Origin of the sequence: Aeromonas sp. 600948 (genome assembly GCF_049174875.1) — a bacterium.
GTDB lineage: Bacteria > Pseudomonadota > Gammaproteobacteria > Enterobacterales > Aeromonadaceae > Aeromonas > Aeromonas veronii_A.
The window spans coordinates 1-57,671 of the sequence record NZ_JAAKTY010000024.1; the positions used below are offsets into that span (position 1 = coordinate 1).

A 57,671-nucleotide genomic window follows, 5' to 3' on the forward strand; every position below is an offset into this window, starting at 1 on the left:
AAAATTGTTTTTGATGTTCGATGCTGTGAGTGCCCACACAGATTGCTTGATTCAAATTGTTAAAGAGCGTCACGCTTGTCGCGTTGAGGAGGCGCATATTACGCTTCTCACTTCGAAAGTCAAGCGGTTGTTTTCGCTTTTCTTTCGGCGCCCACTTCGCTATGAAGCTGGCTCATCAGTCCGGCGTGTTCCGCCGTGCTGGTAGGGGCGCATTATAGGGAGCCGCGCCGGGATGACAAGAGGAAAACTGCAAAAAATGGCATTTTTTACAACTTTCAGGTTTAACCGTTGTTTTATTAAACAAAAGCCCCGCATCGGCGGGGCTGTTTCGGGCAAAAAAACCTTAATTCACATCACACAGCTACCTTTTTGACCAGAATTCGCGTGCAAAGCTGCGCACCTTTTCCCAATCGGTAAATTCAATGTCCTTACTGGTGTCTGTACTGCCACCGGTAATCTTCATGATCAGCTGGATGATGCGCGTCTGCCACCAGTTATAGCGGGAATATTGCAGCGCACCGGCAAACACCCCCAGGGTTTTCGGCTTCCAGGGGGAGAGGCGCAGGAACTTCTTCATATAAGCATTGGTTTGCGGCGTCTGCTTCTCTGGCTTGCGGGCCGTCAGGTTGACACAGAAGAAGGCCGCATTGGCCACCTCCAGCTGCTCCTGATGAGCGTGAATAAAGCTGAACAAGCTGGGGTGGAAGTTGCCATAACGAATGGAGGCGCCGATCAAGACCTTGGCATACTTGCTGAGGTTGCACATCGGCAAGGTATGCAGGTCATGCATCACCACTTCGCATCCCGGCATCTGCTCCAGCATGACATCGACTATTTTGCGGGTTTGGCCATCCCGAGAGGAATAAAGCACCAGAATCTTGTCCATAACAACCTCAACTACGCCAGAATGCAGGAGTAAACAGTACCAGAAGCGTAAAAATTTCCAATCGACCAAACAACATAGCCAACACCAGTACCCACTGGGCCGCCGGCGAGATATTGCCGAAGTTGGCTGATACCTCTCCCAAACCCGGGCCTACGTTGGTGAAAGCCGCAGCCACAGCGGTGAATGCGGTCACTTCGTTCAGTCCCGTCATCAGCAAAAGCAACATGAACATAAAGAAGAGAATAATATAGGTGGCGAAGTAGCCCCACACCGCCTCGACGATGCGCTCGGGCACCGCCCGATTCCCCAGCTTCAAGGTATAAATGGCTCTGGGGTGAACCAACCGCTTCAACTCGCGCATCCCCTGCATGAACAGGATCATAAAACGCATCACCTTGATGCCGCCGCCAGTACTACCCGCACAACAGCCGATAAATGCTGAGAACATCAGCAGCATGGGCAGGAACGAGGGCCAGTCGGCATAGGTCGTGGTGCTATAGCCGGTGGTGGTACCCAGAGAGACCGCCTGGAAAAGACCGTGGTTGAGCGCCTCTTGCCAGGTGGCGTAGTGTCCGTGGGTCAGCAAGGCGACAAAGCAGATCATCACCAGGGTCGCCTGGATGGCCAGGAACACCTTGAGTTCAGAATCGTAAAGGTAGCGACCGAGCCGCACCGGGCGGTGTGAGAAAACGGTAAAGTGGAGCGCAAAGTTCACGCTGGCCAGCAGCAGGAACACCACGGTAATCAGGTTGATGACCGGACTGTTGAAGAAACCGATGCTGGCATCGTGAGTGGAGAAGCCACCGACCGACAGAGTCGAGAAGGAATGGCAGACCGCATCGAACAGCGTCATCCCGGCGAGCCAGTAGGCCAGCGCACAGAGTGCGGTGAGCAGCAGATAGATGAACCAGAGCGCCTTGGCCGTTTCGGCGATGCGCGGCGTCACCTTGGTATCCTTCACCGGCCCCGGGATCTCGGCGCGATAGAGCTGCATGCCCCCGATACCCAGCAGTGGCAGAATGGCCACCGCCAGTACGATGATCCCCATCCCCCCCAGCCACTGCAGCAACTGGCGATAGAACAGAAACGCCTTGGGCAGGTGATCGAGCCCGGTCAGTACCGTTGCGCCAGTGGTGGTCAGGCCGGAAAAAGATTCGAAGAAGGCCTCCGAGACCGACATATCCGGCACGTCGCTCATGATAAAGGGCACCGCCCCCACACTGCCCAGCACGGTCCAGAACAGCACCACAATCAGAAAGCCCTCTTTCGAGCGCATCTCCTTCTTGTGATAGCGATTGGGAAACCAGAGCACCACGCCGAGCAGCAGGGCGATCAGAAAAGAGCTGACGAACTCGGCACCACCACCATCCCGATAGCCAAAGGCCACCAGTGCAGGCAACAGCATGGTCGAGCTGAACAACGCAACCAGTAGGCCAACAATGCGAATAATGCTCAGAATGTGCATTACAGCTCCCTTTCCCCAATTAAAGAGCGATGGATTCTAGCCATCTAAGGGACTGAGGGATACCCGCCCATGAGTCCGGTCGGTCAATTCACGGTCCACCTGAGCCCAAACTGAGGACTCCCACGCCACCTGCAAGGTGACCTGCTGACCGTAATCGGCCGCCAGCAATTCGCCATTATGGCTGCTGATCAGCGACTCGACAGTCCCCATGTCACCGTAATCGCAGTGAATGAGAGAGGGAGTGCGCGGCACCTTGAGCAGGGTGGGCAGTTGCTTGAGGGCGGCACCGACGCCGCCCCCATAGGCTTTGACCAGTCCACCGGTGCCAAGCTGGATGCCGCCGTAGTAACGCACCACCACGGCGCAGATTTCACCGAGCCCCGAGCCCATCAACTGGGCCAGGATCGGCTTGCCCGCAGTACCGGAAGGTTCGCCGTCATCGCTGAAGCCATAAACCTGACTATCTTGCGGCGCACCAGCCACAAAGGCCCAGCAGTGGTGGCGAGCGGCCGGATGTTGGCGCTTGATCTCGTTGACCCACCCCTTGGCCGCCTCGACGGTCGGGGTGTGGGCGATCAGGGTAATGAAGCGACTCTTCTTTATCTCTTCGGTCAACTCCAGCGGGGCAGCCGGAATGGAGTACGCAGCCGTCATCAGAGCCCTGCTTGTCTGGTCATGTTCTCCACCCCGTTGGCGTGCAGCACTATGTTGTCTTCGATGCGGATGCCGCCGAACGGACGCAGCGCCTCCACCTTGTTCCAGTTGACCCGTTTGCCCTGTTCGCCCTGACGCAGCGGCTCCAGCAGGCTGTCGATGAAGTAGAGTCCCGGCTCGATGGTGAACACCTGACCCACCTCCATCACCCGGGTGCAGCGCAGATAGGGGAACAGCTCGGGCGCCGCTAGGTGGGTGCCGCGCTCATCCTGCATGAAACCGCCCGCATCGTGTACCTGCAAACCGAGGAAGTGGCCGAGGCCGTGGGGGAAGAAGACATTGGTCACCCCGGTGTTGATCATCTCGTCCACCGACATATCCACCAACTCGGTCGCTTGCAGCAGGCGCGCCAGCTTGTGGTGCATCTGCAGGTGCAGCTCGCTGTAGCGGCGACCCGGCTTGATCTCCTTGATGATCTCCTGCTGCTGCTCGTCGAGGGCTGCAATCAGATCGGCAAACTCGCCGCGGCGCCACGCCCAGGTACGGGTGATGTCGGAGGCATAACCGTGGAAATCGACGCCCGCATCGATCAGGAAGGAGTGGCGCTCCGCATCCGGCACCCGCAAGGCGGACAAATGGGTGTAGTGAAGGATGGCCGCATTGCGGTTGATGGCGACGATATTGCCGTAGGGCGCCTCATTGGCTCCCTGCCCGACCGCCTTCATGTAAGCCAGATTGATCTCGAACTCGCTCGCCCCCGCCATAAAAGAGTCCTTGGCGGCGATATGGCCGCGAACCCCGATCCGGTTCGCCTCACGCAAACACTCCAGCTCGTAGGGGGTCTTGTAAGCACGGTGATAGTGCAGGTAGTTGAGCACCGCCTCGGGATTGGGCTGGGTCAGTCCCAGCAGCTCGGCCACTTCCAGATGACCGCCCAGATAGGCCCACTCCTGCTTGTTGGCAGGCAGATGGTCGGCCACCTGTTCCGGCCGGGTCAGGAAACGGATATCGAAGAACTCGACCCAGAAGGCATTGGGCAGATCCGCTACCTTGTGCCAGAAATCCACCGGGCGGTAGAACAGCAATACCGGTTTGTTCACCCCGTCCACCAGCAGCCAGCAGTGGGGATTGTCCAGCACCGGCAACCAGGCCTTGAAGTGCGGGTTTACCTTGAACGGGTAATCCTGATCATCGAGGAAGATACGGTGGGTCTGGCCGGAGTGGATGGCCAGTCCGCTGAGCCCCTGTTGTTGCAGAATGTCGCGGGTGCGCTGCTGCAAGGTATCGAGGTGCTGGGCAAAAAGTTGGCTGTAGCTGCTCATGGCGTCCTGCTCCGAGGTGAATGTGATTGCAGCATAACATCAAGCGCTTGGCGGCTCGACCCGTCAAGCTGCCGCTTCGTGAGGTAACGCATACGTTACAAACGTGTTTGTTATCAACACAAAACCAATCATTAACAAATCAAAAACAATTCAATACACTGCCGGTAGATACATGAAGTCAGGGATTACTCATGGACAACCTCTGCCTGTGGCAACCGGATCCGCTCGGGATGCAGCAATCCAACCTCTACCGTTTTATGGCGGAGGTGAACCGTTTCCACGGCTTGCAGTTGCAGAACTACCCGCAGCTTTATCAATGGTCGGTGGAGAAGACCACCCGTTTCTGGCCGCTGGTATGGCAACACTGCGGCGTCAAGGGGGAGCTCGGCAACATAGTGGCGGAGAACCGTCAGGATATGCAGCGCACCCGCTGGTTCCCCGACAGCCGCCTCAACTTCGCCGAAAACCTGCTGCGCCGTCAGGACGAGAGCCCGGCTATCATCTCCCGCATCGAAGGTAGCCCAAGTCGCACTCTGAGTTGGGGTGAACTGGGGGAACAGGTTGCCCGGCTGGCGCAGTGGCTGCGTCATCAGGGGATTGGTCGTGGCGATGTGGTCGCCGGCTACCTGCCCAATATTCCGGAAACTGTGGTTGCCATGCTGGCAACCACCAGTCTCGGGGCGATCTGGACTTCCACCAGCCCCGACTTTGGCGAGGCCAGTGTGGTGGAGCGCTTCGGCCAGACCCGGCCGCGGGTGCTGTTTGCGGTGGATGGCTATCGCTACAACGGCAAAGCTATCGACATTCAGGACAAAGTGGCAGGGGTCGTCAGCCAGATCGGCAGCATAGAGCAGACGGTGATGATCCCCCTGCTCGGCAACCCGCTGCAGCTTGGTCACGACTGGCAGCAAGTGCTGGCGAGCCAGCCGGACGCCAGCCTCCAGTTCGAGCCGATGGCCTTCAATGACCCGCTCTATATCCTCTATTCATCCGGCACCACCGGCAAACCCAAGTGCATCGTGCACGGCATCGGCGGCACCCTGCTGCAACACCTGAAAGAACACCAGCTGCACTGCGACATCAAACCGGGGGAGCGGATCTTCTACTTCACCACCTGCGGCTGGATGATGTGGAACTGGCTGGTAAGCGCGCTCGCCTCCGGCGCCACCCTGGTGCTCTATGACGGATCGCCATTTTACCCGGATGGCAACGTGCTGTGGGATCTCGCCCGCGACGAAGAGGTCGTCCTGTTCGGCACCTCGGCCAAGTATCTCGATGCGTTGCACAAACAAGGCTATGCCCCCGTCAACACTCATGACTTGCCACACTTGCGGCTGATCTGCAGCACCGGATCTGTGTTGTCGCCGGAGGGGTTTGACTACGTCTATCAACAGATCAAAACAGATGTACAACTGAGCTCCATCTCAGGCGGCACCGACATCTGCTCCTGCTTCGTCATCGGCAATCCACTCAGCCCAGTCTATCGCGGCGAGAGCCAAGGGCGTGGCCTCGGCCTCGCGGTGCAGGTATTCAACGAAGCGGGTCAGCCGGTGCAGGGGGAGAAGGGCGAGCTGGTCTGCACCAAGCCGTTCCCGGCCCAGCCCATCTACTTCTGGGGTGACGAGAACGGCGACAAGTACCACGCCGCCTACTTCGAGCGGTTCGACAACATCTGGTGTCACGGCGACTGGATCGAGCTGACCCCGACCGGCGGCATTCTGTTCTACGGCCGCTCCGACGCCACCCTCAACCCGGGCGGCGTGCGCATCGGCACCAGCGAGATCTACCGCTATGTCGAGCAGCTGGACGAAGTGGAGGAGAGCATCGTCATCGGCCAGCAGTGGCAGCAGGACGAGCGGGTGGTGCTGTTCGTCAAGCTCAAGGCGGGCTGCAAGCTGGACGAGCCGCTGCGCGAGCGGATCCGCCAGCAGATAAAACAGCACTGCACCGCCCGCCATGTACCGGCCCGCATCCTGCAGGTGGATGCCATCCCCCGCACCAAGTCCGGCAAGATTGTCGAACTGGCGGTGCGCGAAGTGGTACACAACCGGCCGGTCAACAATACCCATGCCCTCGCCGATCCCGAGGTGCTGAACCAGTATCGCAACCGGCCGGAACTGGCCAGTTGATAACAAACTCACATTCATCTGAGGCGCCGCAAGGCGCCTCTCTTTTGCCCGTTTTGTGATGAGGAGCTTTTACTCGATAACTGTTAAACAAATGTTTTAAATAGGTGTTGAAAATGTCTCCTTTTGGATCAATAGTGAGCCTCGCCCCCTGCTGGGGATAAAGGAGCACCACTCCCCACTGAGTGGGAACAAGGAGACACTCTCATGATCTACCAAGGCGAAACCCTGTCGGTCAGCTACCTCGAAAACGGCATTGCCGAGCTGAGGTTTGATGCCCCGGGTTCAGTCAACAAGCTGGATCGCGCTACCCTGCTCTCCCTGAGCGAAGCGATCGCCGCATTACAACAAGAACGTGAACTAAAAGGTCTGATCCTCACTTCCGGCAAAGACGCCTTTATCGTCGGTGCCGACATTACCGAATTCCTGGAACTGTTCGATCTGCCGCAAGACGATCTGCTCGGCTGGCTGAAAAAGGCCAACGACATCTTCAATGCCATCGAAGATCTGCCGGTTCCGACCCTCTCTGCCATCAAGGGCCACGCTCTGGGCGGCGGCTGCGAGACCATTCTCTCCACCGACTTCCGTCTGGCTGACACCAGCGCCAAGATTGGCTTGCCCGAAACCAAACTCGGCATCATGCCGGGCTTTGGCGGCACTGTCCGTCTGCCGCGGGTGATCGGCGCTGACAACGCGCTGGAGTGGATCACCACCGGCAAGGATTACCGTGCAGATGACGCCCTCAAGGTGGGAGCCATCGATGCCGTGGTCGCCCCCGAGGCGCTGCAGAGCGCTGCGCTGCAGATGATCAAGGACGCCATAGCGGGCAAGCTGGACTGGCAGAGCCGTCGCGCCGCCAAAAAAGCGCCGCTGCGCCTCTCCAAACTGGAAGCCATGATGAGCTTCACCACCGCCGCCGGCATGGTTGCCGCCGTGGCGGGCAAACACTATCCGGCACCGATGACTGCGGTGAAAACCGTCGAGGCCGCCGCAGGTATGGGCCGTGACGAGGCTCTGGTGGCCGAGGCGCAGGGCTTCATCAAGCTGGCCAAGACCGACGTGGCCAAGGCACTGGTCGGTATCTTCCTCAACGATCAGCACATCAAGGCGCTGGCCAAGAAGGCGGCCAAGCAGGCAAGCAAGGCCACTGGCCACGCCGCCGTACTGGGTGCCGGCATCATGGGCGGCGGCATCGCCTACCAGTCTGCCAGCAAGGGCATTCCGGCGGTGATGAAGGATATCAACGAGAAGGCGCTGGCACTTGGCATGGGCGAAGCCACCAAGCTGCTCAATGGCCAGCTCGAGAAGGGCCGCATCGATGGCATCAAGATGGGCCAGGTGCTCTCCGCCATCACTCCGACCCTCAGCTATGACAACGTCAAGCACGTGGATGTGGTGGTCGAAGCCGTGGTCGAGAACCCGAAAGTGAAAGCCGCCGTACTGGGCGAAGTGGAAGGAATCATTGGCGAAGACGCCGTGCTCGCCAGCAACACCTCCACCATTCCCATCTCCCTGCTGGCCAAGGGGCTGAAGCGCCCGCAGAACTTCTGCGGCATGCACTTCTTCAACCCGGTGCACCGCATGCCATTGGTGGAAATCATCCGCGGCGAGCAGACATCCGATGAAACCATCAACCGTGTGGTGGCCTATGCCGCCGCCATGGGCAAGTCCCCTGTGGTGGTCAACGATTGCCCGGGCTTCTTCGTCAACCGGGTGCTGTTCCCCTACTTCTTCGGCTTCAACAAGCTGGTCGCCGATGGCGCCGACTTCGCCGCCGTCGACAAGGTGATGGAGAAAGAGTTCGGCTGGCCCATGGGCCCCGCTTACCTGCTGGATGTAGTCGGTATCGACACCGGTCACCATGCCGGTGACGTGATGGCGCAGGGCTTCCCGGCACGCATGAGCAAGGAAGGTCGCACCGCCATCGACGTGATGTACGAAGTGAACCGCTTCGGTCAGAAGAACGGCAAGGGCTTCTACGCCTACGAGCAGGACAAGAAGGGCAAGCCGAAGAAGGTGGCCGATGCCACTGCTTACGAGCTGCTGGCCCCCATCGCCAAGCCGAAACAGGATTTCGACAAGGACGCCATCATCGCTCGCATGATGATCCCGATGATCAACGAGGTGGTGCTCTGTCTGGAAGAGGGCATTGTCGCCACGCCAGCCGAAGCCGACATCGCACTGGTCTACGGTCTGGGCTTCCCTCCCTTCCGCGGCGGCGTGTTCCGCTATCTGGACACTATCGGTCTGGATCGCTACGTGGCCATGGCCGACCAGTATGCCGACTTGGGCCCGCTCTACCGCGTCAGCGACAAGCTGCGCGAGATGGCCGCCCAGGGCAAAACCTTCTACTGATTGCGGAAAGGAGATCCATTCATGAAAGACGTAGTCATTGTCGACTGTATCCGGACCCCGATGGGCCGGTCCAAGGGCGGCGCCTTCCGCAACGTGCGTGCAGAAGATCTGTCCGCGCACCTGATGAAATCCATCCTGCTGCGCAACCCCAACCTCGACCCGAACGAGATCGAGGATATCTACTGGGGCTGCGTGCAGCAGACCCTGGAGCAGGGCTTCAACATCGCCCGCAACGCAGCGCTGCTGGCCGGTATTCCCAAGCAGGTGGGGGCGGTTACCGTCAACCGCCTGTGCGGCTCCAGTATGCAGGCGCTGCATGATGCCTCTCGTGCCATTCAGGTGGGTGACGGGGATATCTTCATCATCGGCGGCGTCGAGCACATGGGTCACGTACCGATGAGCCACGGCGTCGACTTCCACCCCGGCATGGCCAAGTCGGTGGCAAAAGCCTCCGGCATGATGGGGCTGACCGCCGAGATGCTCGGCAAGCTGCACGGCATCAGCCGCCAGCAGCAGGACGAGTTTGCCGCCCGCTCCCACCGTCGCGCCCACGCGGCCACCGTGGAAGGGCGTTTTGCCAAGGAGATCGTCGGGCTGGAAGGCCATGACGCCAGCGGCGCGCGCTTCTTCTACGACTACGACGAGGTGATCCGCTCGGAGACCACGGTCGAAACCCTGAGCCAGCTGCGCCCGGTGTTTGATCCGGTCAACGGCACCGTCACCGCCGGCAGCTCCTCGGCCCTGTCCGATGGCGCCGCCGCCATGCTGGTGATGAGCGCGGATCGTGCCAAGGCCCTCGGCCTCACGCCGCGCGCCAGGGTACGTGCCATGGCCATTGCCGGCTGTGACGCCGCCATCATGGGTTACGGCCCGGTACCGGCCACCCAGAAGGCGCTCAAGCGTGCCGGTCTGACTGTCGGTGATATCGACCTGTTCGAGCTGAACGAGGCGTTTGCCGCCCAGTCCCTGCCCTGCGTGAAGGATCTGGGTCTGCAGGATCAGGTGGACGAGAAGGTGAACCTGAACGGCGGCGCCATTGCGCTGGGCCACCCGCTCGGCTGCTCCGGTGCCCGCATCTCCACCACCCTCATCAATCTGATGGAGGAGAAGGATGCCACCCTGGGGGTTGCCACCATGTGTATCGGTCTGGGTCAGGGCATCGCCACCGTGTTTGAACGGGTGTGATAACCAGCCGGATCGACGGGATGCACTACTGAGAGTTGTCCCTTTTCGGGGCCAGTCTGACTGGCCCCTTTTCAAGTCTGTGACGATCGCCACACGGGGTGCTCGTCAGTGGTCAGAAGCTGTCTGTTGGCCGTCCCGTTTGGGTCGGCCTTTTTTCGTTTTAATCTTATCAATAGGCTGTTATTGCCTTAAACCTCACATTAGATAGGGGGCTTGCTTGCTTTTTACTCCCCCGACAGGTTCAATCTGCACAAAAAAATGGGTGGATGCACATACATATGTCAATGAGCAAACAACTGCTGATCGTCGATGACGACCAAGAGATCCGCGAGCTGCTCAATGAGTACCTGACCCGGGCGGGCTTTCAGGTATTGACGGCGGCGGAGGGCAACGAGATGCGTCAGCAACTCGCCCAGCACAGCCCGGACCTGATTATTCTGGACATCATGATGCCCGGCGAGGACGGTTTTACCCTCTGCCAGCAGATCCGTCGTGACTCCCAGGTGCCCATCATCATGCTGACCGCCGCCTCCGACGAAGCGGATCGGGTGATCGGTCTGGAACTGGGCGCCGACGACTATATCGCCAAGCCGTTCAGCCCCCGCGAACTGCAGGCCCGCATCAAGGCACTGCTGCGCCGCGCCGAATTCCGCCAGCCGGAAAAAGAGAAAGAGCCGAGCCGCCGCCTGCGTTTTGCCGAGTGGACCCTCGATACCCTGAGCCACCAGCTGACCCATGATGATGGCAGCCTGCTGGATCTCTCCGGCAGCGACGCCATGCTGCTCGGCATGTTCCTGCAACAGCCCGGCGTGGTGCTGGATCGGGACACCATCTCGGATGCCACCCGCGGCCGCGAAAGCCTGCCGATGGAGCGCGGCATCGACGTACAGATCAGCCGTCTGCGCCAGAAGCTGGGCGACAACGGCAAGAGCCCGCGCATCATCAAGACCATTCGCGGCAGTGGCTACATGCTGATTGCCGAGGTGCACGAGCTGCCATGAGCAACAAGTGGTCCTGGGGGGCACTGGTGCCCCGCTCCCTGTTGTCACGGATGATCCTGCTGCTGTTGCTGGCCATCCTGCTCTCCCAGACCATTCTGACCGGTATCTGGATGCAGCAGATCCAGAAGCGGGAACTGGAGGGGATGCTCAGCACCACCCGCAACCTCGCCATGTCTGCCGCTTCCACCGTCAACTTCTTCAAATCCCTGCCACTGCAGTATCGCCATATCGCGCTGGACCAGCTGCGCAACATGGGGGGCAGCCGCTTCTTCGTCTCGCTCAACGAGGAAGAGATCCACATCAACGCCATCCCCGACAGCGAACGCAAGACGCAGGTGCTGGAAGAGGTGCAGGGAGTGCTGACCCGCAAGCTCTCCGACGCCATGGCGATCAAGGTGGACTTCTCGCGACCCGATGACCTCCACGTCTTCAACAACGACACCTTGCTGGCGGATCTCCCCTCCTCCTGGGCCCGCTACACCCTGTCGCTGGAGCCGCTCAATCCACCGGTACTGGTGACCCAGATCGAGATTGAAAAGGGGGAGTGGCTCTATCTGGCGGCACTGCTGCCTGCCCCCTACATGACCCTCGACGATACCGTGATGCCAAGCAACCAGGTGCGTTTCATCGCCCTGATGACGGTGTTCCTCTGCTTCTTCACCTTTATGCTGGTGCGCTGGCAAACCCGCCCGCTGCGCCGTCTCGCCAAGGCGGCGGTCAATCTGGGCAAGGATATCGACCAGCCTTCGCTCAAAGAGGAAGGGGCGTCGGAAATCGTGGCGGCCACCCGCGCCTTCAACATTATGCAGCACCGCATTCGCCGCTATATCGACGATAGAGAGCGGCTGTTCAGCTCCATCTCACACGACCTCAAGACCCCCATCACCCGACTGCGACTGCGGGTCGAGCTGCTCGATGACGAGGTACAGATCGCCAAGTTCAACAAGGATCTCGACGAACTGGAGCTGATGGTGAAAGGGGCGCTGCAGACGGTCAAAGAGACCGACATTCACGAGAATATCGAGGAGATCGACATCAATGCCCTGCTGGAGCAGATGGCGGAGTCGATGAACCTGCACGACGAGCGGCTGACCATCGAAGGGCACTGCAAGTGGCCCTATCGCGGCAAGCTGCTGGCGCTCAAGCGCTGCATCGGCAATCTGGTGGACAACGGCATCAAGTACGGCCAGAAGGTGCGCATCATCATCATGGATGACGAGGAGATGCTGATCCTCTTCATCATGGATGAGGGCCCCGGCCTGCCGGACGATCAGTTCGAGCGTATCTTCGAACCCTATTACCGGCTCAGCACGGATCAGGCTGGCACCGGCCTCGGCCTTGGCATCGCCCGCAACATAGCCCACGCCCACGGCGGCGATCTGGTGCTGGAAAACCGTCCGCAAGGTGGCCTGCAGGCCACGCTCTCCCTACCAAGGCAGTAACCTTATGAAGTGGTTGTCTTTTTCTGTCATCGCCCTGCTCTCTGCTCCCGTTGCCGCCTCCCAGGTGGAAGTGCTGCACTGGTGGACGTCCGGCGGCGAAGCGAAAGCGGTCGAAGTGCTCAAATCCGAGTGGACCAAACAGGGCAACCAGTGGAACGACTTTGCAGTGCAGGGCGGCGGCGGCAAGAGTGCCATGACGGTATTGAAGAGCCGGGCGCTGGCCGCCAACCCGCCCGAAGCGGCCCACCTCAAGGGCTACGAGCTCAAGGAGTGGGCCGGGCTCGGCTTCCTGCGCGATCTCAGCCCGATGGCCGAACACCTCGGCTGGTACCGTCAGATGCCGCCCATGGTGCGTGCCACCCTCAGCCAGAATGGCGCCCTGATGGCGGTGCCCACCGGCATCCACCGGGTCAACTGGCTGTGGCTCAACCGCAAGATCTTCGAGCGCAACAAGCTGACTCCGCCCACCGACTGGGCCCAGTTTGTCACCGTCGCCGACCAGCTTAAAAAACGGGGCATCACCCCGCTCGCCATCGGCAACGAGCCCTGGCAGCTGGCGGTACTGTTTGAAACGGTGGCGCTTGGTGAGGGCGGTAAAGAATTCTATCGCAAGGCGTTCCTCGAGCAGGACAGCGCCACCCTGACCGGCCCCGACATGGTGCGGGTGCTGACCCGCTTCCAGCAGCTGCGCGCCTATGTGCCGCAAAAATACGCCGGTCTGAAGTGGCATCAGGCCACCAACCTGCTGGAGAGCGGTGGCGCCGCCATGCAGGTGATGGGCGACTGGGTGAAAGGGGAGCTGAGCGCCGGTAACTACCGGCCGGGTGAGGATATCGCCTGTCTGCCGAGCCCGGGCAGCGCCGGACTGTTCAGCTACAACCTCGACTCCATCGCCATGTTCAAACAGCGGGATCCGGCCCAGCTGCAGGCGCAGGGGGATCTGGCTCAGCTGCTGATGACGCCGCAATTCCAGGAGGAGTTCAATCGGGTGAAGGGGTCGATCCCGGCGCTGACCAATCCCGACATGAGCAAGTTCGACCGCTGCGCCGTCCGCTCCTATCAGGATTTCCTGCTGGCGGAAAAGCAGGACAACCTGCTGCCCAGCATGGCGGAAGGGATGGCGACGCCGACCAATATGCGGCAGGCGATCCTCGATGTGCTGAGCAACTTCTTCAACGACCCCAAGGCCAACCCGGAGCAGACGGCGCTGCATCTGGAGCGGGCGATGCGCTCGACCCGCTGATCCGGGCACATTACCAAACGGCAGAAATGACAAAGGCGGAATTGCTCCGCCTTTGTTGTTGAATCGTCATCCGATTCAGGATTGATCGTTCTCGTCCTCATCCTCGTCATAGTAATCGCTGAGCTCGATCCAGAGCCCCAACCCGACCATCACCATGGAGCCGAACCAGGTACCGGTATTCCCGATCGGGCTGCCCATCACTATCATGGCGAAGGACAAGAACCCCATGCCTGCATAGGCTTGTAATCTGCCGTAGGAGACCTGCATATTCACCTCCTTGTTGAATATGGTTCAATTTTTATATTACTCGTCCGGCGCAAGCTGGATAGGGCCGAATAACATTTCGGTTACATATGCTGGTTAATGGGGCGTTTGTTTGATTATTTTTTAGCCCTGAGTATCATTGGCAGCCGAATAGGTTGAAGGTTGATAATAGATGAGTGATTTATTCTGCGGCGCGACTCACGAGTTGGACGCAATCGGGCTTCGTTGCCCGGAACCCGTTATGATGGTTCGCAAGAAAGTGCGGCTGATGGCGGATGGCGAGACCCTGCTGGTCAGCGCCGACGATCCTTCAACCACCCGCGACATCCCCAGTTTCTGCCGCTTTATGGATCACACCCTGGTCGCCAGCGAGACAGAGCAGGCCCCCTACCGCTATCTGATCCGCAAGGGTCAATAAGCCCCTGTACCGGAGCACTCCATGACAACCATTACCCGAATCGGCACCACCCAGCGTTGGTCAGACGTGGTCATCCACAATGGCACCCTCTACGTGGTGGAAGTGCCCGTCAGCGAAGAGGCCGACATCCACCAGCAGACCCGCGAAGTGCTGGCAAGCCTGCAACGCCTGCTGGAAGCCAACGGCTCCGGCGTCGACAAGATCCTGATGGCCAATATCTATCTCAAAGACATTCAGGACATCGCCGCCTTCAACGAGCAGTGGGATGCCTGGATCCCGGCTGGCACAGCCCCCGTGCGCGCCTGCGTACAAGCTCGCCTGGCCCACGAAGGCTACAAGGTCGAAGTGCAGCTGACTGCCGCTGTCTAAGTAAAACGGGATGCCTGGCTCCCCTTATGCCGACACCGCGCCGGTTCGCGCCTGCGTACAAACACGGCTGGCCCATGAAGGCTACAAGGTCGAAGTGCAGCTGACTGCGGCTGTCTAAGCAGTCATACCGACAGCTGGATAGCAAAAGGCCCCGCCATCACTGGCGGGGCCTTTTCGTTACCGAAACCTGAACGACTTAGGCGGTCGGGGTCAGGGTAATGGTCACGCGGCGGTTCTGGGCTTTGCCAGCGGCAGTGCTGTTGGTAGCAACCGGCTGATCCGGGCCCACGCCGGTGGTGGAGATGCGGCTACCTGCTACGCCCTGACCAATCAGCTGGGCGGCAACGGCATCGGCACGATCGCGGGAGAGCTTCATGTTCAGGTCGCGGGAACCTGTACTGTCGGTGTGACCGACCACGTTCAGGCGGGTCTTGTCGAACTCGGCAACCACCATGGCCACGCCGGAGAGGGTGTTGGCACCGGCCGCTTTCAGCTGGGAGCTGGAGCTGTCGAAGGTGACGTTGTTCGGCATGTTGAGGATCAGCTCATTGCCATTACGGGTCACGCTGACGCCGGTGCCCTGCAGCTTCTCGCGCAGCTTGGCTTCCTGCACGTCCATGTAGTAGCCGATACCGCCACCCAGCGCCGCGCCAGCAGCAACGCCGGTCAGGATGCCCTTCTTGCGGTCACCCTTGCTGGAGGAGAGCGCACCTACGGCCGCACCGGCAGCGGCGCCAGCCAGCGCGCCCCAGGCACCTTTGGAGGTCTGGGATTCACCTGTGTAGGGGTTGGTGGTACAGCCGCTCAGGGCAACGGTCAGTGCCAGAGCAGGCACCAGGATCTTGGCTCGCATGAAAAAACCTCTGTGAAAACAATCCGGCACCATGCCGGGGGCCGGATTGTAACGCGCTGGCACGCCATTGTCTGACGCAAGCCTGAACAGATGGCGAGAGTGGTGTTTTTTTGGGCAATCGGCGGGCTGTCAGCGCGGTAACTGACACTCGGCGTGGCAAGGACAGCTGACCAGATGATCGTTCACCATCCCCACCGCCTGCATAAAGGCGTAACAGATGGTGCTGCCGACGAAGTTGAAGCCGAGCTTCTTGAGCGCTTTCGACATGGCATCTGACTCCGGCGAGGTCGCCGGAATATCGCCGTTGCCCTGCCGCTGGTTGACGATGGGGGCGCCGCCGACAAAGCCCCACAGGTAATCGGCGAAGTCGATCCCCTGCTCCTGCAACGCCAGATAAGCGCGGGCGTTTTTGATGATCGACTGCACCTTGAGCCGGTTGCGGATGATGCCGCTGTCCTGCATCAACCGCTCTACATCCTGCTCGTCGAAGCGGGCAATCAGCACCGGATCAAAGTCCGCATAGGCGCGGTAATAGCTCTCGGTACGCTTGAGGATGGTGATCCACGACAGCCCCGCTTGCTGGCCGTCGAGGCAGAGCTTGGCAAACAGCTCGCGGGCGTCATAGACCGGCCTGCCCCACTGTTTGTCATGGTATTCAATGTATTCCGGGTCCTTGGTCACCCAGGCGCAGCGCAGTTCCATTTCCTCTCCCTCGTCATTTCAGCGGTTTGCCCGACCCTGCCCACTCTGCAGGCGGCACTGCTCACATCATATACCGGACATCCCGCCCGACCAGCCAGGGCGCAGCACCATCCCGCGAATCCGCTGCAATTTCGCCTATTATCCGACCATGCCAGACGGTATACTCCCTCGGTTCACATTCAGCAAATCTTGCTCTGATTTTCACTTCGCGCGAAAAAAATTATGCAAAAATTCGATGTCAAAACCTTTCAGGGCCTGATCCTGCAGCTGCAGGACTATTGGTCCCGCCAGGGCTGTACCATCATTCAGCCGCTGGATATGGAAGTGGGTGCCGGTACTTCCCACCCCATGACCTGTCTGCGTGCCCTGGGCCCGGAGCCCATCGCCTGCGCTTACGTGCAACCGTCCCGCCGTCCGACCGACGGCCGCTACGGTGAAAACCCGAACCGCCTGCAGCACTACTACCAGTTCCAGGTGATCATCAAGCCTTCCCCCGACAACATTCAGGAACTCTATCTGGGCTCCCTGAAAGAGCTGGGCATGGATCCCGAGATCCACGACATCCGCTTCGTGGAAGACAACTGGGAAAACCCGACTCTGGGTGCCTGGGGTCTGGGTTGGGAAGTGTGGCTGAACGGCATGGAAGTGACCCAGTTCACCTACTTCCAGCAAGTTGGCGGCCTCGAGTGCAAGCCGGTCACCGGCGAGATCACCTACGGTCTCGAGCGTCTGGCCATGTACATTCAGGGCGTGGACAGCGTCTACGATCTTGTCTGGTCTGACGGCCCGCTGGGCAAGACCACCTACGGCGACGTGTTCCACCAGAACGAAGTGGAGCAATCCACCTACAACTTCGAACACGCCGATGTGGAGTTCCTGTTCCACTGCTTCGAGCAGTACGAGAAGGAAGCCCAGAATCTGCTGGCACTGGAAAAACCGCTGCCGCTGCCTGCCTACGAGCGCATCCTCAAAGCCGCTCACTCCTTCAACCTGCTGGATGCCCGCAAGGCCATCTCGGTCACCGAGCGTCAGCGCTACATCCTGCGCATTCGCACCCTGACCAAGGCCGTGGCAGAGGCATACTACGCCTCCCGCGAAGCGCTGGGCTTCCCTATGTGTCAGCGCAGTGAGAACAAGCAAGGTTAAGGAACGGACATGGCACAACATACATTTCTGGTAGAGATCGGTACTGCTGAGCTGCCGCCCAAAGCCCTGCGCTCCCTGGCCGAAGCCTTTGCCGACAACTTCAAAGCCGAACTGACCAAGGCCGATCTGGCCTTTGGCGACGTCGAGTGGTTTGCCTCACCGCGCCGTCTGGCGCTGAAGGTGAGCGAGCTGGCCGGCGAACAGCCGAGCAAGAGCGTCGAGAAGCGCGGCCCGGCCGTAGCGCAGGCGTTCGATGCCGAAGGCAAGCCGACCAAGGCTGCCGAAGGCTGGGCCCGTGGCAACGGCATCACAGTTGAGCAGGCCGAGCGTCTGGTCACCGACAAGGGCGAGTGGCTGGTTCACACCGCCAAGGTCGAAGGTCGTCCGGCCAAAGAATTGCTGGGCGAACTGGTCTCCTCCGCACTGGCCAAACTGCCGATCCCGAAAATGATGCGCTGGGGCGACAAGACCATCCAGTTCGTGCGTCCAGTCTTCACCGTGACCCTGCTGCTGGATGGCGAGCTGGTTCCCGCCCACATTCTGGGTATCGACTCTGCCCGCACCCTTCGCGGTCACCGCTTTATGGGCGAGAGCGAGTTCACCATCGACAACGCCAGCCAGTACCCGCAGATCCTGCAGGAGCGCGGCATGGTGATTGCCGACTTCATGGCGCGCAAGGCCAAGATCAAGGCTGACGTCGAAGCGGCCGCTGCCGCCTTCGGTGGCGTAGCCGATCTGGACGACGCCCTGCTGGAAGAAGTGACCGCACTGGTCGAGTGGCCGGTGGTGCTGACCGCCAACTTCGAAGAGAAGTTCCTGGCCGTGCCGGCTGAAGCGCTGGTGCACACCATGAAGGGTGACCAGAAGTACTTCCCGGTCTATGACAAGAACGGCAAGCTGCTGCCGAAGTTCATCTTCGTCACCAACATCGAGTCCAAAGACCCGAGCCAGATCATCAGCGGCAACGAGAAGGTGGTTCGCCCCCGTCTCTCTGACGCCGAGTTCTTCTTCAAGACCGACCTGAAGCAGACCCTGGCCTCCCGCCTGCCGCGCCTTGAAACCGTGCTGTTCCAGCAACAGCTGGGTACCGTCAAGGCCAAGGTCGAGCGTATCGAGACCGTTGCCGGCTTTATCGCCGAGCGTATCGGCGCCAACGTGGCTCAGGCCAAGCGTGCCGGTCTGCTCTCCAAGTGTGACCTGATGACCAACATGGTCGGCGAGTTCACCGACACCCAGGGTGTCATGGGGATGCACTACGCCCGTCACGATGGCGAAGACGAAGCGGTCGCTGTGGCCCTCAACGAGCAGTACATGCCGCGCTTTGCCGGCGATGCCCTGCCGTCCGGTCTGGTTGCCTGCGCCGTCGCGCTGGCCGACAAGTTCGACACCCTGGCCGGTATCTTCGGCATCGGCATGCTGCCGAAGGGTGACAAGGACCCGTTCGCCCTGCGTCGCGCCGCCATCGGTGCCCTGCGCATCATGACCGAGAAGCAGCTGGACTTGGATCTGGTTGAACTGGTTGAAGAAGCGGTACGCGTCTACGGCGACAAGCTGACCAACAAAACCGTCGTCACCGACGTGGTCGACTTTATGCTGGGGCGCTTTCGCGCCGCCTATCAGGACGAAGGCATCGGTGCCGATGTGGTGCTGGCCGTACTGGCCCGCCGCCCGACCCGTCCGCTCGACTTCGATCGTCGCGTCAAGGCCGTCAGCCACTTCCGCACCCTGGATGCCGCACTGGCACTGGCTGCCGCCAACAAGCGCGTGAGCAACATTCTGGCCAAGGTCGAAGGCGAATTGCCGACTGCCGTCAAACCGGAACTGCTGGTCGATGCCGCCGAGAAGGCGCTGGCCACCCAGGTTGCCGAACTGCAAGCCGAACTGGCCCCGCTGTTCGCCGCCGGTGACTATCAGGCTGCCCTCACCCGTCTGGCCGCCCTGCGCGAGCCGGTCGATACCTTCTTCAACGAAGTCATGGTGATGGCCGACGACGACGCCCTCAAGGCCAACCGTCTGGCACTGCTGAACAACCTGCGCAACCTGTTCCTGCAAGTCGCGGATATCTCCCTGCTGCAGTGATCTTGGTTGGGTAAGTAATATAAAAAACGGCGCCGCGAGGCGCCGTTTTTATTTAACAAGATAAAATGAATTTTCAGCCATCTATAGATGGTAAGATTTCATGACAATGACCTTCCTCTACTCGAATTGCCACATTACAGGTATGCTACCGAAGGCCTCCATTTAATCTGCCGGTAATAAATATGGATCATGTACAGACTTGGACACTTGCTGGTTTTCTCGCTGAACTGCAACGAATCACAGAGCATATGCCTGATCGACGTTTTGTTTTCATTCTTGGTGCTGGAGCTTCCATCCAGTCTGGTGTCAAGTCTGCTCATGCATTAGCTATCGAATGGATGGAAATAATCCATCATAGAGAAATTAGTAATTATAGTAACTTTGATGAATGGCTGGATAGTAACCCATTTAAACTTACCGACTGGGATTCGAATAATATAGCTCGTTTCTATCCATATATATTTGAACATTGTTTTTCAGGTGACCATGATGCTGGTTATGCGGCTCTGGAGAAAGTGATCGAATCTGGTAAGCCGAGTTTTGGTTATGCTGTACTAGCATGGATTATGACTAACACCAGTAACAATATGGTAATCACAACTAATTTCGATAATTTAGTTGCAGACTCTCTTTATTTATATGGGCAGAAAACACCACATGTCATTGGCCATGAGTCACTCGCCAGTTACTTAAAGCCATTGGGAGGTCGTCCGATGGTAGCAAAAATTCATCGAGACCTTTTTACCGATCCTATAAATGACTCCCATGGAACTAGTGAACTTAAAGCACCATGGGTTAAAGCACTGAAAAGCGTGTTTAAATTTTACACACCAATATTTATCGGTTATGGAGGAAATGATGGTAGCCTGATGAATTTTCTTTCTGCTCTCTCACCAAATGATATTAGTGGAAGACCATTCTGGTGTTACTATGAGCCTGCGGGAAAACCTAATGGCGCAATTAATACCTTGTTAGAAAAGCATAAAGGAGTTCTTGTTCCCACTTCAGATTGGGACACACTGATGCTTTCTATAGGTAATGCATGGGGTTACCAGCATCAGAGCCAGATTGATGCTTTGGATAGACATATCCATTCTATGAAAGAAACACTGCAGCAACAAATATTGAAAACATCTCAAGATGGCAGTCCTGAAGTAAAAGAAAAACTAAAACCTATAGATAAAGATCCGCAAAATAAATCTTGGTTTGATTGGTCATTAGAAGCGCATGCCGAGGAAAACTTACAGACAAGACTAGCTATTTATCAGCAAGGTCTTCAGGAATTGCCTGACTCGCATCAACTACATAATTGGTATGCTTTTGAATTAAAAAGAAATAACTTTTATGATGAGGCTGAAAAACATTACATAAAATCTTTAGAAATTAATCCTGATTACTCCTCAGCACTTTATGGCTATGCACAGTTATTAAAATCTTTATCCAAACTAGCTGAAGCTGAAGTATATTACAAGAGGGCACTCCAAGTAGATCCTAGTGATGCCGACACCCATAACGGCTATGCTAATCTACTTAGCAGTACAGAACGCCTTTTTGAAGCAGAGGAGCATTACCAAAAAGCTCTTGAAACATCGCCAGACGTTAGCCTTTTTCATTGCAATTACGCTGATTTATTAACGAGTATGGGTCGTTTCTCCGAATCGGAAAAACATTATAAACGAGCCATAGACATCACTCCTGACGACCCATATTATCTGACTTGTTACGCTGATATGCTCAAAGATACTGGGGATATAGATGAAGCTAGGGTGATTTATAGAAAAGCTTTAAATATAAACCCAGAAGATATATTAGCACTCTATGGATATGCCGAATGCTTAAATCATTTAGGGCATAAGGATGAGGCAGAAGAATATCGAAAAAGAGCACAGTCATTGAAGAAGTCTAGTATGTAGGCTGGGTTAGGACAGCCAGCATCTTCGCGGCATCGTCGATCACTATCAGGCCCTCGGCTTCAAAACGGCGATCGATGACTTTGGCGCCGGTTACTCGGGCCTCAACCTGCTGGCCGATTTTCACCCCAACATCGTCAAGCTCGATATGCACCTGCTGCGGGGCATCGACCATGACCCGACCCGGCAAGCCATAGTGCGCCACTGTCTGGCGCTGTTTGCCGAGTTGCAGATCACCCCGCTGGCGGAGGGGATCGAGACCCGCGAAGAGATGGCCTGCCTGCGGGGGATGGGCATCAGCCTGATGCAGGGCTATCTGTTTGCCCGCCCCGGCTTCGAAACCCTGCCGGAAGTAGATTTCGCCAGCCTGTAAGCCAGTCGGTCTGCACTGCCTCCCCCTCAGCCCACTCCCACCCGAATAAGAAAACGGACACCCGAGGGTGTCCATGTGCATACCCTGTGACCTTGCGCCATGGTTACACAGTCACCCTCCCCGGTTAATGGGTCAGCTGTGGCAACAGTTGCAACAGGTGAGCCCGTATCGCCAGCGGCGTCTGGCTGACCCAGATCTCCAGCAGGCCATACGCAAGCAACGGCAGCACCAGCAGCAACAGGCAGAGCAGCCCCAGCAAACGGCTTGGTGCGAGCCGATGCACCTTGCTGCCAAGGTGCAGGGCCTCGACCCGCTTGGGGCAGGCGGCCACGCAGCTCAGGCAGCCGGTGCACTCCAGGCTGCGTACCGCGATAAGCTGGTGCACCGCAATGCGCGATGGACAGGCCCGGCTGCACTTGTCACAGCCGTGACCCTGGCTTCGCAGGCAGCGGGCCGGGTCGCGGCGAATGCGCAGCGGCGTCAGTAGCCCCAGCAGGGCGAGCCAGGCGCCATAGGGGCAAAGGTAGCGGCAGAATCCCTGACGAAAGGTCGCGGTAAGCAGCAACACCCAGCCGAGGCACAGACCCGAGATCAGGGTCAGGTTGAAGAAGAAAGCCCCCATCTTCATATCCGCCGCCTGATGGTAGGGGCTGGTGAAGTAGCCGGGCAGGGCTGCAGCCGGCACCGCCAGCAGGATGATGAAGAGCAGAAAGCCGAGCACCAGAAATTTCTGGGTGCGCAGGGCAAGATCCAGCCAGCGCGGCGGGCTCCACTCCCCCGGCAGCAACCGGTGGCGCAGGCCATGTAGCCATTCCCCCACCAGCCCGAGCGGACAGAACCAGGCACAGAACGCCCGCCCCAGCAGCAGGGCCGACAGGGAGAGTACCAGTACGGTGACGGTGGCCGCCGGATGGTGGGGATCCACCAACCCCTGCGCGAACCTGGCCCGCAGCCCGAGGCCACCGGCGATGGGCAGGAAGGCATCCACCACGTCCGGGCGCACCAGCCAGGGGCTCATCCCCTGTCCCAACTGCCAGATATGCAGGCTGTATTGCACTGTGACCAGCCCCCAGCAGAGCAGCAGCAGATGGCGAGTGCCTGCCCGCAACTGCTGACTGTCGATCGCCCCGAACACGGGCAGCGGCAGCCTCTGATGCCGGAGGGCAAGCACGGCGGTGACCGTCCCCAGTGCGAGCCAGAGCAGGCTGTCGGCCGCCAGCAACCAGACCAGCCCCAGCAGGCCGAGCGCAAGACGCCCCGGCCAGCCGGTGCGCACCTGCCACGCCAACAACACCAGATAAACCATACCGGCCACCATGGTTATCGCTTCAATCACGCTCATGCATCCCCCACTGCCTACATCCGGATCCGGCAGCAAGGATAACTAACATTTGAGTTGATTATTTTGATCTGCATGGGCCGAGGGAGGAGTTATGGCCAATGCCTCCCTCGCAGGCTCTCCCCTCTTTCAACGACACGCTGCCTCATCAGCCAGGCACTAACCGCGGGCACGGTGGAGGTGGTAGTCAACGTGATAGTCGTTGGCATTACGGAACATGATGGAGTAGTTGAGGAACTCTCCGCTCTCGCTGTATGAGAGTGAGGTGAGCCGCAGGATAGGGGCCCCCTGCTCGATATGGAGCAGCTCGGCAGTAGCCCGATCCGCCAGCACGGCACTGAAGCACTCATAGTTGCCCGCAATCGCGATGCCGCACTCCCGTTCGATGTAGTCGAATTTGGACCCTTCCAGATGGGCGACCGACAGATTGCGAAACAGTCTGACCGGCATATAGCTCTCTTCCAGCAGCAGAGCCCGACCATCCACCGAGCGGATCCGGCTGGAGTAATAGACGGGTTCATTCACCTTCACCCTCAGCTGACTGGCGATGGCCGGTGGCGCAGGCATGGTGCGAAATTCCAACACCTGGCTGGTCAAAGTGCGCCCCTGCTCGCGCATCAGTTCGGTAAACCCGCTCAGCCCTTTAGTCTCATGCTGGACATCCTTTTTTGTCACATAGGTGCCGCTGCCGTGGCGCCGCTCGACCAATCCCCACTCGATCAACATGTCTACCGCTTTGCGAATGGTCATGCGGGAGACGCCATACTGTTCTGCCAGCGCTTTTTCGCCGGGCAACACATCTCCCACCCGGCACTCGGCACCGTTTACCCTGATCCTGAGTCGATCAGCCACCGATTTATAGATCACTGCTAGACATCTCCTGTGGTCACAACGCCAACCATCTTATTCTGAATCAAGTGACTAAATTGCTTAAAAACAATAACTTAACTTTCAACTAAAGCTGCAAGAACATCACGAAACCAAGAGGTACAACAATATCGCAAAAGTTAGACATCTTTGTCTAAATAACTGCATGCGTCAGATCACATTATTCCAAGATATTTCATGAGGTCTCTTTTTATCGTTGCTAATTTGCATCTGGCAACACCGGCAAGGATTCGATTAGCTATTTCAACCAAGGGACAATATATGCTCAGTCAAATTCAACGTTTTGGCGGAGCAATGTTCACTCCTGTACTGCTTTTTCCTTTTGCAGGTATGGTAGTAGGCATTGCAATTATGCTGAAAAACCCGATGTTTGTCGGTGAATCACTGGCAAACCCACAAGGATTATTCTTCCAGATCATCCATATTATTGAAGAAGGTGGCTGGACAGTATTCAGGAATATGCCGCTTATATTTGCGATTGGCCTGCCAATCGGTCTGGCAAATAAGGCACAAGCCAGAGCCTGTCTGGCTGTATTGGTCAGTTTCATGACCTGGAACTATTTTATCAACGCCATGGGCATGACCTGGGGCAGTTATTTCGGGGTCGACTTCAGTCAGGATATAGGGGGTGAAAGTGGCCTCGCCATGGTAGCGGGGATCAAGACCCTGGATACCAGCATCATAGGGGCCATCGTCATCTCCGGCATCGTGACGGCACTGCACAACCGCCTGTTTGATCGCCAACTGCCGGTCTTTCTCGGCATCTTTCAGGGCAGCTCTTTTGTCACCATTGTCGCCTTCTTCGTGATGATCCCCTGTGCCTGGCTGACACTGCTCGGCTGGCCAAAAGTACAGATGGGCATCGCCTCCCTGCAGAATTTCATGCTGGTCTCGGGTCCGGTCGGGGTGTGGGTATACACCTTCCTCGAGCGAATTTTGATCCCGACCGGCCTGCATCACTTTATCTACGGCCCCTTCATCTTCGGCCCAGCGGCAGTAGAGGGAGGCATTCAGCTCTACTGGGCGCAGCACATGCTGGAGTTCAGCCAGAGCACTCGCCCGCTGATTGAACAGTTCCCTCAGGGTGGCTTCGCCCTGCATGGCAACTCGAAGATTTTCGGTGCCATGGGGATTGCTCTGGCCATCTATGCCACGGCAGCCAAAGAGAACAAGGCCAAGGTCGCAGGCCTGCTGATCCCGGCCACCCTGACCGCCATTCTGGTCGGTATCACCGAGCCGCTGGAGTTCACCTTCCTCTTCATCTCACCGCTGCTGTTTGCCATCCACGCCCTGCTGGCAGCCACCATGTCGACTGTGATGTACCTGTTTGGTGTGGTCGGCAACATGGGTGGAGGTCTACTCGACCAGTTCCTGCCGCAGAACTGGATACCCATGTTCCACAACCATGCGGGAATGATGTTCACCCAGATCGCTATCGGATTGGTCTTTACCGGCATCTGGTTCCTGATATTCCGCGCACTGATTATCCGGCTCAATCTTAAAACACCGGGCCGGGAAGACAGTGAAATAAAGCTTTATTCCAAGTCAGATTATCAGGCAGCCAAAAAACAGCGTGGCAGTGATAGTGCAGCACAAATTATCGAAGCGCTTGGCGGAGTCAATAATATACGCAGTCTGAATAATTGTGCCACGCGCTTAAGAATATCGCTGGTTAACAGCAAGCTAGCAGATGCAGATGAGGAGTTTATTAAATTGGGAGCCCATGGTGTCGTCCGCCATGGCGATAGTATCCAGGTAATTATCGGTCTGCATGTACCTCAGGTACGTGAAAATATGGAATCGATTATGAACAACAGTCATCAACAATCGTCTTTAGTAATGGAGTCATGATCATGAAAAAATTCTCTGTAGTCATTGCCGGTGGTGGTAGCACTTTTACTCCAGGTATCGTTCTGATGTTGCTGGAAAATCAGCATCGCTTCCCGCTCAAGGAGATCAAATTCTACGACAACGATGGTGCCCGTCAGGAGATCATCGCCGAAGCCTGCAAAATCTTGCTGAAAGAGAAGGCTCCCGAGATCGCCTTCAGCTATGGCACCGACCCCAAAGCAGCGTTTAGCGATGTAGATTTCGTCATGGCCCATATCCGGGTTGGCAAATATCCGATGCGCGAGCTGGACGAGAAGATCCCGCTGCGTCATGGTGTGGTCGGTCAGGAGACCTGCGGCCCGGGCGGTATCGCCTATGGCATGCGCTCCATCGGCGGAGTGCTGGAGCTGGTCGACTATATGGAGCAGTACTCACCCAATGCCTGGATGCTCAACTATTCCAACCCGGCCGCCATCGTCGCCGAAGCGACCCGTCGCCTGCGCCCCAATGCCAAAATCCTCAACATCTGTGATATGCCAATCGGGATCGAGGGGCGCATGGCCCAGATTGCCGGTCTCAAATCCCGCAAAGATATGCGAGTACGCTACTACGGCCTCAACCACTTTGGCTGGTGGACCCGCATCGAGGATCTGGAAGGCAACGACCTGATGCCGAAGATCAAGGAGCACGTTGCCCGCCACGGCTATGTACCCAACAGCGCCAGCCATGCCGAAGCCAGCTGGAACGATACCTTCGCCAAGGCCAGGGATGTGTGGGCGCTCGACCCGGATACCCTGCCCAACACCTATCTGAAGTACTACCTCTACCCGGACTATGTGGTTGCCCACTCCAACCCGGAACACACTCGCGCCAACGAGGTGATGGAGCACCGCGAGAAGCAGGTCTTTACCGCTTGCACCGAGATCGTCAAGGCAGGCAACTCAGCAGCGGGCGAGCTGGAGATCGATGAACACGCCTCCTATATCGTTGACCTGGCAACCGCCATCGCCTTCAACACTCAGGAGCGGATGCTGCTGATCGTTCCCAATCGCGGCGCCATCCCCAACTTTGACCCGGAGGCCATGGTCGAGATCCCCTGCCTGGTCGGCAGCAGCGGGCCAGAGCCGCTGCAGGTGGGCTGCATTCCGCTGTTCCAGCAGGGCATGATGGGCCAGCAGGTCGCGGTTGAGAAACTGGTGGTCGAAGCCTGGGTCGAGCACTCTTACCAGAAGCTGTGGCAAGCCATCACGCTCTCCAAAACAGTACCTAGCGCCTCGGTGGCCAAGTCCATTCTCGATGACTTGATTGAGGCCAACAAAGCCTACTGGCCGGAACTGAAGTAAACTGACTATAAACAAAAACCCCCTCGTGACAGAGGGGGTTTTTCGTTTTGGCAACGGGGCGAATTAACGCAGCGGCTTGACCGAGCGACGGACGATCAGCTCTGGCTGTACCGTCATCGACTCCACTTCCAGCTCCTTGTTGCGGATCCGGCTGACCAGATGCTTCACCGCCAGCTGGCCCAGTTCGGCCTTCGGATGGCGGATGGTGGTCAGCGGCGGGCTGGAGAAGCGCGCCATCTCCACATCGTCGTAGCCGATGATGGAGATATCATCCGGCACCTTGACTCCGGCTTCCCAGGCAGCGCAAATCGCGCCGATCGCCATGGGATCGTCGAAGGCAAAGACCGCGGTCGGACGAGGCTGCAGGGCCAGGATGCGCTGCATGGCATCGAAGCCGCTCTGGCTCTCGTAGTCCCCTTCAAAGACCTGTTCATCTTTAAGGGTCAGACCGTGCTCGCCCAGCGCATCACGTACCCCATCCAGTCGCTGCTGGGTGGTCGGCTTGGAGAGCTGGCCAGTGATGCAGACGATGTCGCGGTGCCCCAGCTCCAGCAGATGGCGTACGGCCATGCGGGCGCCGATGCGGGCGTTGTCGTTGATGACGTTGGCGAAATCGCACTCCGTGCCCCAATCCAGTACCACCTGCGGCACGTTCTTGTGGATGCGCAGCATGTCGCGCAACGGAGTGTCGATATCGGTCCCCAATACCAGCAGACCATCCACCCGTTTTTCCATCAGCATTCTCAGGTAATGCTGTTGGCGAGGCGGCTGGTTTTCGGTGTTGCAGAGGATCAGGCTGTAGCCCTGTTCGAAGCAGTACGCTTCAACCCCTTGCACCACTTCCGCGAAGAAGGGGTTTACGCTGGTGGTGACCAGCATGCCAATGGTCTTGGTCGAATTTATCTTAAGACTGCGCGCTACCGAGTTGGGCGCGTAGTTGAGTTCTGCCACCGCCTCAATCACTTTCTGGGTCGCGTCTTCGCTGACCCGCCGAGTGTGGTTGAGCACATGTGAGACGGTGGAGATGGATACGCCTGCGCGCGAGGCGACATCCTTGATAGTGGCCATCTCTGTCTCCTGACTGTCAAAGGCGGAACATTAGCAGATTTCCCGAATAAAGGCTTGGTTTTAACGGGCTCTGCCACGGAATTGTCAATGCCGGCTAATTTAGGCGCTCATTTCTGTTTGCGCAAACGATTAATGGTCAAAATGGGAGCACCATCAGAGTAAAATATCACCAGACTAATCCTCTGTGCTTCATCATAATCACCTCTGGTTACCAAGATGTTAAGGCGAAGAATTGATACTAAATTCCAATTAAACACAAATAACAGGTCATTTATTTCAAAATAAGCCCACCCCACCCCCTCTGGTTAGTATCTTTAACAGCTTGTTATTGCCCCGTGAGGAATGATAGAACCATACCTATAGCCGGATGCACGGGATGTCGATCCGGAATGGCACTCGTAAATGAAACAATCCACTGATTAAGGGACGAATCAATGCATAAGTTGAGCAAAATTACAGTAAGCGCAGCGGTTTCTTTGGCTCTGTTTGGATCGATCTCCATCGCACACGCGGCAGACACCATCAAGATAGGTATCGCAGGCCCGCTCACCGGCCCGGTTGCCCAGTACGGGGACATGCAGTTCACCGGCGGCAAGATGGCGGTCGAGCAGATCAACAAGGCTGGCGGCATCAACGGCAAGCAGATCGAAGCCGTCATCTATGACGATGCCTGTGATCCCAAGCAGGCGGTAGCCATCGCCAACAAGGTGGTGAATGATGGCGTCAAGTTCGTGGTCGGCCACCTCTGCTCCGACAATACCCTGCCCGCCTCCGACATCTATGAAGACGAGGGGATCCTGATGGTCACCCCCGCCTCCACCAACCCCAAGATAACCGAGCGCGGTTACCAGCTGACTCTGCGCACCATAGGTCTGGATAGCGATCAGGGCCCGACTGCCGCCAAGTACATCATCGAGCAGGTCAAACCCCAGCGCGTCGCCGTTATCCACGACAAGAAGCAGTACGGTGAAGGGATCGCCTCCAGCGTCAAAGCAGCACTGGACAAGGCTGGCGTGAAGGTGGTGGCCTATGAAGGGATCACCGCCGGTGACAAGGACTTCTCCGCCCTGATCGCCAAGCTGCAGAAAGAGAACGTCGATTTCGTCTACTACGGCGGCTATCACCCTGAGCTGGGCCTGATCCTGCGTCAGGCTGGCGAGAAGGGGCTGAAAGCCAAGTTCATGGGCCCGGAAGGGGTCGGTAACAAGGATATCTCCGCCATCGGCGGCCCGGCTTCCGAAGGCCTGCTGGTGACCCTGCCGAACAAATACGATCTGGTGCCTGCCAACGCCCCGCTGGTGGCGGCGTTCAAGGCCAAGGGTCAGGACTCCTCCGGCCCGTTCGTCTGGACCACCTATGCCGCGGTGCAGAGCCTGGCTGCCGGTATCGCCAAGGCGGGTGAAGATGACCCGGCCGCCGTTGCCGCCGCCATCAAGGCCGCACCGATCGATACCGTGATGGGCCCCCTGACCTGGGCACCTAACGGTGACCTGAAAGGCTTCGAATTTGGTGTGTTCCAGTGGCACGCTGACGGTACTTCCAGCCAAGTCAAATAATCTGCCGATCGGGGGTGAGTACGCTCACCCCCTCCTCTCTTTGCGGGCAAGTACAGGGAACGCAGTATGTCCGAACACCTCCTTTATCTCGTTCAGCAACTGCTGAACGGATTAACCATAGGCAGCACCTATGCGTTGATCGCCATTGGCTACACCATGGTCTATGGCATCATCGGCATGATCAACTTCGCCCACGGCGAGGTTTACATGATCGGCTCCTATGTCGCTTTCATGGTGATGGCGGGGCTCATGATGATGGGCATCGACAGCACCTTTCTACTGCTGGGGGGCGCCTTCCTGGTCAGTATCATCATCACCGGCACCTATGGCTGGAGCATCGAGCGAGTCGCCTACCGGCCACTGCGCGGTGGCAACCGGCTGATCCCCCTCATCTCCGCCATCGGCATGTCGATCTTCTTGCAGAACATGATGCGGATGGCACAGGGCTCGCGGGATATCGCCATGCCCAGCCTGATCTCCGGCGGCTGGACCCTAGGGGGTGAGGATGGCTTTCAGGCCAGCCTCTCCTATATGCAGCTGATCATCTTCGTGGTGACTTTCATCACCATGCTGGCGCTGACCCAGTTCATCGGCCGCTCCCGCATGGGCCGCGCCTGCCGCGCCTGTTCGGAAGATATCAAGATGGCCAACCTGCTGGGCATCGACACCCACGTGGTCATCTCCATCACCTTCGTGCTGGGGGCCGCGCTGGCCGCCGTCGCCGGGGTGCTGCTCGGCATGTATTACGGCGTCATCAATCCCTACCTCGGCTTTATGGCCGGTCTGAAGGCCTTCACTGCCGCAGTATTGGGCGGTATCGGCAGCATTCCGGGCGCCGTACTGGGCGGCCTGCTGCTGGGGGTGGTTGAAGCGCTCACCGCCGGTTATCTCAGCACCGAGTACAAAGATGTGATGGCGTTTGCCCTGCTCATTTTTGTGCTGCTCTTTATGCCGACCGGCATTCTGGGTCGTCCGGAAGTGGAGAAAGTGTGATGAAACATCAATTTATCCACGCCTGTATCGCCAGCCTGGTGCTGCTGGTGCTCTCTTTCTGGCTGCTCGGCTTCAAGCTGGAGACCGATGGCTCCAGCCTGCAGGTAGTGAGCCGCCTCGATGTGTCGCTGGCCTGGCTACTGGGGGGCGCCACCCTCGTTTTCTGGTTCCAGATGCTGCGCGGCCAGATCGCCAAGCTGTTTCAGGCCTCCATCAGCGGCTTCTCGGTCGGCTTCACCAAGCTGGTGCTGCCGAGCCCGGAAGAGGCGCCCAAGCTCTATAACCTCACTGCCGTGCTGGTGCTGCTGTTCGCGGTGAGCTGGCCCTTTATGGCTTCTCGCGGCGCCATCGATCTCGCCACCCTCACCCTGATTTACATCATGCTGGGGCTGGGGCTGAACGTGGTGGTCGGCCTCGCCGGTCTGCTCGATCTCGGCTATGTCGGCTTCTACGCGGTCGGTGCCTACAGCTATGCCCTGCTCAACACCTACTTCGGACTGAGCTTCTGGGAGTGCCTGCCCATCGCCGGGCTGATGGCCGCGACCTTCGGCTTCCTGCTCGGTTTCCCGGTGCTGCGGCTCCGGGGGGACTATCTGGCCATCGTCACCCTGGGTTTTGGCGAGATCATCCGCATCCTGCTCAACAACATGACTACCCTGACCGGCGGCCCGAACGGGATCTCCGGCATCCCCAAGCCGACGCTGGGGGGGTTGGAGTTCAACCGCACCGTCAAGGATGGGGGCTTTGATACCTTCCACAACTTCTTCGGCATTACCTACAACGCCAACCACAAGGTGATCTTCCTCTACCTGATGGCGCTGGTGCTGGTGGTGGTGACCCTGTTCGTCATCAACCGCCTGCTGCGCATGCCGCTGGGCCGCGCCTGGGAAGCGCTGCGGGAAGACGAGATCGCCTGCAAATCGCTGGGGCTCAACCCCACCATCATCAAGCTGACCGCCTTCACCATAGGCGCCACCTTCGCGGGCTTTGCCGGCAGCTTCTTTGCCTCGCGGCAGGGCTTTATCAGCCCGGAATCCTTCGTCTTTATCGAGTCGGCCATAGTGCTGGCGATTGTAGTGCTGGGCGGCATGGGCTCGCAGATCGGGGTGGTGCTGGCCGCCATCGTGATGACGGTGCTGCCGGAGCTGGCCCGCGAATTCAACGAGTACCGCATGCTGATGTTCGGCCTCTTGATGGTGTTCATGATGATCTGGCGGCCACAGGGATTGCTGCCGATGACCCGTCCGCATCTGGAGTTGAAGAAATGAGTACTCATCAGAAGTTAATGGAAGTCTCTGATCTGTCGATGCGCTATGTGGCTGAACAGCTGGTAGTGACTCACTCCACCTTGAAACGGGAGCTGAGAAAATGAGTACTAATCAAAAGTTATTGGAAGTCTCTGATCTGTCGATGCGCTTTGGCGGCCTGCTGGCCGTCAACGGGGTAAAACTGGATATCGACAAGGGCGAGGTGATCTCCATCATCGGCCCCAACGGTGCGGGCAAGACCACCATCTTCAACTGCCTGACCGGCTTCTACTGTCCGAGCGGCGGCACCATCCGCTACAAGGGTGAGGAGATCCAGGGGTTGCCCGGCCACCTCATCGCCCGCAAGGGGATTGTGCGTACCTTCCAGCACGTGCGGCTGTTCAAGGAGATGACGGCGGTGGAGAACCTGCTGGTTGCCCAGCACCAGCACCTCAACACCAGTTTTATCGCCGGTCTGTTCAAGACCCCGGCCTTCCGCCGGGCGGAGCAGGAGGGGCTGGAGCGGGCCGCCTTCTGGCTGGATAAAGTGGGCCTCAAGGATCTTGCCAACCGCGCCGCCGGTAATCTGGCCTACGGTCAGCAGCGCCGACTCGAGATCGCCCGCTGCATGGCGACCCGTCCCGAGCTGCTGATGCTGGATGAACCGGCTGCCGGCCTCAACCCGAAGGAGACCGACGAACTGGACGAGCTCATCATGAGCCTGCGGGACGAGTTCGGGGTCTCGGTGCTGCTGATCGAACACGATATGAAGCTGGTGATGGGTATCTCCAACCGCATCTTCGTGGTCAGTCAGGGCACCCCGCTGGCCCACGGCAAGCCGGATGAGATCCGCAACAACCCGGCAGTGATCAAGGCCTATCTGGGCGAATCGTAGGACCCAAGGAGTCACGATGTTAGAACTTCGCAACGTATCGACCCACTACGGCAAAATTCAGGCGCTGCACGATGTCAGCGTCGAGGTGAAAGAGGGTGAAATCGTCACCCTGATCGGCGCCAACGGCGCGGGCAAGACCACCCTGCTGATGACCCTCTGCGGTGAGCCCAAGCCCAGCAGCGGCTCAATCTGGTTTGAGGGGGAACAGATCAGCTCCCTCACCACCGCCCGCATTATGCGCAAGGATATCGCCGTGGTGCCGGAGGGGCGCCGCATCTTCGCCCGCCTGACGGTGGAGGAGAACCTGCTGATGGGCGCCTTCTTCGTCGACAAGGCCGAGCAGCATGGCCTGCTGGATCAGGTGTTCACCCTGTTCCCGCGCCTGCACGAACGCTTGCAACAACGGGCGGGCACCATGTCCGGCGGCGAGCAGCAGATGCTGGCCATCGGCCGTGCCCTGATGAGCAAACCACGCCTGCTGCTGCTGGATGAACCCTCGCTGGGGCTGGCCCCCATCGTCATCCAGCAGATCTTCGACACCATTGAGCAGTTGCGCCAGAAGGGGATGACCATCTTTCTGGTGGAGCAGAACGCCAACCAGGCGCTCAAGCTGGCCGACCGCGGTTATGTGCTGGAGAACGGCCACGTGGTGCTGCAAGACACGGGCGCCGCCCTGCTGGCCAACCCGGCCGTGCGGCAGGCCTATCTGGGCGGTTAACCCACTGAGCCGCATGCCATATCAACAAGGGAGCCGCTGGCTCCCTTATCTTTTGTGGGGTTAGTTTGCGCCCAAGCTTGCGGTACACTGGCCCGTAATCAACATATTCGCAGGACATCCCGATGGACCAGTTTGCCCATATCAATGCCCATGATGCCCACCAGAAACTGAGCGCGGGTGAAGCCCGTCTGGTGGATATTCGCGACCCGCAATCCTTTGAAGCGGCCCACGCGGTCGGCGCCTTCCACCTCACCAACGGCACCCTGGTGCGCTTTATGAACGAAGTGGATTTCGATACCCCGGTCATCGTGATGTGCTATCACGGCAACAGCAGTCAGGGGGCCGCCCAATACCTGCTGCAACAGGGTTATGACGAGGTCTACAGTCTGGATGGCGGTTTCGAGGCGTGGCGCCGGGAGTTTCCCATCGAGGCTGGCGAGGCATGATCCAGCTGCTAGTGCTCGACAACGCCCGCATGGCACAAGCGCTGGTGGACTATCTGGCGACCCTGGGCATCTCCTGCGAGCTGACCCAGTCCGAGCTGGGGGTCACCATCTGGTTGGCGGACGAGCTACGCCTTGCCCAAGCCCAGCTGGAGGTGAAACGCTTCCTCGCCGAGCCGAACCACCCTCGCTATATGGAAGCCTCCTGGCAGTCCGGCCGGGCCGATGCCCGCATCGACTACAGCAAGGGGATGACGGATCCCGTCACCGATTTCCTCCATCAGGCGGGGCCACTGACGCTAGTAGTGATCATCGCCTGTCTCGCCGTCTACGGGATCGATGCCATCGGCCTGCCCATCTACGACGAACTGGCCTTCCACCCGACGCTGGCCCAGTTCACCGACTGGCAGGCGTGGCGCTACTTTACCCCGGCCTTCATCCACTTCTCGGTGCTCCATCTGGTGTTCAACTTGCTCTGGTGGTGGTACCTCGGTGGTCAGATCGAGCAACGTCTTGGCAGCGGCAAGCTGCTGATCCTGCTGCTGGTGGGCGCCGCCCTGCCCAACATCGCCGAGTTCTTCGCCAGCGGCCCGCTGTTTGGCGGCCTCTCCGGCGTGGTCTATGCCCTGCTCGGCTACTGCTGGCTGCGCAGCAAGCTGCAACCCGCCTGTGGCCTGACCCTGCCACCGGCGCTGATGGGCTTTATGCTGTTCTGGATGGTGCTCGGCTTCTTCGACATGCTCGGAACCAGCACCGCCAACATCGCCCACCTGACCGGTCTGCTGGTCGGCCTGCTGCAAGGCTGGCTGGATCGCAACCACCAGCCGACCTGATTATTCAGCAGTTTCAGAAACGAGAACGCCGCCCCGAAGGGCGGCGTTTGCTTATGGTCTGCGCAGTTACTGCTTGAGCAGGGTGTCGTCAGTCACCTTGACCGCCGCACCGCCACTCATAAAGAAGCTGGCGAACTGGGTCTGGCTCTCGGAGGTGACCGCGCCAGTCGGATCAAAGTTCTCGTCAGGGGCCAGCAGCGAGCTATGGCCCCCTTTCAGGAAGCGCGCAGCATGGTGACCCGCCGGGAGCACGCCGGAACCCTTCAGCTCTTGCAAACCCAGTACCCGGAACAGCGGCTCGGTGCCACCCAGCGGCGCAGAGGCGATGCTGTTGGGGATCACCTGATCCGGCAAGCTGAGCGCCCCATCACCAACAATTTCGGTGGCGAACAGCGGGAAGCTCTTGGCGACGCCACTGCCCAGATTGATCGGGTCGGCAGAGTCCAGCACTGACTGGGCGGCAAAGGTATAGCTCTGCAAGGTGCTCGCAGCCCCCGCCTGAGTAGCCGCATCCAGACTGGGCAGGAACTCGTTCACGAAACAGGTCGGCACCGCCGTCTGGCAACCGGGAGCATAAGCCTCAAACCCGGCCTTCAACTCAGGACTGCCCGAGGTGAGCACGCTCATCTTGATGGTCGGCCCGAAGCTCGGCGAGTTGAGCAGCAGCGGGGCGATGCCGCCACCCGGCATCGCCAGACCGCCGGTATCGAACTTGAACAGGGCATCAGCCTGAGCACTGCCGGTGGTCTGGTTGGCTACAGCCAGCAGATTGGCCCCGGTAATGGCACCGAGTGAGTGACCGAGGAAATGCACCTTCAGACCAGCACCACCCAATTGGCCACCCAGCCCCTTGGCATTGGCCAGACCGACAGCCAGGCGAAGGCCAAGCAGATCGGCCACGCTCTGTTTCAGGTTGTCCCGCGCCACCGTCAGATAACCCAAATTCAGATAGGGAGTCGGGTTCTCGGAGGTGGTGACGGTATCCATGCTGCCGCTCAGGGCATAGCCACGCTCACCGTGCAGCGGGTGATCGATCACCACCACAGCAACCACCTTGTTCACTGATGGGTCTAACCCGGCACCTATCTGGCTCAGCGCCAGCGCATAGGCGTTTTCCTTGATGGAGGTGACCCCGTGCTGATAGATGATCACATCGGTGACAGTGCTGAGGTCAGTGGTGGGGGCAAAGATCCGCAGCGGTACAGATTGTACTTCGGTCAGGGTCGGCAGCGGGTTGAAACGACCGATATTGCGCTCGGCATCCAGCGGCTTGCCACCCGAGGTGAGGGTCACCCCGATCAGCTTGCTCGCCTCCCTCAGCAGATCGGCCTGACGGCTCGGATCGGCGATCAGCTCACCCAGCAGTACTGGGTCCACACCCGCCCCGACCAGCCCACCGATCACCTCGGTATCACCCGCTTTCAACGCATTGGCGATGGTATAGAGGCTGGGAATGGCGCCATACCAGGATTGGGTCTTGGCCTTGTCCCAGGAGCCGGCTATCGCTGGAGTAGAGAGGAAGTAAGGGAGCTTGACGGCACCGGTATACACCTTGGTCACCGCCGCGATGCCGTTCAATGTGGCATTGGCAGCGACAGCGGCAGCAATCGCATCCCGATCATCTTGAGGCAAGAATGGCTCGTTCGCCAGCTGGGTCAGGAAGGATACCCCGCCATTGAGCGCATCAATCGTATAGGTCCCCGGCAGGCTGGTGTTGCCTTTGGCGTCCTGCTTCCACAACGATGCGGCATCCAGGGTCGGGCTCTGCAACACGGTGGCCGCACCTCCCTTCACAGCCAGCAGCACATCGGCGCCAGATTGGGTGGCAAACCAATCGGAGAAAATCACCCGATCGCCGGTAATCCCGGTAGCGGCCTTGAACAACGCTTCCTGCAGCGCAATCAGGCTGCTGATGGTCTGCTCCTGCGCGGTTGCACCAGCCGTCGATTTGAAGTTGCTGTAATCACCGCCGGCCTTGAGCGGCGTACCACGACTGTCCTTGAGGGAGTCGGTCGCCACGATCATGTAGTAGGAAGAGGGATTGAGCGGCTTGAGCGGAACCAGATTGAGTTTGCCGCCACCATCACTCACCACAAAGTCAGTGCCATAGGTCAGAGTCTTATTGTTCTTCACTCCAACGGGTCGCTGAGTCACCGGATCCAGTACCAGCTCCAGCAGGTAGAGGGGCGCAACGGCAGAGACATACTCGCTGGCCGCCGGGGCCGGCACAGAGACACCGGTCACGGTCGCCGGTACCAGCTGGACGGGTTGGGTGGTTGACCAGCCATCAAGGGTGGAGAGGGCCGATACCGGGTTCGACAGATCAGCAGTTTCTGTCGAAAACTTCAGGGTACCATCGCTGGCGCGGGGGGCCAGCACACTCGGGCGAAGTCCATTGGCTCCACTCAGGGCATAGTCCAGGGAGCTGGTAGTATCTCCCTTGTTGTCATCTCCACCACATCCGCTCAGCAGAGCGCTGACAACAGCTGCATAAATTAGCTTCTTCTTCATTTTTTATTCTCTTTTTATAGGGTTGTTATCCATCACCAGCCAACGAGGCCATCACGACCGCGACTGCAAGACGTTAACATAAAACCAACAACCAACGAGACTCATGTTGGTCATCTTCTGCTCAGGTTTGTGGCGAGAATCAAGGTTTTACGTCAACAAAGGGGCGCAAGGGTAACAACAGTGAGCGATTAACCAGACCCGACCAGCCAGCGGGCACCATCACGACTAAAAAGCCGCCGCGATCTCGGCAAAGTGAGGGAATTGTCGGTAGAATGTCCGCCAACGCTTAAGGAGGACATCATGATCGACCCGAAGAAACTGGAAGAGATCGCCAAGCAGGTGCACAACTCCCTGCCACCCGGCATTCGCAGCATGGGTGAAGAGGCCGAGAAGAAGATGCGTCAGGTACTGCAAGCGCAGCTGGGCAAGCTGGATCTGGTCAGCCGTGAAGAGTTCGACGTGCAGACCAAGGTGCTGCTGCGTACCCGGGAAAAACTGGCCGCCCTCGAAAGCAAGCTGGCTCAGCTCGAGCAGCAGCTCGGCGCCAAAGGCGAATAACGAAAACCCCAGCTCAGCTGGGGTTTTTGCTTTGTATTGAACCTGTAAAAAGCATCACACCTGAAGCAGATACCAGGCCCGCTTGCCGCGCGCCTTGGCCTCGTACATGGCCCGGTCGGCCACCTCCAATGCCTGTCGGAAGCTCAATGGTTGCTCCTCCCACAGGGCGATGCCGATACTCAGCCCCACCCGCTGCGGGCAACCGGGTTTGGGCACGTAACCATGCATCCGGCAGATCAGGGCATCGGCCAGATGAGCCAGAGCATGGTTTGATACATCACGATGCAGATAAACCACAAACTCGTCACCGCCGTAACGGCCGCACAGGGCAGAGCCCGGCATAATGAGACGCAACCACTCCGCCATCTGCTGCAGTACCTGATCACCACAAGCGTGGCCCAACTGGTCATTGATCCCCTTGAAGTCATCCAGATCGATAAAGAGCAGTGCCCCCGTCCCTTGTGGCGGCTGTAGAGCGAACGCCTTGCCAAATCCCTGCCGGTTGAGCAGGCCGGTGAGCGCATCGCAGTTGGCACGCTCTGCCAGCCGCTGCTCATAAGCCTTGCGCTGGGTGATATCGATATGGGAGCCCATGATCCGCAATGGCCTGCCCTCATCATCCCACTCCACTACGCGACCACGATCCCACAGCCAGGTGATCTCCCCGGCCGGGCTGATGGTGCGGTATTCAGCTTCGTAGAAGGGCGTTTTCCTCTCAAGGTGGGCAAAGTAGCTGCCCATGGCATGGGCGCGATCATCGGGATGGAGCTTGGCGCTCCACTGATCGAAATGAGGGGCCATATCGCCAGCCTGAAAGTTCTGCAGATTGAAGACCCGCAGTTCGCCGGTGGGAATGGTGCCCTGCCAGAGACAGATGCCGGTGCCATCGAGGGCGGCATTGAGCTTCTCCTGCAACAGGCCGTTTTCATGCTGCAAAGCGGCGATCTCTGCCTGCAAACGGGCAAACGCATCACCACCGGAGGAGGGTTCCGGCATGGCGGCCAGCTCAGTCGCGCAGGGTGCCTCCCGATCATACCCGGGTTGCCCCCTTGCCTCTTTGCTTAACACTGCGCCTCCTTGTGCTTGCTCTATGGATACTCTTGTCAATCCAAACAAAGATGCCACCAGCCAAGCCAGATTAGTAGCCATTCATAGCCAATATATTGAAAAATAATGGGATAACGCCGCGATAATCCAACCATTCGGTACGATCAGGTACTGCGGCAGCCACAAAAACAAAAGCCCCCGGCAAAACCGGGGGCTGCGTCATCCAAGCGGGGATCCCGTCAGATAAATTCGTAGGCGTCACCGAAGATGCGCTCCGGCTCGGCGCCGAGGATCTTGAACTCCTCACGCGCGGCCCCCGCCATCTCGAAGCGACCGGCGACATAGATGTCGTAGTCGTGGAGGCTGACGAAGTCATCCATGATCGCCTTGTGCACCAGTCCGCTCTTGCCGGTCCAGTCAGCATCCGGCTCCTGCACCACCGGGATAAAGGTGAGCGGCGCATAGTCACGCTCCCACTGCTGCATCTGCTCCAGTTCGTAGAGCCAGTGAGCCTGACGCACCCCCCAGTAGAAGAACACCGGGCGCTTGCTGCCTGTGTCGATCAGATATTCCAGAATGGAGCGGGCGTAAGAGAAGCCGGTGCCGCCCGCCATCAGGATCAGCGGACGGGGAGACTCATCGCGCAGGAACGCCTTGCCAGCCGGCAATTCGACCTCGATCTCCCCCTGCTCGCGCATGCGGGCCAGCACCTGACCGGCATAGGCGTTCTCGGGAGTGGCACCAATTTGCAGCTCCAGCACGCCCGGGCGGGTCGGCGAGTTGGCGATGGAGAAGGGGCGCTTGTCCGAATCGCTCATCACCACCAGCAGATACTGGCCCGGCTTGAAGCTGATCGCTTGCTGCGGCGTCAGAGCCACATGCCAGATGGTGTCGACATATTCGCGCAGTTCCTCTACGCGGCATTTGATACGTTGCATTCTTGTCCTTGTGGCGGGCTCGCTCGGCCCGCTTCGCTCATTGTTTCACTATGGAGTGACGACCAGCAGCCCTGGCCCCGTCAGTCGAGAATACTCAAATCAATGCGGATCGCATCACTTTTTGCAGCAAAGCTGTCATGTTTGCCTCATCCGAGGATATTGAGCTCATCCCAGATGGCATCGACCTTCTGCTTCACCGCCTCATCCTGAACTATGGGCTGACCCCACTCCCGATTGGTCTCGCCCGGCCACTTGTTGGTGGCATCCAGCCCCATTTTGGAGCCGAGGCCGGAGACCGGCGAGGCGAAGTCCAGATAGTCGATCGGCGTATGCTCGATCAAGGTGGTGTCCCGTGCCGGGTCCATCCGGGTGGTGATGGCCCAGATCACATCCTTCCAGTCGCGGGCGTTGACGTCATCGTCACACACCACCACGAACTTGGTGTACATAAACTGGCGCAGGAAGGACCAGACTCCCAGCATCACCCTCTTGGCGTGGCCCGGGTAACGCTTCTTGATGGTCACCACCGCCATCCGGTAGGAGCACCCCTCCGGCGGCAGATAGAAGTCCACAATCTCGGGGAACTGCTTCTGCAGCAGCGGCACGAACACCTCGTTCAGCGCCAGACCCAGTACCGCCGGTTCATCGGGTGGACGGCCGGTGTAGGTGCTGTGATAGATGGCATCGCGCCGCTTGGTGATGTGGGTGATGGTAAAGACCGGGAACTCGTCCACCTCGTTGTAGTAACCGGTGTGGTCGCCATAGGGCCCTTCCGGCGCCATCTCACCCGGCTCCAGATAGCCTTCCAGCACGATCTCGGCGCTGGCGGGCACCTCCAGATCGCAGCTGATGGCCTTGATCACCTCGGTACGGCTGCCGCGCAGCAGACCGGCAAAGGCATATTCGGAGAGAGTATCCGGCACCGGCGTCACCGCGCCGAGAATGGTCGCCGGATCGGCACCGAGTGCCACCACCACCGGGAATCGCTCGCCCGGGTGGGCCTCCTGCCACTCGCGAAAATCGATGGCACCGCCACGATGATCCAGCCAGCGCATGATCAGCTTGTTTTTGGCGATCTTCTGCTGGCGATAGATGCCGAGGTTCTGGCGCTTCTTGTAGGGGCCGCGGGTGATGGTGAGGCCCCAGGTGACCAGCGGCGCCACATCGCCGGGCCAGCAGTGCTGGATCGGGATCTGGTCGAGATCGACCGCATCTCCCTCCTGCACCACCTGCTGGCAGGGGGCGGAAGAGAGGCGCTTGGTCGGCATGTTGAGCACCTGCTTGAAGATCGGCAGCTTCTCCATCAGCTCCTTGAATCCCTTGGGCGGCTCGGGCTCCTTGAGATAGGAGAGCCAGACCCCGACCTGACGCAGAGCGCCCACATCGGGCTGCCCCATGCCCATGGCAACCCGATCCGGGGTGCCGAACAAATTGGTCAGCACCGGCATGGTGTAGCCTTTGGGATTTTCGAACAGCAGAGCCGGGCCACCCGCACGCAGGGTGCGATCGCTGATCTCGGTCATCTCCAGATAGGGGTCTATCTCGCGGGTGATGCGCTTGAGTTGTCCGTTTTGTTCCAGCTGCGCGATGAAATCACGCAAATCCTTGTATTTCATGCAAGTTCCCAACCGGGTTCAGGAGGTCACGCATTATAACCCTGGCTGCCCATCGGGTGTACCCGAATCAGGCAGCAGACTCGGTGCTGCGGGGGGGAGATCACGCTGGCCGAGGCGTCTGGCAAGGCCGGAGAGCAACTGGGGTTCATCCACCTCCATCAATAGACCGGCCACCAGCGCCCCGTATTGGCGGTTGGAGAGCTCGGCCAGCAGGTATTTCTGGGCTTGTGGCGGCAAAGGAGAGAGGGCGCTCAGCTGGCGCAGGGCCGGCTCTCTCAAACCGGGATTGCCGCTGGCGGCAATCAGCAGGGAGCTGGCCGTATTGCCATGATGGAAGCGGTTGATGGTGGCGAGTGCGCGCAGCGCATCCTGATCTGCCGGCCGCCGCCACAACATGCCATAGAGCGCCGGTTCACCTGTGCGCAGCAGCAGATGGAGCAACAGCTGATTGTCGGGCAGATAGATATTCCGGCTGGCCAGCGCTTGCGCCTCCCGCATCCAGATCGATTGCGGCAAGGCGTCGAGGGCCAGCAACAGAGCTTGCTGCTGCATGGCAATATCGGGGTTACTGCTGTAGTAGATGGACTTTAGCTGGAAGTTGCCCTGGGCAAGTTGCTGCTGATAACGCTGCACCAATGAGTGCAGTTGCCATTCGCCCAGCAACTGACGGGCCTGCGCGGCAAAATCGTAGACAGGTTGCTGCACCAGAAAACCGTCTACCTGCTGCTCCTGCAGCCACTCTGGAGCCTTGTCGGCCTGTGCCTCGACCCAGCGTTGCAACGCGGGGGACGCAGGAGCGGTAACCGGAATATCCCGCAGCAGCTGCAACAGCAGGAACTCCCGCTGCTCGCGGCTCAGGGTCGCCAGCAGAGAGTCGATGGCGGCAAATTGTCCTTGCTGCAGACGGCTCGCCAGATAGCGCTGGTGCGTTTGCAACGTCTCGGCTGTCACCGTAGCCGGAGCACTCTGCGCACAGACTGGCATTGCACTCAGCAATCCCAGCAATAACCAGACAACAGGCTTCATGACGTCTCCATCCATGCGACATCGGGATCTCATACTACTAGGGCAACCGGAAAACAGATAAACAAAAACCGCGACCAGGGCCGCGGTTTCGTCATTTTCTGACCGGACTTACTTCTGCTGGCGCCGCATGGCGTCGAAGAACTCGTCGTTGGTCTTGGTCATCGCCAGCTTGTCGATGAGGAACTCGATACCGTCGATCTCGCCCATCGGGTGGACAATCTTGCGCAGGATCCACATCTTCTGCAGCTCGTCACCAGTGGTCAGCAGCTCTTCCTTGCGGGTGCCGGAGCGGGTGATGTCGATGGCCGGGTAGACACGCTTCTCGGCAATCTTGCGCGAGAGGTGCAGTTCCATGTTGCCGGTACCCTTGAACTCTTCGTAGATGACTTCATCCATCTTGGAGCCGGTATCGATCAGCGCGGTGGCGATGATGGTCAGGCTGCCGCCCTCTTCAACATTACGCGCGGCGCCGAAGAAGCGCTTGGGACGGTGCAGGGCGTTGGCGTCCACACCACCGGTCAGTACCTTGCCGGATGACGGGATAACGGTGTTGTAGGCGCGAGCCAGACGGGTGATGGAGTCCAGCAGGATCACCACATCTTTCTTGTGCTCGACCAGACGCTTGGCCTTCTCGATCACCATTTCGGCAACCTGAACGTGACGGGAAGCAGGCTCGTCAAAGGTGGAAGCGATCACTTCACCTTTCACCATCCGCTGCATCTCGGTCACCTCTTCCGGACGCTCGTCGATCAGCAGAACGATCAGTTCACAGTCCGGGTGGTTGTAGGCGATGCTCTGGGCGATGTTCTGCAGCAGCATGGTCTTACCGGCCTTGGGCGGCGCCACGATCAGGCCACGCTGGCCTTTACCGATGGGGGAAGCCAGGTCCAGTACACGGGCGGTGATATCTTCGGTAGAGCCATTACCCCGTTCCATGCGCAGACGTTCGTTGGCATGCAGGGGGGTAAGGTTTTCAAACAGGATCTTGTTGCGGGAGTTTTCCGGACGGTCGTAGTTGACCTCATTGACCTTGAGCAGTGCGAAGTAGCGTTCGCCCTCTTTCGGTGGCCGGATCTTGCCGGAGATGGTATCGCCGGTACGCAGGTTGAAGCGGCGGATCTGGCTCGGGGAGACGTAGATATCGTCAGGGCCTGCCAGATAGGAGCCGTCTGCACTGCGCAGGAAGCCGAAACCATCGGTCAGGATTTCCAGCACACCGTCGCCAAAGATATCTTCACCACCCTTGGCGTGCGCCTTGAGGATTGCAAAAATAATATCTTTCTTGTGCGCCCGAGCCAGATTTTCCAACCCCATGGATTCGCCAAGCTTGACCAGCTCGGACACAGGAGTGTTCTTTAATTCAGTCAGATTCATAGTGGTGAAAGTCTGTAAGCAAGGATTGAAATGAGGAGACAGTCTGCTGGATTGATGCTGATCGGATTTGATTGCCAGGCTGTGGTTAGCAAAGAGTCAGGCAAAAAGGTTAGCAAACGAGCGATAAACTAGCACCAATCGGGATGAGCGTCTAGGTGATAAAACAGAAGGAGCGCATTATTGCAATGCGCTCCTCTTTAATTATTACAGGTTGCCGTCCAGGAACTCTTTCAGCTGAGTCTTGGACAGTGCACCGACCTTGGTCGCTGCCACTTCGCCATTCTTGAACAGCAAGAGGGTCGGGATACCACGAATGCCGTACTTGGGCGGAGTATCAGAGTTATGGTCGATGTTCAGTTTGGCTACGGTCACGCGACCTTCGTACTCTTGGGCAACTTCTTCCAGGATCGGGGCAATCATCTTGCACGGACCACACCACTCGGCCCAGAAGTCGACCAGAACGGCGCCATCGGCTTTGATTACATCTGCCTCGAAGCTGGCATCGCTCAGCTGAACAATCTTGTCACTCATCTCCAACTCCAGTCAGTAAATAAGGCTTTATTGACTCGTCAATAAAGGCAATAGTTGCCCTATTTGAAATGATCCTGTTTATTATTGCAAGCCTAACCTGATAACCTACCGCCATGAGCAAAACACACTTAACGACCGACAAATTCGCCCAAATGGGCCTCGAACCCGAAGTTCTGGCTGGTCTGGAATCAAAGGGATTTCACTATTGCACCCCCATCCAGGCACTCTCCCTGCCACTGCTGGTAGAGGGCCATGACCTCGCCGGTCAGGCCCAGACAGGAACCGGCAAGACCATTGCCTTCCTGGCCGCAACATTCAACTATTTGCTGACTCACCCGCTGACCAAGCCCCGTCTGGTTAACCAACCCAGAGCCATCATCATGGCACCCACCCGGGAACTGGCAGTACAGATCTATAACGATGCCGACAGCATCGCCGCTTCTACCGGCCTGAAACTCGGCCTCGCCTACGGCGGCGAAGGTTACGACAAGCAGCTGGCCGTGCTGGAGCAGGGCGTCGACATCCTGATCGGCACCACAGGCCGCATCATCGACTACTTCAAGTCCAAGGTCATCGATCTGAGCAACATTCAGGTCGTGGTACTGGACGAAGCAGATCGCATGTTCGATCTGGGCTTCATCAAGGACATCCGCTTCCTGTTCCGCCGCATGCCGCCCGCGACCGAGCGTCTGAGCATGCTGTTCTCCGCCACCCTCTCCCTGCGTGTGCAGGAGTTGGCATACGAACACATGAACCACCCGGAACATGTGCAGGTCGAGCCGGAGCAGATGACCGGCGTGCGAATCAAGGAGGAGCTGTTCTACCCCTCCAATGAAGACAAGATGTTGCTGCTGCTCTCCCTGATGGAAGAGGAGTGGCCGGAAAAAGCCATCGTCTTCGCCAACACCAAGCATGTCTGTGAAGACGTCCATGCCTGGCTGGAGAATGACGGCCACCGCGTCGGTCTGCTGACCGGTGATGTGCCGCAGAAGAAACGGATGAAGATCCTCGAGGATTTCACCAAGGGTGCGCTCGATATTCTGGTCGCCACCGACGTGGCCGCCCGTGGTCTGCACATCCCTGACGTGACCCACGTCTTCAACTATGACCTGCCCGACGACGCTGAAGACTATGTACACCGCATCGGTCGTACCGGTCGTGCCGGCAAGAGCGGTCACTCAATCAGCCTGGCCTGTGAAGACTATGCCTTCAACCTGCCGGCCATCGAGGAGTACATCCACCACGCAATTCCGGTCAGCAAATATGATCGCGAAGCGCTGCTGGATGACGTGACCCCGCCGAAACGGGTGTTCCGCAACCGTCAGCCGGTGAACCGCAACATGCGGGATCGTCAGGGCGGTGGCAACAGCAACAACCGTCGTCGTCCGCCGCGCAAGAGCTAAGGACAGGCCCGTTGCACAACTCGCCTCTCTATGCCGCCATCGACCTCGGCTCCAACAGCTTTCATATGCTGGTGGTGCGCGAGGTCGCCGGTGCCCTGCGCACCGTCGCCAAGGTAAAGCGCAAGGTTCGCCTCGCAGCAGGGCTTGATCCGGAATTTCGTCTCAGCCGTGCCGCCATGGAGCGGGGCTGGGACTGTTTGCGTCTCTTCTCCGAACAATTGCAGGACATTCCGGCCGACAATATCCGGGTGGTGGGCACCGCCACCCTGCGGCTGGCCACCAACGTCGACGAGTTCCTCAGCGAAGCGGAACGGGTGCTCAACCACAGCATCGAGATCATCTCGGGCGAGGAAGAGGCCAAGACCATCTATGAAGGGGTCTCCTGGACCTCTGCCGGGGAAGGCAACCGGCTGGTGATCGACATCGGCGGCGCCAGTACCGAACTGGTGATCGGCGAACATAGCGAAGCAAAACTGCTCAACAGCCTGCACATGGGCTGCGTCACCTGGCTCAACAATCACTTCGGTGATGGCGAGCTCTCCGAAGCCCGTTTCGAGCAGGCGATTGCCGCCGCCAAGACGGTGCTGGAGAAGGTGGCGGAAGATTACCGCGCCCTCGGCTGGCGCACCTGCGTCGGCGCCTCCGGCACGGTACAGGCGCTGCAAGAGATCATGTTGGCGCAAGGGAAGAGCGAGCGGGTCACCCTGCCGAAGTTGCAGGAGCTGATGGGTCAGGCCATCGCCTGCGGCAAGCTCGACCGGCTGCAACTGGAAGGGCTGGCGGCCGAACGGCTGACCGTGTTCCCCTCCGGCCTTGCCATCCTGATCGCCATCTTCGAAACCCTCGATATCGAGAGCATGACGCTGGCGGGTGGCGCCCTGCGCGAAGGACTGATCTACGGTCTGCTTGGCAACAATCACGACTGTGATGCCCGGGATCGCACCGCCGACAGCCTGATCAGCCGCTATCAGCTGGATAAAGAGCACGCCGAACGGGTGCGCGATACCGCCGTCGAGGCGTTCAACCAGCTGCAACCGGCCTGGCGACTCTCCAAACGCTACGGTCGCCCGATTTTGCGTTATGCCGCCCTGCTGCATGAGATCGGCCTCTGTATCGAATACAAGAAGGCGCCGCAACACGCCGCCTACATCATCGACAACATCGACATGCCGGGCTTTACTCCCGCGCAAAAGAAGCTGTTGTCGGCCCTGCTGTTCAACCAGCGGGACGAATTCAAGCTGGAACCACTGGAGAAACAGGGTGCCGTCACCGGTCGTCAGGCGATCCGGCTGGCCCGTATCCTGCGCATCGCGCTGATCCTCTGCATGCGCCGTACCCAGGGCACAGTGCCCAGCTTCACCCTGCAGGCAGAAGAGGAGTCACTGACCCTGACCCTGCCCAAGGGGTGGCTGGACGAGCACTACCTGCGCGCCAGCGAGCTGCGCCTCGAGGTAGAGCGCCAGCAGAAGATGGGCTGGCCCACCCGCCTGCTGGAAGCCTGATTGGGCCACGCCCAATCAGTGCCCCGGCGTTCCGAAAATCTCTTTCGCTGCCAACACTGGTGCTACTCAGGCCTGCACCTTGATGTTATTGGGCTGACGGGCAGATCCCGCCCTTGCGTCTGGGCCCAGCCTCCCCTTCATGACCAACGTTCGACTAGAGTTGGGGTGTCTTCATAACCAACCGGAATGGACGCCATGAAATCCTTGACTCTGATCGGACTGACCACCCTGCTCACCGCCTGCGGCGGTGGTGGCGACAGCAATAGCCAACCACAACCAGCCCAGCTCTCGCTGGCCTTCTCCGACGCCCCGGTGGATGCGGTCAGCAAGGTCTGCATCGCCGTCGCCAACATCAGCATCCACCCCGTCGCCGGCAACGAACAGATCTGGACCACCGCCAGTTTTCTCACCTCGGCCCAGGACGATGGCTGCACCCCGAGCGGCGAGACGATACCGCTCGACAGTGCAGACCGGCCGCAGTTCACCTACATCGACCTGCTGAGTTATCAAGGATCCGCCAGTCGCCCCCTGCTGTCCGGTCAGAGCGTGATGCCCGGTGACTACAGCCAGATGAGGTTGCGGATACTGGATGGACGGGAGGTCAGCAACCAATTTCTGAATGGCACCCCCTACTCCTACGTCAAACGGGATGATGGGGGGATCAAGCCGCTGGAAGTGCCAAGCAGCGAGCTCAAGCTGGATGCCTTCACCATCGCAGCAAACGGCCTCAGCGCCTTCACCACCGAGTTCGACCTGCGCCAGGCCATGGTGCTGCCCGGCCACGAGCAGTACTACAAGCTCAAGCCCAGAGGGGTGCGGCTGGTGAATAACACCCAGGTCACCATCGTCAGGGGCACGGTAGCAGCTGGCTTGTGTGGCGGCCTGCTGACCGACAAGGCTTTCGTCTACTTCTACCAACCCAGAAGTGACGACAACTACCCCGACATGGCGGACAGCGACAACGGCTTCTATGCCAGCGCGCCCGTGTTGCCGCAAAGCGGTGGCGGCTTTGGTTACGAGTTGGGATTTGTTAATCTCGGCAGCTGCGATCTGGCGCTGGTCTGCAATGGCCACGAGGACGATCCGGCGCTGGCTGGCGACCCGCTGCAACTGGAACAGGTGCAGAAAGCCCAGGCGGTGGTGGCCCCCGCCACCAGCATCAACTTCCAGTAACCGGCGACAAGAGGACAACCCGCACATGAGCACCTACCAACCCATCAGTTGCGATCTCTACGACTGGCTGGAGATCGCCGCCAGTGGGCGGACAAGATCCGCACCATCGAGGCCAGAGAAGGGATCGAGTACCTGCTGCTGCACAGTGGCGAACGGCTCAGTCTGGCGGAGCTGGTCACCATGGTGCTCAGCTGGCAGGGAGAGGAGAAGCTGATCCGCTTCGCTCCACCAGCCCAGTCAGACGGCCAATAGATGGCAAGAGGGCCAACCCCATCGGGTTGGCCCTCTTCTTTTACCCCTCGCGTGCGGCGTTATCCCGCCAGCGCCGCCATCACATAGACGTCAAAGCGGTTGCTCTTGGTCTCGATAGCCATGCTGGGTTTGTGCTCATTGAGCCAGCCAGCATAGTCCGGTCGCTTCACCACTACCCGCTTTTGTGCCATCTTCAGCGCCGCCGGCAGCAGGGCATCGGCGTCAAGATCCGGCCCCACCAGCGACTGAAACACCCGCATCTCTTTTTTCACCAGCGCCGACTTCTGTTTGTGGGGGAACATGGGGTCGAGGTAGATGACGTCAGGCCGCTCGGTTAGCCCTAGCAAGGTCTCCACCGCCGGGCCGTGCAGCAACTGCATCCGCTCGCGCACCCAGGGGCCAATCTCCGGGTCTTCGGCGGCTCGAGCCAGACCATCCTGCAGCAGGGCGGCTACCACAGGGCTGCGTTCGATCAGGGTCACCTTGCAACCAAGAGAAGCCAGAACGAAGGCATCACGCCCCAGTCCGGCAGTGGCATCCACTACGGTCGGTGTGGCGCCGGCCTTGAGCCCCACTGCCTTGGCGATGGACTGGCCACGACCGCCGCCAAATTTGCGGCGATGGGCGACGGCCCCTTCGACGAAATCCACATAGACGGCCCCCAGCTTGGGCTCATCCAGCTTGCGCAACTCCAGCCGCTCCGGGGTAAACACCAGAGCAAACAGGGGAAGGTCGATTTGGCCAAGCTGGCTGGCCAGCGCGTCTGCCTGCGCGGCCTTGGCGGGGTCTTCGAGGAGGATTTGCATGGTCTCTGGATGCGCTCTAAGTTCAGTGAAGCGAGTGTACCACAACCCCCCTCATATCCCGGAGAATCCCATGCAGCTGCTGATAGCCCTGTTGCTTGCCGCCCAGAGCAGCACCAGTCTCAAGGTATGCGGTGTAGACTGGCCCCCCTTCTCCTACGCCGAACAGGGCAAACTGATGGAAGGGATATCGGTGGAGATCCATCAGGAAGCAACCAGACGCCTCGGAATGACCCTAACCCTGCTCGAACTGCCGTGGGGGCGCTGCGAACAGTATGTGAGTACCCAACTGGCTGATGGCATCCTCGACAATGCCCCCCTCCCCGGCTGCTACCACTCTGATCTTGCTACCGCCTTCTATCCGCTGGCCGCCTATGTGCGCAGTGACAGTCCGCTACAGAACTTCTCGTGGGAGATGGCCAAGGGGCTGAAAGTAGGGATGGTCAGGGGCTATGACTATACCGACAAGATCAGGAACTTCACCGGATGGGACCCCATCAAGGCCCATTCAGACAAGCAGTTGCTGCTGTTGCTTGAGAAGAGCCGGGTTGACCTCATCATCCTCGACTACTTCTCGGCCCCCATCCTCTCCAGGGAGCAGGACGTCAAGATCCGCCCCCTCACCCCCTTTATCGACTCGACACCGCTCTACCTCTGTTTTGGCAAGCAGAAAGCAGACCTGTTGCCTGCCTACAACAAGGCGCTGCAACAGATGCTGGATGAAGGGGTACTGGATCGCATCTATCTGCGCTATCTCGGCGAGAATTACCGGACACTGCAAACGAAGCAGGCAGAGATGACATCGAAGGAGTAAACCCCCTAACTGATCTGCAGAAACATCCCCTTGTCATTGAGCTGCAGATATTCGGTGAGATCGTCATAGGCCAGCGGGCGGCTGAGCAGATAACCCTGGGTGAAGGCACACCCCTTCTGACAGAGGAAGTTGAGTTGCTCGCGGGTTTCTACCCCCTCAATCACCACCTGCATACCGAGGTTGTGCACTATGTTGATGATGCCGTCCAGCAGCATCCGATCCTGCTCGTTGAAGGGGATATGGCGCACAAAAGAGCGGTCGATCTTGACCAGATCCACCGGGAAAGAGCGCAGATAGTTGAGGGCCGAGTAGCCGGTACCGAAATCATCGATAGCCAGCTTGCAACCCGCCTCGCGCAGGGCATCGATCCGCACCCTGTGCTGATCACTGCTCTCCATCAGCAGAGATTCGGTGATTTCGATGACGATGTCGGCAGGATCGAGCCCGAAGTGCTGGATCACCTTGAGCCACTCGCTCGCCTCGGGGTCGATAGTCTGGAACTCCATGGTGGAGCGGTTGATCGACATCTGCAGATCAGGGAAGCCGGACTGCTGCAACCGAGCCAGATCCCGGCATGATTGCCACAACACCAGCGCACCCAGCCCCTGAATCAACCCCGCCTCTTCCGCCAGCGGGATAAACTCGGCTGGCGATACCTGTCCCCACTGGGGGTGATACCAGCGCACCAGCGCCTCAAGCTTGGCGACCCGACCGCTGCGGTTGTCCCAGATCGGCTGGTAGGCCATGGTTAACTGCTCCAGCTTGATCGCCTCCGCCAGATCCTGTTGCATCTGGTGGCGCTGACGCACCTCTTCCCGCATTGAGGAGCAGTAGGTACCGATCAACCGCCCCTGCCGCTTGGCGGCAAACAACGCTTGTTCGGCGTTTCGCAGCAGCTCGTCACTCTCGCTACCATCGACGGGGCAGAGGGTCATCCCCACGGTTGCCGTAACATAGAGATGCTGGTTGGCCAGCATAAAGGGACGGGTAAAGCTACCGATAACCTGCTTGGCAAACACCTCGGCCTGACGACGGGTGACGATGCCTGGCACCAGAAAGGCGAACTCGTCACCACCGATGCGGGCCACCAGGTCCTCGGTGCGCACCCGGCTCACCAGCCGGTCCGACACCTCCCGCAACAGGGCGTCACCGGCATGGTGATCCATGCTGTTGTTGACCGCCTTGAAGTTGTTGAGGTCGAGCACCATCAGGGCGAAGCGCTCGCCCCGCTCGCAGAAGCGGCTGAGACAGCGACTGAACAGCCAGCGGTTGGGCAGGCTGGTGAGGTTGTCATAGTTGGCCTGTGCGGCGATCTTCTGCTCGGCCAGTTTGGTTTGGGAGAGGTCGCTGAAGATGGCGATGTACTGGCTGATCCTGCCCCCTTCCCGCAGGGTGCTAATCATCAACTGCTGTGGATAGAGCTTGCCATTCTTGCGCTTGTTCCACACCTCACCACGCCATACCCCCACCCGCTCCAGCGCGTGGTACATGTCGGCATAGAAGGTCTGATCGTGCAGCCCCGACTTGAGCAGGCTGGGGCGCTGGCCTCGCACCTCGTCACTGCTGTAGCCGGTGATCTGCTCGAAGGCCGGATTGACCGAGATGATGCGGCTATCGGCATCACAGACCAGGATCGCCTCGGAGAGATTGTCATAGACCCGGTGGGAGAGCTTGAGCTGCTCCGCATGGCGCTTGAGAGGATCGATATTCTCCAGCAGCACCATCAGGTAGTCCGGCTGCTGCTGCTTGTCACGGATCAGGGTGACGGTTACCCGCCCCCACAGGATCTGCCCCCCCTTGCAGAAGTAGCGCTTCTCCCGGGTGAAACTGCTGCGCTCGCCACGGCGGATCTCTTCGTAGCAAACGAGGCTGCCCTGCCAATCCTCGGGATGGTTGATGTCGGAGATGGATCGCTGCAGCAACTCGTCGAGGGGATAGCCAAGCATCTGCTCGATGGCCGGGTTGGCCCAGAGGATACGGCCAGCCAGATCCAGCTTACCGATCCCCACCGGAGCCTGGAACAGCATGCTCTGCAATGCATGGGACGGTTCAGGCAGAGGGGGGGGCAGCTGTCGTTGCAGCATCAGCGCCAGCTCACGACCCGCCAACGGAGCCAGCAACCGGAGTAACCCAATCACCTTGCTCATATTGGCCTGCGGCTGACGATAAAGCAGGGCGCAGATACCTATGGTCTCGCCATCTGCATTCCTGAGGACAATCCCGGCATAGGCCTGAGGTTGCCACTCCTGTGCAAGGGGAACGTTGGCAAAGAGCTGAAGCAGACGATCGCTGAACCAGGCTTCCCCCTCCTGCCAGGTAATGGCATCGGGAGAGTCAGTCAGTGGCAGCGTCAGGGCATCGGTGTCAAGGGAGGAGGGATAGGCGGTCTGAACCGTCAGGTGGGTAGCATTTGATTCCCTGCTGGCGATCAGGACGACATCAGCCATCACAGCAGCGGCGATTTCACTCACAAAGGTATCGAAATATCCCTGGCCGCTCGAATGAGCCAGACTGGAGATGATTTGATAGACGGAATCGAGTGCTCGCCTCATGGCAAGTGGCTTTCTCTCCTTGAAGGTTAGAACACGACTCTACTGAAGAGCCGTGGGCAGTGCAAATATGCAATCAGCAAGATATTAAAAAGCCTTGAAAAAAGGGACCAAAAGGTCCCTTTTTGTCGCAGAAATCACGACTCGATCCCACTATGCCGCAAAACAGTGTACCTGCTTGAAGCTCACACAGGCGGCGGGTCAGGAATCTCAGGCAGCGATCCCGCTGTGTCGCAGCAGTGCATCCACCTTGGGCTCACGGCCACGGAAGGCTCGGAACAGCTCCATCGGCTCCTTCGAGCCCCCCTTCTCCAGAATATTCTTCAGGAAAGATTGTCCGGTGGCCGGGTTGAAGATGCCCTCCTCCTCGAAGCGGGAAAAGGCATCGGCAGAGAGCACCTCGGCCCACTTGTAGCTGTAGTAGCCCGCCGCATAGCCGCCCGCGAAGATGTGGGAGAAGCTGTGCTGGAAGCGGTTGAACGCCGGTGGCGTCATCACTGCTACCTGACTGCGCACCTCATCCAGCAGCGCCGGAAGCTGCGCCGGATTGGCCGGATCAAACTCCTGGTGCAGACGGAAGTCAAACAGGGCGAACTCCAGCTGGCGCAACATCTGCATCGCAGCCTGGAAGTTGCGGGCGGTCAGCATCTTCTCCAGCAGATCGGCTGGCAGCGGTTCGCCGGTCTCGTAGTGGCCGGAGATAAAGGCCAGTGCTTCGGACTCCCAGCACCAGTTCTCGAGGAACTGGCTCGGCAGCTCTACCGCATCCCAGGCCACGCCGTTGATGCCGGCCACGCCGGCCACATCGACCCGGGTCAGCATGTGGTGAATGCCGTGGCCGAACTCGTGGAACAGGGTAACTACTTCGTTGTGGGTGAACAGCGCAGGTTTGCCATCCACCGGACCGTTGAAGTTGCAGGTCAGGTAGGCCACCGGCTTTTGCAGCGAGCCATCCTGACGGTAGCGACGACCCAAACAAACATCCATCCAGGCCCCGCCCTGCTTGTGCTCGCGGGCATAGAGGTCGAGATAGAAGCTACCGCGCAGCTCGTCGTCGGCATCGAAGATGTCGTAGAAGCGCACGTCAGGGTGCCAGGTGTCGATGCCGAGGCGCTCGCGAACCTTCATGCCGAACACCCGCTTGACCACTTCGAACAACCCTTTCACCACCTTGTTGGCAGGGAAATAGGGGCGCAGCTGCTCATCGGAGATGGAGAACTTGTGCTGTTTGAGCTTCTCGGCGTAGTAGGCGAGATCCCAGGCGGCCAGCTCGCTCTGACCATGCTGCTCGGCGGCGAAGGCGCGGATCTCCTCCAGCTCGGCCTTGCCTTGCGGCAGGGATTTGGCCGCCAGATCGGTGAGGAAGCTCACCACCTGTTCGGTCTTGTCCGCCATCTTGGTGGCCAGGGAGAGCTCGGCATAGTTGGCAAAGCCCAGCAGTTGGGCCAGTTCGCGGCGCAGGGTGAGCAGCTCGCTCATGATGGCGGAGTTGTCCCACTTGCCCGCATTGGGGCCCTGATCGGAGGCGCGGGTGGTGAAGGCCTCATACATCTCGGCGCGCAGTTCGCGGTTGTCCGCGTACATCATCACCGGCAGGTAGGAAGGGATATCCAGCGTGAACAGCCACCCCTCTTTGCCTTTAAGTTCAGCCATCTGACGGGCAGCGGCACGCACGCTCTCGGGCAGACCAGCCAGTTCGGCTTCATCAACCACCAGCTTGTGCCAGCCCTGGGTCGCATCCAGCACGTTGTTGCTGAAACGGGAGGCCAGCTCGGAGAGGCGGGCCTGAATTTCGCCGTAGCGCTGCTGCGCCTCGGCAGGCAGACCGATGCCGGAGAGGCGGAAGTCACGCAGGGTATTCTGGATCTCCTTGCGCTGGGCGCCGCTGAGCAGCGGGAAATCATCGCTCTGGGAGAGGGCCAGATAGGCCTGATAGAGCCCTTCATGTTGACCGACATAGGTCTGGAATTCGGAGAGCAGCGGCAGGCAGGCGTCATGGGCCTCGCGCAGCGCTTCGCTGTTGAGTACGGAGTTGAGGTGGCTGACCGGTGACCAGATCCGTGACAGGCGGTCATTTACCTCTTCCAGCGGGGCAATCAGGCTATCCCAGGTATGGGGATCACGCTGGGCCAGCACATCGCTGATCTTCTGCTTGCAGTCAGCAATCGCCTGAATCACGGCAGGCTGAACCTGCTCCGGCTTGATCTGGCTGAAAGGGGGCAGTGAATCCATTGTCAGCAAAGGGTTATTCATCCCGGTTACCTCTTGTTTGGTCTTGAACAGACCGCTTTAGCAGCTCTGTATGGCTTTCTAACATGTGGCCAAGCCACGCAATAATCAAGCGGGAATCCGCCGCAACCCTGTACTTTTCCAGCCATTGCGACCCGGATCTCTGCCGTTGCTGCAGTTTTGCCATCAACAGCCAGTAACAGGATGAATCTGTGGGCCTTTTTTGGCTCTTATCGCTACTTTCAAGGGGCAAAAAGCCGCCATTTACCGGCGCCACAGCTGCCAGCCAAGTGCCGTCATGCTCAATCATGGAAACGGACAAGATGTGGTAACTGTAACAAATTATCAATATTTTTCAGTCAATTAGAATCAAAACCAACTATTGATTAATTTATTTTCAAGCATCTATCATAGGTAACCTGCCATGCAGGTCACTTGATTCTCTGTGCTGCACAGAAATCGGGTGAAAAAGGCAAAGTGACCCGAAAGGGCGCGACGCAAAGCCACCGGTCTAAGGGAAAACACCTATGACAGCGGGGCTGCCCCCGGGGACGTCCGGTCACAACCGACGCCCCATTTGCACCGTACGGAGAGACGATGAACAAACTCAAATTATCCCTGCTTGGCTGCCTGCTCGGCATGGGCACCCCCATGGCATATGCCGCCAGTGCCGGTCAGGCGATGGTTAACCCCCAGTCCGGCGTAGTGGTCGGCTACTGGCACAACTGGTGTGACGGCTCGGGCTACAAGGGCGGTATCGCCCCCTGCGTCAAGCTCGATCAGGTCAACCCGCAATACAACGTGGTCGATGTCTCCTTCATGAAGGTCTATGGCAGCGATCCCATCCCCACCTTCAAACTCGACCCGGCCATCGGCATGAGCGAAAGCCAGTTTATCGAGCAGATCGCCGAGCTGAACCGTCAGGGCCGAGCCGTGCTGCTGGCGCTGGGCGGTGCCGATGCACACATCGAGCTGCGCAAGGGTCAGGAGCAGGCCTTTGCCGACGAGATCATCCGTCTGGTGGAGACCTACGGCTTCGACGGGCTGGATATCGACCTGGAACAGGCCGCCATCACCGCCGCCGACAACCAGACCGTGCTCCCGGCAGCCCTGCGTCTGGTCAAGGATCACTACCGCGCCCAGGGGAAAAACTTCCTCATCACCATGGCGCCGGAGTTCCCCTATCTGACCCAGACTGGCGCCTACATCCCCTATATCCGCAATCTGGAAGGCTACTACGACTGGATCAACCCCCAGTTCTACAACCAGGGTGGCGACGGTATCTACATCGATGGCATCGGCTGGATTGCCCAGAACAACGATGCCCTGAAAGAAGAGTTCATCTACTACATGGCGGATTCGCTGAGCAACGGTACCCGCGGCTTCTACAAGATCCCCCATGACAAGCTGGTGTTCGGCATTCCGACCAACATCGACGCCGCCGCCACCGGCTATGTGCAGGATCCGCAGAAGCTCTACAACGCCTTCAACCGCCTCAAGAGCGAGGGACAACCGCTGCGTGGCGTGATGACCTGGTCCATCAACTGGGACATGGGCCGCAACGCCGCCGGTCAGTCCTACAACGAATCCTTCATCAAGAGCTACGGCCCCTTCATCCACGATCAGGAGATCACGCCCCCGGTCGACAACGGCAAGCCGGTATTCAGCGGCCTGAGCGATACCCGTATCAAGCAGGGCACCGCCTTTGATCCGCTGGCCGGTGTCAGCGCCAACGACAAGGAAGATGGCGACCTGACTGGCCAGATCCAGGTGGAAGGCTCGGTAGACAGCCAGCGCATCGGCCTCTACCCCCTCACCTACAAGGTGAGCGATCGCGACAACAACGTCACCGAGCAGGTACGCACCATCGAGGTCTACAGCATGAAGCCGGTATTCAACGGTGTCACCGACACCACGCTGGAACTGGGTACCGCTTTCGATCCGATGGCTGGCGTCAGCGCCCATGATGAAGAAGATGGCGACCTGACCGCCCAAATCAAGGTCAGCGGCAACGTCGACAGCAGCAAGGTCGGCCGCTACACCCTCACCTATCAGGTAAGCGACAGCGCCGGTCAGCAGGTAACCCAGCAGCGCAACGTGACCGTCAGGGAGCAAGGCGCCGTCTGTGAAAACAGCTGGGATGCCAAGAAGGTCTACGTGGGCGGCGACATCGTCAGCCACAACGGCAAGAACTGGCTGGCAGGCTGGTGGACCCAGAACGAAGAGCCGGGCACCACGGGTGACTGGGGCGTCTGGCGCGTACAGGGCGACAGCGACTGCGGCGGCACAACGCCACCCGCCGAAGGCAGCAGCGACTTCACCGTCAGCGCCATGGCGAGCGAGTACACCATAGTCAACGGTCAGGTCAGCATCCGTTTCAACCTGACCACCGCCAACCC

General features: G+C 59.0%; 47 protein-coding genes, 2 pseudogenes and 1 riboswitch (1 of these 50 running past the window's edge). Of the genes and pseudogenes, 29 read left to right on the forward strand and 20 right to left on the reverse strand.

The features are described 5' to 3' along the window. Positions 1-361: 361 nt before the first annotated feature. From hemG to pepQ, 4 genes are read right to left on the reverse strand one after another with little or no spacing between them, the layout of a single operon-like run. Entirely contained in the window at positions 362-886 is a 525-nt protein-coding gene (gene hemG / locus G5182_RS17170) for a menaquinone-dependent protoporphyrinogen IX dehydrogenase (protein ID WP_005339483.1), read from the reverse strand. A gap of 7 nt (positions 887-893) precedes the next feature. After that, positions 894-2,351 carry a TrkH family potassium uptake protein gene (locus G5182_RS17175; RefSeq protein WP_158114340.1) on the reverse strand — a complete coding sequence of 486 codons (1,458 nt, stop codon included), beginning with the start codon at positions 2,349-2,351 and terminating at the stop codon, positions 894-896. 36 nt (positions 2,352-2,387) lie between these two features. Continuing rightward, complete coding sequence (locus G5182_RS17180; protein ID WP_227341644.1) at positions 2,388-3,005, reverse strand: YigZ family protein; 618 nt, start codon at positions 3,003-3,005, stop codon at positions 2,388-2,390. Continuing rightward, entirely contained in the window at positions 3,005-4,327 is a 1,323-nt protein-coding gene (gene pepQ, locus G5182_RS17185) for a Xaa-Pro dipeptidase (RefSeq protein WP_421254569.1), read from the reverse strand. The genes G5182_RS17180 and pepQ overlap by 1 nt, the downstream gene beginning before the upstream one ends. Positions 4,328-4,518: 191 nt before the next feature. On the opposite strand from pepQ, the gene G5182_RS17190 reads away from it, so the two are divergent. From G5182_RS17190 to G5182_RS17215, 6 genes are all read left to right on the forward strand, one after another. Then, on the forward strand, positions 4,519-6,456 hold the full coding sequence (locus G5182_RS17190) for an acetoacetate--CoA ligase (RefSeq protein WP_421231671.1): 1,938 nt from the start codon (positions 4,519-4,521) through the stop codon (positions 6,454-6,456). A gap of 204 nt (positions 6,457-6,660) precedes the next feature. Continuing rightward, on the forward strand, positions 6,661-8,808 hold the full coding sequence (gene fadB / locus G5182_RS17195) for a fatty acid oxidation complex subunit alpha FadB (RefSeq protein WP_421231672.1): 2,148 nt from the start codon (positions 6,661-6,663) through the stop codon (positions 8,806-8,808). Between the two features lie 21 nt (positions 8,809-8,829). Then, on the forward strand, positions 8,830-9,993 hold the full coding sequence (gene fadA / locus G5182_RS17200) for an acetyl-CoA C-acyltransferase FadA (RefSeq protein WP_265328647.1): 1,164 nt from the start codon (positions 8,830-8,832) through the stop codon (positions 9,991-9,993). Positions 9,994-10,271: 278 nt separating this feature from the next. Next, positions 10,272-10,994 (forward strand): response regulator, encoded by a 723-nt coding sequence (locus G5182_RS17205; RefSeq protein ID WP_005339475.1) that lies wholly within the window; start codon positions 10,272-10,274, stop codon positions 10,992-10,994. Next, positions 10,991-12,436, forward strand: a complete 1,446-nt coding sequence (locus G5182_RS17210; protein WP_005357365.1) for an ATP-binding protein — start codon at positions 10,991-10,993, stop codon at positions 12,434-12,436. Before G5182_RS17205 ends, G5182_RS17210 begins: the two co-directional genes overlap by 4 nt. Before the next feature lie 4 nt (positions 12,437-12,440). Beyond that, a complete protein-coding gene (locus tag G5182_RS17215; RefSeq protein WP_227341649.1) occupies positions 12,441-13,679 on the forward strand; it encodes an ABC transporter substrate-binding protein in 1,239 nt (412 codons plus the stop codon). Between the two features lie 75 nt (positions 13,680-13,754). Here the strand turns inward: G5182_RS17215 and G5182_RS17220 are convergent, their stop codons facing one another. Further along, positions 13,755-13,946, reverse strand: coding sequence for a hypothetical protein (locus tag G5182_RS17220; protein ID WP_005339471.1), 192 nt, complete (start codon positions 13,944-13,946; stop codon positions 13,755-13,757). Positions 13,947-14,115: 169 nt separating this feature from the next. Here G5182_RS17220 and tusA point away from each other — a divergent pair, with 169 nt between their 5' ends. The 3 genes from tusA to G5182_RS17235 are packed head-to-tail and all read left to right on the forward strand — an operon-like array spanning position 14,116 to position 14,848. Further along, the gene (gene tusA, locus G5182_RS17225; protein ID WP_005339470.1) at positions 14,116-14,361 is read left to right on the forward strand and encodes a sulfurtransferase TusA; all 246 of its coding nucleotides are present in this window, start codon (positions 14,116-14,118) and stop codon (positions 14,359-14,361) included. Positions 14,362-14,382: 21 nt separating this feature from the next. Beyond that, the gene (locus G5182_RS17230; protein WP_005355943.1) at positions 14,383-14,730 is read left to right on the forward strand and encodes a RidA family protein; all 348 of its coding nucleotides are present in this window, start codon (positions 14,383-14,385) and stop codon (positions 14,728-14,730) included. Between the two features lie 10 nt (positions 14,731-14,740). Next, entirely contained in the window at positions 14,741-14,848 is a 108-nt protein-coding gene (locus G5182_RS17235) for an endoribonuclease L-PSP (protein ID WP_421254570.1), read from the forward strand. Between the two features lie 78 nt (positions 14,849-14,926). On the opposite strand, the gene G5182_RS17240 is transcribed toward G5182_RS17235, so the two are convergent. Continuing rightward, the gene (locus tag G5182_RS17240; protein WP_005339468.1) at positions 14,927-15,583 is read right to left on the reverse strand and encodes an OmpA family lipoprotein; all 657 of its coding nucleotides are present in this window, start codon (positions 15,581-15,583) and stop codon (positions 14,927-14,929) included. Between the two features lie 129 nt (positions 15,584-15,712). Beyond that, on the reverse strand, positions 15,713-16,285 hold the full coding sequence (locus tag G5182_RS17245) for a DNA-3-methyladenine glycosylase I (RefSeq protein ID WP_421254571.1): 573 nt from the start codon (positions 16,283-16,285) through the stop codon (positions 15,713-15,715). 222 nt (positions 16,286-16,507) lie between these two features. On the opposite strand from G5182_RS17245, the gene glyQ reads away from it, so the two are divergent. The 4 genes and pseudogenes from glyQ to G5182_RS17265 all read left to right on the forward strand — a co-directional run. Beyond that, on the forward strand, positions 16,508-17,431 hold the full coding sequence (gene glyQ, locus G5182_RS17250) for a glycine--tRNA ligase subunit alpha (RefSeq protein ID WP_005339464.1): 924 nt from the start codon (positions 16,508-16,510) through the stop codon (positions 17,429-17,431). Positions 17,432-17,440: 9 nt separating this feature from the next. Beyond that, complete coding sequence (glyS, locus tag G5182_RS17255; RefSeq protein WP_421254572.1) at positions 17,441-19,510, forward strand: glycine--tRNA ligase subunit beta; 2,070 nt, start codon at positions 17,441-17,443, stop codon at positions 19,508-19,510. A gap of 182 nt (positions 19,511-19,692) precedes the next feature. Further along, positions 19,693-21,423 carry a tetratricopeptide repeat protein gene (locus tag G5182_RS17260; RefSeq protein ID WP_201954506.1) on the forward strand — a complete coding sequence of 577 codons (1,731 nt, stop codon included), beginning with the start codon at positions 19,693-19,695 and terminating at the stop codon, positions 21,421-21,423. Positions 21,424-21,451: 28 nt separating this feature from the next. Then, positions 21,452-21,793 (forward strand): annotated as a pseudogene (locus tag G5182_RS17265) (EAL domain-containing protein); the annotation flags it as partial. A 124-nt stretch (positions 21,794-21,917) separates the two neighbouring features. Here G5182_RS17265 and G5182_RS17270 read toward each other — a convergent pair. Together G5182_RS17270 and G5182_RS17275 are read right to left on the reverse strand one after the other, a co-directional pair. Further along, the gene (locus G5182_RS17270) at positions 21,918-23,135 is read right to left on the reverse strand and encodes a 4Fe-4S binding protein (protein ID WP_421254573.1); all 1,218 of its coding nucleotides are present in this window, start codon (positions 23,133-23,135) and stop codon (positions 21,918-21,920) included. A gap of 156 nt (positions 23,136-23,291) precedes the next feature. Continuing rightward, positions 23,292-23,999 (reverse strand): GntR family transcriptional regulator, encoded by a 708-nt coding sequence (locus G5182_RS17275; RefSeq protein WP_227341655.1) that lies wholly within the window; start codon positions 23,997-23,999, stop codon positions 23,292-23,294. 282 nt (positions 24,000-24,281) lie between these two features. On the opposite strand from G5182_RS17275, the gene G5182_RS17280 reads away from it, so the two are divergent. Together G5182_RS17280 and G5182_RS17285 are read left to right on the forward strand one after the other, a co-directional pair. Then, entirely contained in the window at positions 24,282-25,871 is a 1,590-nt protein-coding gene (locus G5182_RS17280) for an alpha-glucoside-specific PTS transporter subunit IIBC (RefSeq protein WP_421254576.1), read from the forward strand. Beyond that, positions 25,868-27,193, forward strand: coding sequence for a 6-phospho-alpha-glucosidase (locus G5182_RS17285; protein WP_421254574.1), 1,326 nt, complete (start codon positions 25,868-25,870; stop codon positions 27,191-27,193). Before G5182_RS17280 ends, G5182_RS17285 begins: the two co-directional genes overlap by 4 nt. Positions 27,194-27,256: 63 nt before the next feature. Here G5182_RS17285 and G5182_RS17290 read toward each other — a convergent pair whose 3' ends face one another. Next, positions 27,257-28,261: a substrate-binding domain-containing protein gene (locus G5182_RS17290; RefSeq protein WP_005355925.1), complete on the reverse strand. Its 1,005-nt coding sequence runs from the start codon at positions 28,259-28,261 to the stop codon at positions 27,257-27,259. Between the two features lie 434 nt (positions 28,262-28,695). Between G5182_RS17290 and G5182_RS17295 the strand changes: the two genes are divergently transcribed. The 7 genes from G5182_RS17295 (at position 28,696) to glpG (ending at position 34,946) form a co-directional block, all read left to right on the forward strand. Then, positions 28,696-29,817 (forward strand): branched-chain amino acid ABC transporter substrate-binding protein, encoded by a 1,122-nt coding sequence (locus G5182_RS17295; protein WP_005342436.1) that lies wholly within the window; start codon positions 28,696-28,698, stop codon positions 29,815-29,817. Positions 29,818-29,883: 66 nt separating this feature from the next. Beyond that, complete coding sequence (gene livH, locus G5182_RS17300) at positions 29,884-30,810, forward strand: high-affinity branched-chain amino acid ABC transporter permease LivH (protein ID WP_005339439.1); 927 nt, start codon at positions 29,884-29,886, stop codon at positions 30,808-30,810. After that, positions 30,810-32,078 carry a high-affinity branched-chain amino acid ABC transporter permease LivM gene (locus tag G5182_RS17305; protein ID WP_005355922.1) on the forward strand — a complete coding sequence of 423 codons (1,269 nt, stop codon included), beginning with the start codon at positions 30,810-30,812 and terminating at the stop codon, positions 32,076-32,078. The genes livH and G5182_RS17305 overlap by 1 nt, the downstream gene beginning before the upstream one ends. A 100-nt stretch (positions 32,079-32,178) precedes the next feature. Continuing rightward, positions 32,179-32,952: a high-affinity branched-chain amino acid ABC transporter ATP-binding protein LivG gene (livG, locus tag G5182_RS17310; protein WP_216952428.1), complete on the forward strand. Its 774-nt coding sequence runs from the start codon at positions 32,179-32,181 to the stop codon at positions 32,950-32,952. A 16-nt stretch (positions 32,953-32,968) separates the two neighbouring features. Then, positions 32,969-33,670: an ABC transporter ATP-binding protein gene (locus G5182_RS17315; protein ID WP_005342433.1), complete on the forward strand. Its 702-nt coding sequence runs from the start codon at positions 32,969-32,971 to the stop codon at positions 33,668-33,670. Positions 33,671-33,792: 122 nt separating this feature from the next. Next, positions 33,793-34,116, forward strand: coding sequence for a thiosulfate sulfurtransferase GlpE (glpE, locus tag G5182_RS17320; protein ID WP_005355913.1), 324 nt, complete (start codon positions 33,793-33,795; stop codon positions 34,114-34,116). Further along, complete coding sequence (gene glpG / locus G5182_RS17325; protein ID WP_227341658.1) at positions 34,113-34,946, forward strand: rhomboid family intramembrane serine protease GlpG; 834 nt, start codon at positions 34,113-34,115, stop codon at positions 34,944-34,946. Before glpE ends, glpG begins: the two co-directional genes overlap by 4 nt. 66 nt (positions 34,947-35,012) lie before the next feature. Here glpG and G5182_RS17330 read toward each other — a convergent pair whose 3' ends face one another. Continuing rightward, positions 35,013-37,457: a VolA/Pla-1 family phospholipase gene (locus tag G5182_RS17330; RefSeq protein WP_227341659.1), complete on the reverse strand. Its 2,445-nt coding sequence runs from the start codon at positions 37,455-37,457 to the stop codon at positions 35,013-35,015. 300 nt (positions 37,458-37,757) lie between these two features. Here G5182_RS17330 and ubiK point away from each other — a divergent pair, with 300 nt between their 5' ends. Then, positions 37,758-38,015: a ubiquinone biosynthesis accessory factor UbiK gene (ubiK, locus tag G5182_RS17335; RefSeq protein ID WP_005339429.1), complete on the forward strand. Its 258-nt coding sequence runs from the start codon at positions 37,758-37,760 to the stop codon at positions 38,013-38,015. A gap of 54 nt (positions 38,016-38,069) precedes the next feature. Here the strand turns inward: ubiK and G5182_RS17340 are convergent, their stop codons facing one another. From G5182_RS17340 to trxA, 6 genes are all read right to left on the reverse strand, one after another. Continuing rightward, entirely contained in the window at positions 38,070-39,083 is a 1,014-nt protein-coding gene (locus G5182_RS17340; protein ID WP_227341660.1) for a sensor domain-containing diguanylate cyclase, read from the reverse strand. 218 nt (positions 39,084-39,301) lie between these two features. Beyond that, positions 39,302-40,000: an NAD(P)H-flavin reductase gene (gene fre, locus G5182_RS17345; RefSeq protein WP_042054686.1), complete on the reverse strand. Its 699-nt coding sequence runs from the start codon at positions 39,998-40,000 to the stop codon at positions 39,302-39,304. A gap of 146 nt (positions 40,001-40,146) precedes the next feature. Then, positions 40,147-41,616 carry a 4-hydroxy-3-polyprenylbenzoate decarboxylase gene (gene ubiD, locus G5182_RS17350; RefSeq protein ID WP_005339421.1) on the reverse strand — a complete coding sequence of 490 codons (1,470 nt, stop codon included), beginning with the start codon at positions 41,614-41,616 and terminating at the stop codon, positions 40,147-40,149. Between the two features lie 33 nt (positions 41,617-41,649). Then, positions 41,650-42,642, reverse strand: a complete 993-nt coding sequence (locus tag G5182_RS17355) for a hypothetical protein (RefSeq protein ID WP_227341661.1) — start codon at positions 42,640-42,642, stop codon at positions 41,650-41,652. Between the two features lie 108 nt (positions 42,643-42,750). Then, positions 42,751-44,016 (reverse strand): transcription termination factor Rho, encoded by a 1,266-nt coding sequence (rho, locus tag G5182_RS17360; protein ID WP_005342418.1) that lies wholly within the window; start codon positions 44,014-44,016, stop codon positions 42,751-42,753. A 204-nt stretch (positions 44,017-44,220) separates the two neighbouring features. Next, positions 44,221-44,547, reverse strand: a complete 327-nt coding sequence (trxA, locus tag G5182_RS17365; RefSeq protein WP_005339416.1) for a thioredoxin TrxA — start codon at positions 44,545-44,547, stop codon at positions 44,221-44,223. A 113-nt stretch (positions 44,548-44,660) separates the two neighbouring features. Here trxA and rhlB point away from each other — a divergent pair, with 113 nt between their 5' ends. The 4 genes and pseudogenes from rhlB (at position 44,661) to G5182_RS17385 (ending at position 48,877) form a co-directional block, all read left to right on the forward strand. Then, the gene (rhlB, locus tag G5182_RS17370; protein ID WP_005339414.1) at positions 44,661-45,950 is read left to right on the forward strand and encodes an ATP-dependent RNA helicase RhlB; all 1,290 of its coding nucleotides are present in this window, start codon (positions 44,661-44,663) and stop codon (positions 45,948-45,950) included. An 11-nt stretch (positions 45,951-45,961) separates the two neighbouring features. Then, positions 45,962-47,452: a guanosine-5'-triphosphate,3'-diphosphate diphosphatase gene (gene gppA, locus G5182_RS17375; protein ID WP_227341662.1), complete on the forward strand. Its 1,491-nt coding sequence runs from the start codon at positions 45,962-45,964 to the stop codon at positions 47,450-47,452. A gap of 195 nt (positions 47,453-47,647) precedes the next feature. Next, positions 47,648-48,625 (forward strand): DUF4382 domain-containing protein, encoded by a 978-nt coding sequence (locus tag G5182_RS17380; protein WP_227341663.1) that lies wholly within the window; start codon positions 47,648-47,650, stop codon positions 48,623-48,625. 25 nt (positions 48,626-48,650) lie between these two features. Beyond that, a pseudogene (locus G5182_RS17385) lies at positions 48,651-48,877 on the forward strand (modulator protein). 59 nt (positions 48,878-48,936) lie between these two features. Here the strand turns inward: G5182_RS17385 and G5182_RS17390 are convergent. Continuing rightward, a complete protein-coding gene (locus G5182_RS17390) occupies positions 48,937-49,683 on the reverse strand; it encodes a class I SAM-dependent methyltransferase (RefSeq protein WP_216952437.1) in 747 nt (248 codons plus the stop codon). 70 nt (positions 49,684-49,753) lie between these two features. Between G5182_RS17390 and G5182_RS17395 the strand changes: the two genes are divergently transcribed. Then, on the forward strand, positions 49,754-50,494 hold the full coding sequence (locus G5182_RS17395; RefSeq protein WP_227341664.1) for a substrate-binding periplasmic protein: 741 nt from the start codon (positions 49,754-49,756) through the stop codon (positions 50,492-50,494). A gap of 5 nt (positions 50,495-50,499) precedes the next feature. On the opposite strand, the gene G5182_RS17400 is transcribed toward G5182_RS17395, so the two are convergent. Both G5182_RS17400 and prlC read right to left on the reverse strand, forming a co-directional pair. Next, positions 50,500-53,046 carry a putative bifunctional diguanylate cyclase/phosphodiesterase gene (locus tag G5182_RS17400; RefSeq protein ID WP_216952439.1) on the reverse strand — a complete coding sequence of 849 codons (2,547 nt, stop codon included), beginning with the start codon at positions 53,044-53,046 and terminating at the stop codon, positions 50,500-50,502. A gap of 207 nt (positions 53,047-53,253) precedes the next feature. Further along, complete coding sequence (prlC, locus tag G5182_RS17405) at positions 53,254-55,296, reverse strand: oligopeptidase A (RefSeq protein ID WP_216952442.1); 2,043 nt, start codon at positions 55,294-55,296, stop codon at positions 53,254-53,256. Between the two features lie 437 nt (positions 55,297-55,733). Continuing rightward, positions 55,734-55,819, forward strand: a riboswitch (cyclic di-GMP riboswitch). Positions 55,820-55,869: 50 nt separating this feature from the next. On the opposite strand from prlC, the gene G5182_RS17410 reads away from it, so the two are divergent. Beyond that, a protein-coding gene (locus G5182_RS17410; RefSeq protein WP_321537284.1) for an immunoglobulin-like domain-containing protein crosses the window boundary here: on the forward strand, positions 55,870-57,671 show its 5' portion. 388 nt of this gene lie beyond the right edge of the window; 1,802 of the gene's 2,190 nt are visible here — the first part of the coding sequence; its start codon is at positions 55,870-55,872; its stop codon lies off the right edge, out of view.

Bases quoted from the DNA above. Each gene is read 5' to 3' on its own strand.
- G5182_RS17180 (WP_227341644.1), bottom strand. From the start codon at position 3,005: ATGACGGCTGCGTACTCCATTCCGGCTGCCCCGCTGGAGTTGACCGAA.
- G5182_RS17285 (WP_421254574.1), top strand. From the start codon at position 25,868: ATGATCATGAAAAAATTCTCTGTAGTCATTGCCGGTGGTGGTAGCACT.
- G5182_RS17260 (WP_201954506.1), top strand. From the start codon at position 19,693: ATGGATCATGTACAGACTTGGACACTTGCTGGTTTTCTCGCTGAACTG.
- ubiD (WP_005339421.1), bottom strand. From the start codon at position 41,616: ATGAAATACAAGGATTTGCGTGATTTCATCGCGCAGCTGGAACAAAAC.
- prlC (WP_216952442.1), bottom strand. From the start codon at position 55,296: ATGAATAACCCTTTGCTGACAATGGATTCACTGCCCCCTTTCAGCCAG.
- glpG (WP_227341658.1), top strand. From the start codon at position 34,113: ATGATCCAGCTGCTAGTGCTCGACAACGCCCGCATGGCACAAGCGCTG.
- glyQ (WP_005339464.1), top strand. From the start codon at position 16,508: ATGCAAAAATTCGATGTCAAAACCTTTCAGGGCCTGATCCTGCAGCTG.
- G5182_RS17240 (WP_005339468.1), bottom strand. From the start codon at position 15,583: ATGCGAGCCAAGATCCTGGTGCCTGCTCTGGCACTGACCGTTGCCCTG.
- hemG (WP_005339483.1), bottom strand. From the start codon at position 886: ATGGACAAGATTCTGGTGCTTTATTCCTCTCGGGATGGCCAAACCCGC.
- G5182_RS17390 (WP_216952437.1), bottom strand. From the start codon at position 49,683: ATGCAAATCCTCCTCGAAGACCCCGCCAAGGCCGCGCAGGCAGACGCG.
- G5182_RS17305 (WP_005355922.1), top strand. From the start codon at position 30,810: ATGAAACATCAATTTATCCACGCCTGTATCGCCAGCCTGGTGCTGCTG.
- G5182_RS17245 (WP_421254571.1), bottom strand. From the start codon at position 16,285: ATGGAACTGCGCTGCGCCTGGGTGACCAAGGACCCGGAATACATTGAA.
- G5182_RS17235 (WP_421254570.1), top strand. From the start codon at position 14,741: ATGCCTGGCTCCCCTTATGCCGACACCGCGCCGGTTCGCGCCTGCGTA.
- rho (WP_005342418.1), bottom strand. From the start codon at position 44,016: ATGAATCTGACTGAATTAAAGAACACTCCTGTGTCCGAGCTGGTCAAG.
- G5182_RS17400 (WP_216952439.1), bottom strand. From the start codon at position 53,046: ATGAGGCGAGCACTCGATTCCGTCTATCAAATCATCTCCAGTCTGGCT.
- G5182_RS17280 (WP_421254576.1), top strand. From the start codon at position 24,282: ATGCTCAGTCAAATTCAACGTTTTGGCGGAGCAATGTTCACTCCTGTA.
- G5182_RS17270 (WP_421254573.1), bottom strand. From the start codon at position 23,135: ATGAGCGTGATTGAAGCGATAACCATGGTGGCCGGTATGGTTTATCTG.
- G5182_RS17330 (WP_227341659.1), bottom strand. From the start codon at position 37,457: ATGAAGAAGAAGCTAATTTATGCAGCTGTTGTCAGCGCTCTGCTGAGC.
- G5182_RS17215 (WP_227341649.1), top strand. From the start codon at position 12,441: ATGAAGTGGTTGTCTTTTTCTGTCATCGCCCTGCTCTCTGCTCCCGTT.
- G5182_RS17315 (WP_005342433.1), top strand. From the start codon at position 32,969: ATGTTAGAACTTCGCAACGTATCGACCCACTACGGCAAAATTCAGGCG.
- G5182_RS17175 (WP_158114340.1), bottom strand. From the start codon at position 2,351: ATGCACATTCTGAGCATTATTCGCATTGTTGGCCTACTGGTTGCGTTG.
- fadA (WP_265328647.1), top strand. From the start codon at position 8,830: ATGAAAGACGTAGTCATTGTCGACTGTATCCGGACCCCGATGGGCCGG.
- G5182_RS17230 (WP_005355943.1), top strand. From the start codon at position 14,383: ATGACAACCATTACCCGAATCGGCACCACCCAGCGTTGGTCAGACGTG.
- glpE (WP_005355913.1), top strand. From the start codon at position 33,793: ATGGACCAGTTTGCCCATATCAATGCCCATGATGCCCACCAGAAACTG.
- glyS (WP_421254572.1), top strand. From the start codon at position 17,441: ATGGCACAACATACATTTCTGGTAGAGATCGGTACTGCTGAGCTGCCG.
- G5182_RS17220 (WP_005339471.1), bottom strand. From the start codon at position 13,946: ATGCAGGTCTCCTACGGCAGATTACAAGCCTATGCAGGCATGGGGTTC.
- G5182_RS17290 (WP_005355925.1), bottom strand. From the start codon at position 28,261: ATGGCCACTATCAAGGATGTCGCCTCGCGCGCAGGCGTATCCATCTCC.
- ubiK (WP_005339429.1), top strand. From the start codon at position 37,758: ATGATCGACCCGAAGAAACTGGAAGAGATCGCCAAGCAGGTGCACAAC.
- G5182_RS17295 (WP_005342436.1), top strand. From the start codon at position 28,696: ATGCATAAGTTGAGCAAAATTACAGTAAGCGCAGCGGTTTCTTTGGCT.
- G5182_RS17355 (WP_227341661.1), bottom strand. From the start codon at position 42,642: ATGAAGCCTGTTGTCTGGTTATTGCTGGGATTGCTGAGTGCAATGCCA.
- livG (WP_216952428.1), top strand. From the start codon at position 32,179: ATGAGTACTAATCAAAAGTTATTGGAAGTCTCTGATCTGTCGATGCGC.
- G5182_RS17190 (WP_421231671.1), top strand. From the start codon at position 4,519: ATGGACAACCTCTGCCTGTGGCAACCGGATCCGCTCGGGATGCAGCAA.
- pepQ (WP_421254569.1), bottom strand. From the start codon at position 4,327: ATGAGCAGCTACAGCCAACTTTTTGCCCAGCACCTCGATACCTTGCAG.
- G5182_RS17205 (WP_005339475.1), top strand. From the start codon at position 10,272: ATGTCAATGAGCAAACAACTGCTGATCGTCGATGACGACCAAGAGATC.
- fre (WP_042054686.1), bottom strand. From the start codon at position 40,000: ATGCAACGTATCAAATGCCGCGTAGAGGAACTGCGCGAATATGTCGAC.
- G5182_RS17210 (WP_005357365.1), top strand. From the start codon at position 10,991: ATGAGCAACAAGTGGTCCTGGGGGGCACTGGTGCCCCGCTCCCTGTTG.
- tusA (WP_005339470.1), top strand. From the start codon at position 14,116: ATGAGTGATTTATTCTGCGGCGCGACTCACGAGTTGGACGCAATCGGG.
- rhlB (WP_005339414.1), top strand. From the start codon at position 44,661: ATGAGCAAAACACACTTAACGACCGACAAATTCGCCCAAATGGGCCTC.
- fadB (WP_421231672.1), top strand. From the start codon at position 6,661: ATGATCTACCAAGGCGAAACCCTGTCGGTCAGCTACCTCGAAAACGGC.
- G5182_RS17380 (WP_227341663.1), top strand. From the start codon at position 47,648: ATGAAATCCTTGACTCTGATCGGACTGACCACCCTGCTCACCGCCTGC.
- livH (WP_005339439.1), top strand. From the start codon at position 29,884: ATGTCCGAACACCTCCTTTATCTCGTTCAGCAACTGCTGAACGGATTA.
- G5182_RS17395 (WP_227341664.1), top strand. From the start codon at position 49,754: ATGCAGCTGCTGATAGCCCTGTTGCTTGCCGCCCAGAGCAGCACCAGT.
- trxA (WP_005339416.1), bottom strand. From the start codon at position 44,547: ATGAGTGACAAGATTGTTCAGCTGAGCGATGCCAGCTTCGAGGCAGAT.